The following is a 57671-nucleotide window of genomic DNA, read 5'->3' as shown; positions in this document are numbered from 1 at the left end:
GTTGACATTAATTATTGAAGCAACAAACAATGATTTTGGTGTTGGAACAATACAGATTTCTGATGTTGTCATGAGTCGTAACCGTATTTTTAGAGGATTATTAGAAGGTAAAACAGTCAACGTTATTGCTGAAGCATCCAATTCTCAGTGGGATGAAAAGTTAATTCCAATAAAAATTCCAATCCGGAAAGGTATTCAGGGTTTTAGAGTATTTATTATCAAGAAACAAAATTTATCCATTATGGAAAATATAAATACATTGGCGCAGTTAATGGCGTTAGATACCGGTTCTGGTAGCCAATGGTCAAGTAAAGCTGCCATGCAAAATGCTGGATTTAACGTTATTGAAAGTATTCAATATGATAATTTGTTTAATATGTTATCTATGGGGAGGTTTATTACTTTCGGACGTGGTATTAATGAGGCTTTTCAAGAGGTTGAACAGTTTAAGCAACAGTATCCCGATCTCGTTGTTGATGATAATATTTTACTGCATATACCCCTTGCAACTTATTATTATGTTGCACCAAATCAGCCGCGTTTAGCCACAAGAATAAAAGAGGGACTTAAACGAATAATTGCTAATGGAAAGTTTGATGAATTATTTTATCGGCGGCATTGCGAATTTTTGTTAAAAAGTAATATTAATCATAGACGAGTTTTTAAAATTAATAACCCACTCACTACTGAAGCAGAAATGACATCAATTGTTGGTAAGGACTTTTTGCTCGAACCAAGTAGTGATTTTTCGGCGCTATGTGAGAAGTACCATTAATCCCATATTTAATGGGAATATTAAGTTTTTCATTATCAAAAAAGTTAAATGGTTGTTAGCTGATCTGTGTGTGCTATTGATGGTTTACTTTCTTTAAAGAGGATTGGATTCTGTAACCAGATTAATACTGTTAACTGTATAGTAGATAAAAATTTTTCTTTATCCTCATTGCTAGCTATTGCTGTTTTGTTGGAGCATCATTATGCTAATTTCTGTTGTATTTTCACTGATTTGCACTATGAAGTAGTTGCTAGAGGAAATGATACGTAAGATGTCGAGACAGTTGTTGAGCTCCTCGACGCTGCATTTGCAGTGATGTGTCTGTGAGCAACCAATCGATCCTCTTAAATAACAGTGAATCAGGTCGTGTCTGTTGGGATATCGATAGCGATATTTAGGGGGGAATCGTTGTTACTACAATCATTGGCAATCGCTAATGAAGATGGTTAAACAGTAATCGTAAGTCGTATTAATGAAAAACGCTGCGGAGGCGCTATGTTGAAAATTAGTTCTAGCTTATTGATGTGTTTGGTGTTGTTTGCTTGTAGTTCTATGCCGAAAGATTGGTCTGGAATGTCCGCCGATGAAATATCTGCTTGGAAGTCGGCAGGTTTTAGTTCTGAAGTTGCTCAAAAGTGGCATCTTAGTGGATTTGATGCAGCGCAAGCGTCTGACTGGAACAAGGCTGGATTTAATCTAAAGGATGCGATGGCGTGGGGAGCACAGAAATTTGCCCCAGAAGAAGCTAAAAATTGGCGCGATTCAGGCTTTGACTTAGACGATGCTATTGAGAGTCGTAATAAAGGTTTGACCCCAATTAAACGTAATTAACCGTCTAATCTTACTGCAAATGGACGCATCATTTTGCGTCCATTTTTTAGCCCAATATCCTAATCAGGATGATTAATGATTACTTGTTTATCATTGGGTTCACCGGAGTTAAGCGCTAGCTATACTGCCAACAGTCATTCCTTTGATATCGGCAAAGGTTTCATCTTTTCACTTGTAACTCGTTTTGTGGGTCTCGCTTGCTTAATCTGCCAGCTGCAACTTAGTGAGTTCTGCGCCAGCGATAGCGCTTAAGTGCTGAGTGATTTTCTCAATCGGCCAATCCCACCATGCAATAGCAACGAGCTTATCTATCACTGTTTGCTCGAATCTTAGTTTAATAATAGCGGCAGGATTACCACCCACAACAGCATAGGGCGGCACATCTTTTGTGACGACAGATTGGCTTGCGATAATCGCGCCATGGCCAATCTTCACCCCAGGCATGATTGTGGCGTTATAACCAATCCAAACATCGTGACCGACACAAGTATCGCCCTTAAAAGGAAAGTCTTCTGGCTTAGGTGTTGCCTTCTCCCAGCCATTACCGAAGATATAAAAGGGATAAGTGGAAAAGCCAGACACTGAATGATTGGCGCCATTCATGATGAACTTAACGTCCCTTGCAATGGCACAAAATTTACCAATAATCAGTTTATCGCCAATAAAGTCAAAGTGATAAAGCACATTTGACTCAAATCTTTCGGGCCCCGCGGGGTCATCGTAGTAGGTGTAATCGCCGACGATAATGTTGTCGCGGCTAATAAAGTTCTTCAGAAAACCCACCTGAGGAAATCCTTTTAAGGGGGATTTATCATTCGGGTTAGGTCCCTGTTGGGATGGGGAATGCGTCGGCATGTTTGCCTCCCTTATTATTTAATAGCTAAGAATTCAGTTAAGAGCATGAAAGCCTGTCAAACCTCTGTTTAATGGTTTTACTCACTATAGGCCGCTTCCCTTGCCAATATGACATGTTTACGGGTTTCACCCCAGCGATAACCGCCAAGTTCACCAGTTTGGCGTAGCACCCGATGGCAGGGGATAAGTAATGCCACCGGATTAGCGCCAATCGCCGTACCGACCGCGCGTGAGGCCTTAGGCTTACCAATGGCCTTGGCAATATCACCGTAGGAGGCGACTTCTCCCTTAGGTAAATTCAGTAGGGCGCGCCACACATTAAGCTGAAAATTAGTGCCTTTTACCCAGAGTGAGAGCGGGGAAGGCTCACCTTGGTGAATAGTCTGAGTGCTGGATGCTATTGAACTAAGCTTTTTGGCACTCGTGTCAGCAAAGTACTGGCTAAAGAGGTGATCAATTAAGCTTGCTGTTTGCGCTGTGTCCTCATAAATGGTGGCCTGACTCCAGCTCTGCTTTAAACGTTCTAATGGCAATTGAATTTGCTGCATATCGACAAAATCAAACTGGCAAATGCCCCGGGCCGTTTGGGCGATAAAGGCCAACCCGAAGGGCGTGGAATGATAGCCATAGGCAATGCTGATCCCTAAACCCTGCTGGCGATATTCAAAGGGGGTGACCGCCTCGAGTTGCACAAAATGATCGTATAGACGCGAGCCACTGCTCAGGCCTAACTCATAACTGGCACTTAAGGTCGAGTGGGCCGGCTGCTGCAATAATTGTTTTGCCCGCTCTAGGGTTAAGGCCTGCAAATAACGTTTGGGAGTGATCCCCGCCCAGCGACTAAAGAGCCGTTGAAAATGGAATTCACTTAAATGGACGTGCGCCGCAATCTCAGCCAGTGAGGGTTGATGACCCACATGCTGACGAATAAAGTCAATGGCACGTGCAATTCGCTCGTAATCTTGGGTCATCGTTATCCATTCCCTAGGTTTTACAGATGGACACACCACCATCGACCAATAAGGCGATCCCTGTGGTAAAACTGGCCGCATCGGAGGCGAGATATAGCGCGGATTGGGCGATTTCCGCGGGATCTGCGAGGCGCTTGAGGGCATGGAGGTTCTTCACAAAGGCCATGGCCTCTGGGGTATTGGCAAACTCCCGTCCCATCGGCGTATCTGTGCCGCCTGGCAATAGCGCATTGACCCTAATCCCGCGCGCGCCGTACTCAACGGCCAAGGCTTGGGTTAAGCCAATCATCCCCGCTTTACTCGCCGCATAGGCTGCCGTTTGCGGAAAACCTATGGTATAGCCAACAAAGGAAGATGTAAAAATAATCGACCCTGTGCCACGTTTAAGCATCTGTGGCAATTGATATTTTGCCGCTAAAAATGCACTGGTAAGGTTGGTTGTTAGGGTGTTTTCCCATTCGGCACGGCTAAGCGCATCCGAATCCACGCCTAACTCACCATTAATACCGGCATTATTAAAGGCGATATCTAATCCGCCATACTGCTCAACAGCAAGTGCCACTAAATCACTGGCATACACCTCGTCAGTCACATCGCCCGCCAGATAAACTGCTTCACCGCCTTGGGTGATTATCTCATCCACCATTGAGGCCAATATGGCGCCGCGGCGCGCCCCCAGCACCAGTTTTGCGCCTTCACGGGCAAAGCGTTTTGCGGTGGCATAACCAATCCCCGAACTTGCCCCTGTAATGATTGCGACCTTTCCCTGTAACACTGCCATAGATATGTCTCCATTAATTGCCTCGGCCAATATGCGCCGATAGAGACATAGTGAAGGGTTAGGGGATGCAACTCGACCCGAATCTTGCGCTTTTACACTTGGTTGCTAACGTCGTGAAAGTTGGGTGGATTATTACTGAGTTTTAGGCAACGCCAGCGGCATAAATCAGTAGCAAAGACAGCGGGACGGAAACAACACCGATTAAGCGAAATTGATTCTTAAACGCTTGGGCTGACCATAGGGCAAATTTACGATGTTTACTCGGCGGCGTGCATGCCAAGCCTATTCCAACGCAGAGTAAGACAATGCCTATCGCCAAAAAGATCTGTGGAAATCGGGTATCGGCGCAATATTGGATAAAAATCAAACCCGCAATAATTCGGCTAACCACTTCAGCAATATGGAAGTAGGGCTGCTCGCTAAATGCAATGATACCGTTAGCGAAAGCCGCAGGCTTGATGACCATTACAAGGCTAAAAAACAGCATCAATAGGCCAAAAGCCGCAATAAAATACATCGTCATTCCTTGTATTGGTTCTTATGTATTTGGTATGGGAAGTGTGAGTAGCTGCACTTTATCTACTTTAACTTGAGTCGTAATTGTTCTATTTGCCTATCGATAGACGCAACCTGTGTATCTGCTTGCTGCGCCACAGCCGACATTTCTTGCGCCAAGCTTTGCTCCCAAGTCGCACCCGCAAGATTGTTATTGGCGTAACTTCTATCGTTTCTTAGCTCGACAATACGTTTATCCCTTTGGTCGATAATGAGTTTTCGGTCGTTCTCTAGTTTAGTGATTTCACGGCTAATACGTTGTTTATCAATAAAATCGCTAATTTCTTGTTTTTTATCTGAGTGAGTAACAGCGTTTGCATGGGTAATATCAGGGCCTTTAACCACGCTACCGACGCCGCTGAGATCTACGGGTTGGCTATTTTCATCACAGGGATCGGCCTGATATTTTCCATCGGCACATTGGTATACGGCGGCATTGGTCGAAAAAGGCAGGATAAGTGTAACTAGCAATAATGATTTTCTGTCCATAGAACACCCCATTGTTGATTTGGTTAGATTACTCTGTCGTGGTGTAAAAACCAACAGAGAGGTGGCGGGGCTTCATCATGCACCCGAATTCCGCTAAGCCGTTGGTATGGCAGCTGGTCTGTTACTTACAATTAGGACATTTTAACAATGAGAGTCTTGTTAAACTGTTGTTGAATCTGTCTTCGTTAAATTATTTAAAAGCAAAGTCAAAGTCGTGGGGCTTCACCCCACACCCGACCAAGAGGGGATCAACAGCAATTCCCTCTTGCCTCTTTTTAACAAGAGTCCTTGCCGTCCCAACGGAGTTGAAAACCCCTTGTGCTCATTGTCAAATTTGCTATCGCTTCCGAAGGATGGGCTTTACATCCATGTAAAGCGCCCAGTTCGGCAGTCCCTACCTCTCGCTCATAAGCGCGAAAATCACCGATTTTCATTCGCCCCTGCACCTGCGAAAGCTAGCTCGGCATCTGATAGGCAGGATGCCTGAATGTTGTGAAGTGCAAGGATGCACGCGAACGACCATGGCAAGACTCACGCAATTTGTCTATTCGCCCTGCGGCAACTCCGAGGGGGAGGTGAACTCCTTTCGCGTTTGTGTTATTTGCAAGTCATGCAAAGCAAACTGAGTAATGCTTACAACCACTTTTAGCAATTTAACAATGGGTGTCTCGTTAAATTTGTCTCGTTAAATTTCAGGTGCCACTGGATTATGTAATGAAGGATATGAACACGAATCAAGTGGTGAAGGGGAATATTAAAACCACATATTCAGTTTTAATCCCATTGATTTCGTGAACCACGTTACAATACAATCAATCTACTAACATTCTATTTCTGGAATCGTAACTGTGGTGATTAATAAATTTTTCAAGGGTTTCATTTCCTTTTCGCTCATGTTATTAGTTGGAGCTTTGGGTTCAGGATTGTGGGAAGTTGCAGTAAAAGACTTGCTTTACTGGTTAGGTGGTATTTTTGTTCGTCTAGCTACTTCAATACATTCAGGGTATATTGATAGACTATATGCGCAAGTAGGTTCTGGCGCGGATTCCCTTTACTTTATTCCTTCACTTTTCATTTTGTTATTTATTATATCCTCACCATTTATTGTCTTTTATATTCTCAGAAATAATTGGAGAAAACTTGAACTCGCAGAAAGAAAACTTACAAAACTATCGACAGCCAGTACAGATATCATTAAAGAAAAAGAACCCTTAACAGTAAATTCTAATGTTAGCTCTATAAATGAAAATATTAATTCTTTCATTCAAAGTGCAACATTAAAAAAACGTAAATATGGTCAATATATTGTCATCATGATGGTGGTTTATTTTTTCATCTCAGTTGTATACACAGATTTATTAATTGCTTCATTGGTGAATTTAAAGGCTGTCAAAGGCATTGAACGCCGCTTAGAAATAATTAGACCTTATACTTCCGATAGGGATTATATGCTCTTGGTTAGCGAGTTTAGGCAAATAGATGACAGAGAGAAAACTCAGGTTTTAATATCAAAAATCAACTCGGTAGCTACTGAAAGCCATGTAATTTTGCCAAAGTTAGACCTTTACGGGATTAATTAATTTTAGAGGAAGTATAGTTTATAAAGCGTACCCGTTAACGGATACGCTTTTCTCCTGCCCATCCCCATATACCTATAAGCGCACTTAGCCAACGCTGTGAAGCGTTGGCACGTTAATCCACCGTGAGGCAGCGTATCCCAAGGGGAAAACCATGCTTAAAATACCTGTCTTTAGTGGTGATTGCTGTCGGTGTTGTCTATGCCGCTAATCGCGTCATGTCTGTTCGCCGTTTAATTGGTTAAGGGTTGAACATGCGTACCACAGTTAAATTCCTATATTTTCAAACGTTGCCGCAGATTACACCGAGATTTGCTAAGCCGAATTCGATTGTGGACGTGACCTTCGATGATATGGATATCATCGCAGAGCCGCCATGGATGGCTTCACGGCGTGTCACGGAAGCAATGGAATTCGGCGTATCCGCAACGAGATCAGAAGTGCTTGGATAAAGCCTTATATTTTCAACCTAACCTTCTTTCATCCCAGCTCTGCAAACAAAAACAGCCACAAATATTTGCGGCTGTTTGTGATTAACATTCTGTTTTTAAATAGATTTAACGCTTACACTAAATCACTCGCTATTCATTGACCATAGCTAATAGCGCAGGTAAGAACTCTTTATCCAATGCGGCAATTTCGCCTTGCTCGATAAGCACTTGATTAAGGATCTCATGGCTAGTCAAGGGATTAGCTAATACGACGCGAAACACCACAGTGGGTAGTCTGAAGTAGCGCGCGGGTTGAATGCGGGTGCGCGAGACAAAGGATTTACCCTGTTCGCGTTGGTGTTTTTGAATAAATTGGGTCAGGCCATCGAGCAGCTCATTAAAGCGAGCGAGTTTGGTCTTATCGCCTTGTTCTATCGCTACTTGCATCGCCGCCTGCACACTTGCTGGCACATAACGATAGGTAAGCAGGCACAGCTCTGGCGCGGTGACTAGCTCAAAGTCAGGATGTGCGTCGATTTGCTCGGCAAAATAACGGGCTTTTTCAAGGCTGTTATTGATCAGGATTTCGTAACCATCGCGGCCAATAATCTGCAAACAGGCGTGCACTAACATCGCCATGCCGGGGCGTGAGCCTTCGAGCGTTTGGCTGCCTAAATCCTTAGAGCCTCGGCGCAGAATATATTCGGCGTGGTGGGCAATCGCATGGGCAAACTCAGGATTTTTAAATAACACCATGCCCGCGCCCATGGGGACATACATTTGCTTATGGGCATCGATCGTGACTGAATCTGCGAGTTCAATACCATCGAGCAAGTGACGGTATTTATTGGATAATAAGCTTGCGCCGCCCCAAGCCGCATCCACATGGAAGTGGCAGTTTAGCTCACTTGCTAATGCCGCAAGTTCGCGCAGTGGGTCGATATTGCCCGTCTCGGTAGTGCCTGCCACCCCAACAATCGCCATGACTTTAATGCGTTTATTCGCCAGTTCGGCGGCGACTTCGCGCATTTTGGCAACATCGACTTTGTTATTGCTATCGGTTGGGATGCTGATGATATTGTCGCGACCGATACCGAGCAGATCTACGGCCTTACCTAAGGAGTAGTGGCCGCGCTCGGAGACCAGAATCGCTAAATCATCGAAGCCATAATGACGCAGCGCCTTGATTAAGCCTTCGCGGGTCACGCCTTTAAAGTCGCCATCGGCCTTGAGTAATTGGTTGCGGGCAATCCACAGGGCGGTGATGTTAGCCACTGTGCCGCCAGAGCAAAATGCGCCGAGGGAATGGTTGGCGCTGTGCATCCAATTACGATAAAAATCATTATCTTGAGCGTAAATCAAATGGTGCATCATGCCGAGCACTTGGCGCTCAAGCGGCGTAAAGGCTTTGGATGTTTCGATTTTGACTAAGTTTTGATTCAGCCCCACCATCATCTTCGACAGTGGCAACACGAAATAGGGCAGTGCCGAGGTCATATGGCCGATAAAACTGGGCGCCGCCGTATGCACCGAATGCGCCACCAGATTCTGCATGATTTCGTCGGTGTAGTCGGAGACAAAACGCGGCTGGCTTGGAATTTCAAAGGCTTGAAAATCGGTTTCGATTTCGGAAAGCGGCTTTTCCAGTGCGGCAATGCTGTCACCCAAAAAACCGGCTAAGTCCTCGGAAAGCTTCTGCTCGATAATGCTTAAGGTGGATTCCGCATCTTCGGGCACAGTGAAAATCCGCATTAGACTTTCTTCGGATGCGATGGCTTGGCGAGGGAGTTTTTGGGTCATGGGGCTTGCCGTCTATTAATTCTTATAGTGAAACCGCAAAGGTGATTAAGAGTATAACCAAATACATGGCGCTTAAACCCGTTTACGGATTACCAAAAAGGGAGCTCACTTTACTGCAAGGCCTTTTAGGCATCAAGCACTAAAACACCGCCTAAGTCTGTGCTTGGGTTATAGAATAAACAAAGGCGCTATAAATAGCGCCTTGGGTGTGTTGTTGGTTATCTAAACACTGTCTGTACGCTAAGGTAAAGTTAACGCTTGCCCAGCATCAAGACGGCGCCAATATTACGGGCGGTATTGATTAGATTGGTTTTGGCGTTAGCTAGCACATCGTCCAGCGGACTTAAATGTGGAATGATGGGGAAAATCGCCGCCATACCTTGCTCGAGCACCGCATTAGCATTGTCGCCAAGGCAACCCGCAATGCCGATAGTCGGAATATTTTGCAGCTGCGCTTGCTTTAATACACCCATCGGGGTTTTGCCAAATATGGTCTGGCCATCGATTCGGCCTTCACCCGTAATGACAAGATCTGCGCCGCGAATTTTGTCAGCCAGTCCTACCGTTTGCATCACAATCTCGACACCGGGTTTAAGCTCAGCGCCTAAAAAGGCCATCACGCCAAGGCCCATACCGCCCGCTGCGCCCGCGCCAGCTTGATTGCGGTGATCGGTTACACCACTTTGGGCTATCACATCGGCATAGTGACTCAGGGCTGAGTCTAAGGTGCTCACCATCTCGGGTGTTGCGCCTTTTTGCGGGCCAAAGATGGCCGAAGCGCCACGCTCACCGCACAGCGGATTATCGACATCGCAGGCCACTTCAAAGGTACATTCTTTCAGTAGCGGATGGGCGTTGCTCATATCGATATTGGCAAGCTGAGACAGTGCCGCGCCGCCCGCACTTAAGGTTTTACCTTGTTTATCCAGCAGTAAAATATCCAGCGCTTGGGCCATACCTGCGCCGCCATCATTGGTTGCGCTGCCGCCCAAGCCTAAAATAATGTGTTTTATCCCGCGATTGAGCGCATCACAAATCAGCTCGCCCGTACCATAACTGGTGGTGATCAGCGGGTTACGCTGATCCCTTGGTACATGGTGCAAACCCGAGGCGGAGGCCATTTCAATCACCGCAATCGTGCCTTTGGCTTGCTGGCCTAAAATGCCGTAATGGGCTTTGACTTTATGGCCGAGTGGCCCCATGACCTCTAAATTGACAATGCTGCCGCCAGTGGCATCGACCATAGATTGCACTGTGCCTTCGCCGCCATCGGCGACGGGGATTTTGACAATCTCACAGTCTGGGATCACTTGTGTTAAGCCTTGTTCGATTGCGTTAGCCACATCGAGTGCGCTTAAGCTCTCTTTAAAGGAATCGGGGGCAATAACTATCTTCATTCAAAATCCTACAGCTTTTTGGGCGCTTGGTTGCGCCCAAGGACAAGATAACAGCGGCTTAGAGCAGCACTAAGCTTAGTACATACACGGCCAGCATGGAGGTTACACCTTGGATAAGGGTCGCCATGGTTTGGGCTTTATAGGCTTGTTTAACGCTCATGCGGCTAAATTGAGTCACCACCCAGAAGAAACTGTCGTTGGCGTGGGAGACTGTCATGGCGCCGGCACCAATTGCCATTACGGTTAACACGCGGCCCATTTCGCTGCCAAGACCGATATCGCCCAGCATTGGTGCGACTAAGGCTGAGGTTGCCACTAAGGCAACGGTGGATGAACCTTGAGCCGATTTTAATGCTGCGGCGACGATAAAGGGCATGAAAATCCCAACGCCGAGTGCTGATAATGAGCTGCCTAAAAAGTCACCAATAGGTGTGGCTTTTAACACGGCGCCGAAGGCACCACCGGCACCAGTGATCAAAATAATCGGTGCTGCGGCGACTAAGCCTTGGCTAATGCGCTCGCTAAACTCGGCGATCTTGTTATCGCTTTTCAGTAATAGCAGTGACAGGAATAGACCGATAAGCAGGGCGTTAACGGGTTGACCGAGGAAGACTAATAGGCTGAATAGGCCTTCTTTGCCCAGTGGTGCAGAAGGGAAGTTAGCGATAGAACCTAAACAAATTAAGAGAATAGGCACAAAAATCGGTGCAAATGCCTTTAATGGGCTAGGGAGTGTGCCGTAGCTTTGTTTTAAGGATTCAAAATCAGCGGCTTGAGCTTTGAGTTCTTCCGCGCCTTCGCCATCAGGTTCAACCCCTGCAAAGCGGTTCGCCCATAGCATGCCCGCAAGTGAGGCAACGGCAGCAACAAATAAACCAACACCAATCACTAGGCCCAAGTTGGACTCTAAACCTAAGTTACCTGCTGCGGCGATAGGGCCAGGTGTGGGCGGTACAAAGGTGTGAGTCGCATAAAGACCTGTCGCTAACGCCACGCTCATGGACACGCTCGAGACCTTCATGCGGTTTGCCATGGATTGTTTAAGCGAGTTTAAGATCACAAATCCTGAGTCACAAAACACCGGAATCGACACTAAGTAGCCGATAATCGACATAGTGAGTGTTGGGAAGCGTTTGCCCAAAACTTTAATCACCACATCTGCCATGGTGATGGCGGCGCCGCTCTTTTCGAGGATGATACCGATAATGGTCCCGAGCACGATCACAAGGCCGATATAGCCGAGGATATTACCAAAGCCAGTGGTGATGGTTTTTGCAATATCGCCACTCGGTAAACCATAGGCGAAGGCGCCAATAAAGGCGGCTAGAATTAAGGTTAAAAACGGATGGAGCTTAAATTTTGAGGTCGCGATAACAATAAATGCAATCACGCCGATGAGGATGAGCACTAAGTTCATAGATTGTCCCGTTCAGTCTTGGCTGAAGTTCTTAAGTGGTTCTGGCTGTTTTTGTAGGGCGCGGCGGTTATCTGATCCTAAGTTCAAATAAAGGCTGCTTTAAGGTCAGCCTATTATTGAATACTGCGAATTGAATAGCTTTGGTTAAACTGACGGAATTACGGTATAAACAGGCCATTATTTTGTGCGTGTGCACAAAATAATGCGTGTGACTTCGAATGCAATAGCAGAAATATTGTTGCGAGGGGTTGGTAAACCTGCGGTTTACCAACCTTAAAAGTGTAGCGTTTAATATCTTGAGTTATTGACGACGAATAAAAGACTCAACATAAGCCGCCGTTCTGGCATTAAGTATCGGATCGGCTGAGGGGGCAATGCCCTTAGGTAATAACAGTGGGTTAAAAATGCCTTTATCACACTGTTGCACTTGGGGAGCGCTATCGCGGTCCCCGTTAATCACCACTTGGCCGACCAGTAATCGCTTACGAGTCTCAGGCCAAATCACCGTTGGATTATTAATGTCATCACCCGATTCTGCCAGTTGAATATAGAGGTTCCATTGTGCTGGCTGGGTATTAATGCGCTGGAGTAATTCTGCCTTTAAAAAATCATCACCCAGATTAGCCAGTTCGCTGGCAGAAAGGGCTGCTGTGCCGGCGACGGGTTCAAAAATCCATTTACCCGCAACGCTGTTATTTTGCTTGTCGGTAAACAAAAAGCTGTTTACGCCAAAGTAGCGGCTATTGGCAAAACTGGGGCTGGGTGGCAGCTGTTTTACATACTCGAAAAAAGCTTTGGCATCGGGCTTATTATCGATAAGCCATTGTTTACCTTCGGCGCCTTGTTTCACTTTGGTCTGAAAGGTAAAAAAATCATCCAGATTACTAGCAAAGAACACTGGCACATTGGTGGTGACAAAGTTCAGGTTTTCTTTATCGCCATCAATTTTGAGTGACATAAAGCGCCCAGGCGTTTTGTCGGATATTTGAGGATTGGTGCCACCAAGGGAAAAACGAGCAGTAACCTTAATTTGGCTTTGATTAAAAAATGGAATCGTTAGCGAATCTTGTAACTCTGGGTTGGGCGCAAAATAGCCGGAGGTGCAAAATCCTTTTGTGTGATTACGCAGTTTCACTTTTTTGCCGGCTTCGCGACTTGCCGCATCCGGCGTGCCATTGACGGCATCAACCAGTTCGGGAATGGTTTTTTCAGCGGCGATTAATGTGGGTGAAGTTAGTGCTAAGCCTGTGATGATGCAGGCTTTGGCAAGTAAAGTCAGTTTGAATAGGGTCATTGTTATTCCTTCAATGGACTGTAACGAGCGTTCGAAATGTCGACGCGAGAGAGTTATCCAGAAATATAGGACAGGAGATACGGTATAAATCTTTCACCGAATGTATTGCTTACTCAATAGTGTAGTAATAGTGCAGTAAATGAGGTTAGTTTGAGACATGATTGCGATATCCATTGATTGCTTAAGCCACGTGAGTTAAATACTCAGTCGTTGAATTCGGCGGCTAAAGGAGCGTCTTGTTAAACAGAGGCCGCTACTTTGGGCTTGCAGAAGTATCAAGCAGTTGTCCCAGATACAGACTTAATAAGCCGTGTAAGGATTGAATATCAGTTTTGGTTAATTGCTGAATTTTATCTAGACGATATCTTAAGGTATTACGGTGGATAAACAGGGCATTGGCGCATTGCTGCGCATCACCAAAGTGGGTGATGTAGGCGGCTAAAGTTTTACGTAATTGGCCATTTTTATCGGCCTGCGTTAGTTGCTGATAGGGACTTGCTAGCGCTTGGCCGCGCCAGTCATGCTTGAGTCCTGAGAGCAGCACTTGTAAGGAATAATCCTCAAATAGGTATTTTGTGCCTTCAGGGTTGAGCTGTTTACCTAAGCTCAACGTTTCTTGCGCGGTTTGATAGGAGCGTGCAATCCCACCTTTTACGGGAAAAAAGTGGCCCAAGGCAATTTTAAAATTTAAGTCCATCTGCGCCGGTAATCGTTGCAATAACTTATCAATACGTTGGTTTTCAAGCTCGGGATCCCATTGTTTTCCATCTAGAAAGGCGGGTTTTAGGATCACCAGCTGTGACATGGAGGTCATAGCAATTAGGTTGCCGCGGTCGGGATTTTGCAGTAGATGCAATACTTGCTTGAGGGTTTCGCTGACTCTGGGATTGCGCTCATCACCACCGCTTAGCTCGTTATGTGTTGATGTGTTTACCTGCGATATCATTTTGTGGATGGCAGAGGGTTGTTTTTCACTCACTTCAATAATGGCGGCCACTCGTGGTAGCGTGATATCAATATCGAGCTGCTTGGCCCAGCGATGCAATTGCTCATCGTCATCGGTTTGTGCCTTGATAAGTTGCAGAATAAATTCTTCACGCTGGCGGTTTTCCCATTGCAATTTATCCTGTTGATTGGCTTGCTCGACAATCATCTCGGCGGTCATTTTTAGTAGCTCGCCGTAGTGGGTTAGTTCTGCCGGGTCGCCAGTAATGCCAATCACACCAATAATTTGCCCTTGGTAATGCAAAGGTAAGTTGATGCCTGGTTTTACGCCATGAAGACCGGAGGCGACTTCTTCGCTCAATTCCACATTGCGATTTTGCGCAATCGCGAGTAAAGCGCCCTCATGGGTTGCACCGATACGTTTAGGGTCTCCTGAGCCTAAGATCACGCCTTGACCATTCATCACATTGATATTGTGTCCAATGATTTTCATTGTGCGACTCACAATTTTTTTGGCGATGTGTTGATCCAAAACGTACATAACTCACCTTATTTTTCAATCTATTTATAAACCACTGACGCAAACAGCAACGCAGTTAGGGTAATGGCAAACGACAGAAAAGGGCAGGTGTTTTTTTATCTTCTATACTGATTATTGAACTCAATCGGTTTTAACGTAATTTTAACAAATTGGGTGGGTAAAATGATGGCCGTATTTATTCCCTTTAGTGTCGTTTGTCCCTTAATGGGCTAAGGCAAAGGATATCACGATGAAAGTTTATCTCTTACCGTCAGCACTGGCGATGTGTATAGCGGCGAGTATTCAGGCACAAGCTGTTGAAATTAAATTTAATCACGGGCAATCCTTATCCGCTGCTGTAGGATTGAGCCAAAAACACAGTTTTAAAGAAGTTAAAACGATAACGCTTAACAAAAGCCAAAGTAAAACCAAAGCGTTGCAGTATTTCGATGGGGTGCTGGTGTATGGCCACCATTTGGTTGTTAGCACGGATGATACTCAACTGAGTGCTGAAGGAGATGTGGCACAAATTGCGGATGATTTTTCCGTGGAAGCTGGGATTTCTCAAGGGCAGGCGATTGCGGCCTTGAATAGACTATATCCGGGTTCGGCGGCAACGGGGAAAAAGGACGTACAGCTTATTATCCTGATGACGGGTGATACTCCAAGGTTAGCGTATCGGGTTTCCTATTTAAGCGACCAAACCGATGCATTGTCTCGACCAACGGGCTTTGTAGATGCTCAAACAGGGATGGTGCTCGAGCATTGGAATGAAATCATGACCGCAAAAAGTACCGCAGGTAAACCTGGCGGTGGTGGTTCCGGTGGCGGTAGCACAGCCTTAGATGCCACTGGACCTGGAGGAAATGCCAAAATCGGTGGTTATTACTACGGCAGTGATTATGGTTATCTCAAGGTGAGCGAGTCTAATGGTACATGCACCATGACCAACACCAATGTGAAAACTGTCAACATGGCGAACTCGACTCGCCGTGGTTCGGTGTTCACTTTTACTTGTCCAGAGAACACTTATTTGGCGGTAAATGGTGCTTATTCTCCTTTAAATGATGCGCACTATTTCGGCGGCGTTATTTTTAATATGTACAAGGATTGGTACAACACTGCACCGTTAACATTCCAGCTGGAGATGCGGGTGCATTATGGCCGCAATTATGAAAATGCCTTCTGGGATGGTACGGCTATGTCCTTTGGGGATGGCGCAAGCTATTTCTATCCACTTGTGAGCTTAGATGTTTCCGCCCATGAGGTCAGCCACGGCTTTACCGAGCAAAACTCTGGGTTAAATTACAGCGGCCAGTCCGGGGGTATCAATGAGGCATTTTCGGATATAGCTGGTGAAGCGGCCGAGTACTACATGCGTGGTAGTAACGATTGGAAAGTCGGCTACGATATAGTCAAAGGCGCTGGGGCGCTGCGTTATATGGATACCCCAACAAAGGATGGACGTTCAATTGACAATGCCGCCAATTATACCAGTTCTATGGATGTGCATTATTCCTCTGGTGTTTTTAATAAAGCCTTTTACACACTGGCGACTAAAAGTGGTTGGAATACGCGTAAGGCGTTCGATGTGTTTGTGCTAGCAAACCAGTTGTATTGGACTCCGACATCGACGTTTAATCAAGCAGCCTGTGGGGTTCAGCAGGCCGCGAGTGCTAAAGGCTCAGGCTATCCTGTGGCGGATGTGACAGCGGCATTTTCGGCAGTTGGTGTGAGTTGCCAATAAGCTTATTTTAAACGCAATGCATAAAGTGCTGTGTTGTAGATATTAAGTCGGTCGTTCAAGACCTTTTTCTAAGCCCCTAAATGGGGCTTTTTAATTGGATTTATATTGCCCTCACAAGGCTATCCTGTTGATGATGGTTTTTTATTTCGGTTCTGGAGAGCTTGCCAGTAGGCTAGCAACCCTCTCTTGAAGCGTGGGAAGTCGTTCGCGTTCAAATTCGGGATGCTGCTTTAGCCAAAGGTTGTTTCGAGGGCTAGGGTGGGGCATGACCATCAATTGCGGCCAATACAAGGACCATTGCTCAATCGCTTGGGTTACTGTGACTTTTGGGGGCGACAATGGTGTCGATAACGTTAAGTCCGGTGAGGTTAACTCCCTGCATGCTGTACTAAGACGAGCCTTAGCACGTAGCAGATGGTAATCAATTGCATATTGGCCAAGGACGAGCACTAACTCTACCTGTGGCATCAAGGCTAATAACTTTTCATGCCAAGTCGTGGCGCACTCTGGGCGCGGCGGCTTATCACCTTGCTTTTTACCGTTTCGTTCAATGGTTCCCGGAAAACAAAACCCCATCGGTACTATGGCGAACAGGGCGGGATCATAGAATTGTTCTCTGCTGACATTAAGCCAAGTGCGCAGACGCTCGCCACTGGCATCATCGAAGGGAATGCCCTTGTGGTAAGTTTTTACACCGGGGGCCTGGCCCGCAATTAAGATCCTTGCTTGGCTACTGGCTTGCAAGATAGGTTTTGCTGGCAGGGGAAGCTCGGCCTGACAAAGTTGGCAGGCGCGAATTTGCTTGAGCAGTAAATTGAGTTCGGTTGAGTAAGCGGGCTCGATACTTGGGTGTGGGGCGGTTGTCATCGTTAAGCCCCTAGTTTGCTCAATAGATGATAGAGCCAATAACCAAAGAGTGCATAGGAGGCGGCTAATACAAGATAACTCAATGGCTTAGCACCCAATGATTTAGTGGGAGTTTTGGCATGAGAGGCTAAAGCAATATGGGCCAAGATGATAGCAAATAGAGCGCAGGGCGGCAGTAGATAACTGATGCCGAGAATCAATAAGGCGCCAAGACTCAGTAGCCAGCCCGCATGTTGATTGCTGGGCTGATGAAGTTGGCGTAACTGCAGCGGCAATAAAATCAGCCCAACGCCTACAATGATCATCCCAAGATTGAGTGCAAAGTCGCTCCAAGTGCGGTGTTCATAAAGGGTAAAGGTAAAAGCGAGCAGTGGTACTATCAGTGCGGTTAGTACGTGGCGTTTGGCAAAGATGGGATTACGATACTGACCCGCAAAAAAGAACAGCCCTTGCATTAAGCTATTGATCAGGGTAAATCCACCCAGACCGACGATGATAAATAAGCTTGTTGTGCCACCGCTGGCATCAAATGCCATGGCCGGGGTAGAGAACAAACTTAAGCCTATCAAGGCGGGTACTGGCGATAAACGCCAAAAAGAACAAGTGAAGGACGACATCTGATATCCACTGAAAATTAACGGGCTGAATTAACATCCGCTAAAGTGCTTGTAAACTCAAGGAATACCTTATTTTGAGTGCGAGTTTTGCCCCAGATTCTGATCTTATTCAAGATTTTGTGGGTTGGAATAGCGAGATGTTGTAACTAAAGTGCGGTGAGTTTTTGCATAGTTTCGCGAGCACGAGCTTGCCAGAACGAATAATATTTACTCTCGAAACGTCAACACGCTCTCATAAAAAAGCCCGCAGAGCGGGCTTTTGACCATCAATAACGCAGATTAGAGCTTGTAGCTCATGCTCAGCATTAGCATTTGTGCGGTGTAGTCATGGTTGTTAGTACCAAAACCTACGACGTTCCAAATGCCATCAACAGCGATATCATTTGCGGCGTCATTGTCCTTATAGTTCTCAACTTTGTAATCGAAGCGCAGCGCGAGTTTTTCGGTGGCTTGATATTGAGCATATAAGTTAATGTTATGTACTTTGGCAAAATAATCGCCATAGTCGCCAGTGATACCTTGTCTGACTTGAGTGTTACTGTCGGAGTTGGAATAGGTGTAGTCCAGTCCGAGGCGTAACTTGTTCTCTAGCAGATTGTTGTAGCTAATACCTGCACCGACCACATCTACTTTGTCTTCAATAAAGCCAGTCCATGTTGGGGTGCTGTAATTGTTGCTACCCGCCTGTTCAGACTCAATGATTTGGTAGTTGTAGAAGGCGGTTGCCAGTAAGTCAGCGGTGATCATATAGCTGATATTGGCATCATAACTGGTGTCTTTTGACTCAGTTAAGCCAATCACAGTATCGGTATAATCATCCAACGCGTAACGGGCACCAACATCGATGGTCAGGCTTTCAAGCGGCGAATGGGTGATGCGCGCTTCGACTTGGGTTCTGTCACGGTCAGCCAGATTGTACTTACGTAACAGGCTGTTGGTTTCAGAAGAAGTCCATTCAGATGCTTGGTATTGTGAGCCGTCACGTTTTCCGTAACTGCCTTTTACCCACATGTCCCACATATCGAAGCTATTGACGCGTAAACGAGCCCAAACGGTATTTTCATCCGTGGTTTCACGGTCTTGATAATCACGTTGGTCACGTTTGAAGTCATAACCACCATCAAGTTTAATATCGCGGGTAATACGATAATCTGCCGCGACTTTAAAGCGTTGCGTACGATTATCATAAGGCGTGTTATAAGCCACCTTACCGTTGACATTGTTGATGCTGATCTGGGTCCATTCTTCAACTTGGGTATTATTGTCACGGTCGTAATAATCGTAACTACCTGTCAAGCGAAGATCTTTGCTGACTTTGCTGACGACTTTAAGGTTCATGCCCAATAGATCGACTTTTGCATCAACCGCATCACTTGTTAGCTGGCTGGAATAACGATAGTTATCCGTTACTAACGCCTGATCTTGGCTCATTTGTCCAGTAAGAATACGACCCGATAGGGCGTTACTGCCATCGTTGTACTGTCCCATCAATGACACTGTGTGTGCCTGATTATCGGGATCAAGCGCCAACGTACCTTGGGTTTGGGCACCAAAGGTAGGATTGAATGCACTATCAAAGTCCAATTGGTTGTATTCGTTTTTGAATATAGACCCATTGTAACTGAGCGCTGTGAACCAACGATCACCCTTGAGTTTGACACCCGCTTCAATGGTGTCAGTAGTGTAATCCACTGGCTCTGCTAACATCATCGATTGGTTGAAGAAGCTACCAGAGGCTTGTTTTAAGCCAGTTTTTTCTTCACGCATGTAGTTAACATAGGTGCTCCACAGGGATTCGCCTTGATATTCAAATCCCAATCCCGTGCGTTCACGTTTAAGTGATAATTCAAGGGCATTGAGGCTATCCATCAACAATGGCATTTGGCTGCTTGAACCAGCAGTTACCCAGTTATCGGGTAACGTCAGGTTATTGCCACCAATACCCGCGTAGGGCGATAGGGCGCTATTGCTGTCGTAGGTTGCAATTTGGCGATAGTTTACATTGACGTTGTACTGGCCTTGTTTGCCCGCATTCACATCTAAACGACCGCCATCCATACCGAGTTGATAAGCTTCAACACTGGCACGGTAACCTTTTTCACCTTTAAAGCTTAAATCGGCATCAAATTTGCCCGCGACTTCATTGGATGTTCCAAAGGCATTGGCTGAGCGAATATCCTCTTCGCTGTTATAACCGACACCGACACCCACAGTGCCAGATGTGCCTGTTTCAACCACGCAACCTTTGCAGCTCCATGCGGATAATTTCACTTTATCAGTATTGGCATTAGCAAGACCATAACCATCAGCGGCTACGGCAAAGCCAGTGTTGGCTAATAACGCTAGAGTGATCAAATTGAGTTTAAATTTCATTTTCTCGTCTCCTTAGCGCTGTAATAGCTTGCCAGATGGATGGTTAGAACCATGGACCTGACTATGGCAATTTAAGCAGCTTCTTCCACCCGTAAAGGCATTGTCACCGACATTAGAACCTAAACCAGTGTTACCTAAGTAAGCATTGCTGGCGTGGCCATCGCTAGCATGACATTGCTGACACAGCTGCGGCGCGCGGGTTTTCAGCATGGCATCATTCACACTACCGTGAGGATTGTGGCAAGTGACACAATTCTCAGTGACGGGTGCATGCTCCCAAAGTTTTGGGCCGCGTTTCTCGGCATGACAGGAATAACAGGTATCATTAACACTAGGCTTGTTAAGATCGGAATCTGTCATGCTCCCATGGGGATTGTGGCAGTCGCTACAGGTCATTTGGGCCCATTTGAGTGGATGACTTGAGCGTTTATTCATATCCGCTTTTTGCTTAGTGTGGCAGCTAGTACAGACTTCCATCTCAGTGTTTTTAGATAACACAGGATCTTTAGCTACGTGTACTTGGTGACAAGAAGCACAAGCAACATCGGCGTTGTCATGGTGACCGCCATTCCAAGACATACGTTTATCGTCTTGGTGACAGCTCATACATACGCTGTTTTGCTTATCGGCACTTAAGGTTGATTGCTTACCAAAAGTGATCATCGGCTCGTTGCCGCCTTTGTTGTGCTGACCCATTGGGCCGTGGCACGCCTCACATTGCAGGCCAGCCATGGGGCTTTTTGACGAATCAATCGCGCCGTGGACACCTTTGAAAAGGTCCATCACTTTTTCAGATTTTTTATGGCACATGATGCAAGAGTCTGCACCTTTAGGGGAGTAGTTGCCTTCGGCAAACTTCTTATCCAAGGTCGCTTCGACTTGCTCAGGGGTCATTTTTTCATCCCACTTCGACGCGTAAGCGTTTGGTGTGATACATAAAGACATAACTGCTGACATTGCCATTGTAATGACAAATGCCGGCAGTAGATTTTTCATTTTGTGACTGTTCTTCATAATAGGCTTCCCAATTTGTCCCAACAAAATTCAAGAAAGGGGGAGCGAACTCCCCCTGCTTGGGCAAATTACATTTTCACTTGAGTGTGATCTGCAACTGTTGGGGTATGGCAGTAGAAACAGGTTTCTGACTGTGCCGCTTGGTTGGCTTGAGTATAATCACCATTCACAATCGCACCCATATTTTCTAAACCGTGGCCGATAGATTCTGGCGCGTGGCATGAAGTACAAGTTGCTGTGATTGGGGTGGTGTATTTACCTGCAGAAGTAGCCAGTGCACCTTTCACTTTAAATGCATCTAAGTTGAAGTCGTTGTGGCACTGAGTACATTCTTTGATCACGCCTTGCTCACCGTGAACCACGTGTAGTTTCATTTCGAAACCACCTTTGTTAGCACCGTTTGCATAGGTACCATCTGGTGTGTGACAGGCAACACAAGCATCAACACCCACGATAGGCTTACCGTTTGCGTCTTTGGCATGTGAAACTTGTTCAGACATCACAAAGCCTGCATGGTGACCTTTGTGGATTTCAAAGGTGTCACTGTGACAGCCTTGGCAAGTGCTGAAGTTCACTGAGTTAACATGACGTGTACTAGGCGCTTTACCAGATTTAGTACCAAAGGCTAACTCGGCTTTCATACTGGTGGTTGTGCTATTAGCAGTACAAGCCGTTAATGTGGTACCAGTGTTACACATTTCTAAGCCAATAAAGGTAAAGGCGGTATCAGTATCGCCCGCACCAAATGGCAGTGCAGGAGTAGTGAACACCAGTTTACCATCAGCGATGGTAACATCAGCTTGTAATGCACCATCTTTGACTAGATCTTTGGCCACTTTAGCTGTACCGCTACCTGGGCTCTTGTTATAGCCCATGATGGGGAAGTTAGGTCCAACGTTAGTGATAGTTTCTAAACGTTTAATCTTATTTTGTACACTCGCCGCATCAATGGCATTGCCGTCTTTATCTAAGATAGACACGGTTAATACCGCAGTATTGTCTGCTTGAGCAGCTAATGTTGCAGACATACCTAATTGAGCGATAACGGCTTTTTTGTCAGCGGTTTTAGCTGTATGTAACTCGGCTGTCCAAGTGCTGTTATGGCAGGCGATACAGTTAGAGTTATCGAGTTGTTGAGAGTGGCCTTTACCCGCAGCAAAATCCACAGTGCTATGACAGCTTCCACAGGTTGCGGCAGTTGGAATACGTGACCAGTTGCCCCAATCAGGTGTTGCTTCATTTTCAGTGTGACAGCTTTGGCAGCTTTCTAATGAGCCTAAGGTCAGGTCTTTATGCTTGGCGTGAACTAGAGCATTAAACTCTTTACCTACGCCCACTTTGCCTGCGGTGTGGCACGTTGCGCAGTAGTTAACATCTGAATACGCACCACCATGTTTAACCTGTGCTAAGTCTTGGTGACAAGTATTACAGCTTTCTGTGGCAACGATTTTACGGCTATAACCAGGCTCGGCACCTGTGTCAGCGGTGAAATCTACAAAAGCGTTGCTGTTAGGCACTAAGGTGCCATCTGGTAGTGGCGTATTGTAAGCGCGGATTAGCACACGTTGAGCCAACTGGTCGTTGTAGGTGATCTTAGCATTGGCAGTTAAGTTCATCTTGAAGGTATAGCTGTAGTGGCCGTTCTTCTTGTCAACAAAAGTACCTGGGCAAGTTGAAGCGAGATCACAGGTTTCATCACCAAAGTATTGCCACTGAGAGGCATTACCGGCACCTGTAGCGCCTTGAGGAAGTAATTGAGCTGCTGCAAAACGCATTTTTTGCAGACCCACGACTGGTAAATCGTCTTCGTTGGTGACAGTGAATTCAACACTAGGTACACCGTTAGTCACAACAGATTTGTTGAATGTAAAATTGAGCTTTTGAATAGCGGGAGCTGGCTCTCCACCAGGTTCACCGGGTTTACCATCGTTACCATCGCTACCACCACAGCCTGTTAAGGCCATAGTGACGGCACTTGCTGCAAGCAGCAGTGCGAATTTTGATTTTTTTGCGTTCATCATTTTTTTCCCTGCATAGGTTTGGCATTACTTAAGTGCTTGTCTTCTTCACCCGACAGATTCTTTGTCTGTGCTTTGGTCTTGAAGGCAACCTAAGTGGATGCTGGAAATAGAATTCCCCAAGGAAAGGCTAACCTAACATGCCTCTAAAATCTTCTAAGCCTTTGCTAATGTGTGACTTGGATCTTTCTATTTCTAAAGAGGTAGTTAAACCACAGGGGAAAAACAAATTTAGATCAAAAAAACGGCGGATTGTGAAGCTAAAATAAAAAAGAGAGAGGGGATACCTCTCTCTTTTTGTTCTTGCTCTCTATTGAGAGAATTACGTCGACTTAGTTACCGTGAGCTTCCATCAATTGTGATGGAGTATGGCAAGTCGCACAGCTTTCAGAGGCACGGGTTTGAACATCTGCTGCACTTGAGCCATTTAAGATACCGCCATTAGTCTCGATGTGCGATTTAGCAGCGTCAGACAGATATTTCTGGTGACAACTTAAGCATGCACCCGCATCGGAAGATACCCAAATTTCTGCACCGTTGTTGTTAATATCACCAAAGCGCCATGCACGTTCTGGTGATCTGCCTAAAGCAATACCTGTTACAACGTTTGATTTATCTGCAGTATGACATGTTGCACAATCGGTTTTTAGTACAGTACCGGATTGTACGCCTGCATATTTCAGATAATGTCCTTCACGCTCGTGCGCTTTCCAAGCAAAGCTGGTTGGTATCTTACCGCCTGGATAGGCCGCATCATTTTTCAGGGTTTTGTCCGATGTATGACAAGTTTGGCAGTTGACGCCATTGTCATAATGGTGGATTACTTGATTATGACAACCTTGACACTTAGCTGGGTCAATGATTTCACGGCGTACACCTGGTTTAGCACTTTGGTCAGCAGCTGTTCCGTTCCAAACAAAATGGAATGGAGCTTCTTTGATCATAACTTTACGTACATTGGGTGTAGAGCAATCGGTCATCACAACATCTGAAACACCGTAACCGCCGTTGTTGAAACAAACTTCAAGAGTTGACCATAGTTCGAAAGTTTTACCTACAGCGTCTGCAGGAAATACCATTTTACTAGCAGTTAACGAATAAGTTTTGTTAGCCGCATCAAATGTACCTTCCGATAGCGCAACGCGACGAGAAGAAGATGAAGCGTATTCTGGGTAGTTTTTATCACTATCCCATGCAATAAGCACTCTACTTGACTGATTTATGCTGAGTTTATCTACTGCATTACCAGAACCGTCTAAGATTTGGACTTTGAATGTTAATTTGCCATTAGCATCTGCTGCAATGTCAGTGAACTTAACGCTCATTGCTTCTGCATCTTTGTAAGCTTTAAGCACATCACCATGTCGCTTAGTTGCACTACCTGTACCACCGTAAGGCTCTGTCGCATTGTGGCAAGAGGTACAGTCAGTGCTGCTATGGTGAGCAGATGGTTTTTCAGTATGGCAACCAATACAAGCTTGATTGCTTAAATCTGCTTTGAATAGGTCTGCATTGGCAGGTGCACCAGCACCTTCAACGTGACAGGCTGAACAATCAGCAGCAGGTTTTAATGGGAAGCCTACTTTGCCGTAGTCGATCACTTTACCACCGTAACCGACAATCTTATAAGGAGCAGGTACTTCTGCGCCTGTCTCATCGAAGGTATGACGTTCGCCACCTTTGTGGATAGCATGGATCATATAAGTGAATTCAATGCTATTGCCTGACTCTGGGTCGCCAGATGTTGCAGTATGGCAAGAGGCACAGTTTTCAATATCGATACGACGACCACCATGAAGCTCTAAGCTTTCAGGTTGGTGACAGGTATAACAAGCTTGAATAGAAACCACGTTACGGGTTTGAATACCTTCAGTCTTACCAGTAGAAGGTTGCCAGTCGAAATGGGCGTTGGCTGTGAGTTGTGGTAATTCAAGCTCCATCGTCGCGCGTTGAGTCGCGTCAGCACTGTAAGTAACGGTTAATGGCTCAGTTACATTAGCAATGTTGGCTTGGTAGGTGTAGCTATAGCTACCATCACCATGGTCAACTAAGCAAGTGTCACATTTACTTGCTGCTTCAACGTTTGCTTGGTATTGGGCTGATGGCTTGAGGTTATCAACGCCGGATGGAATGGTACCTGGCTCTTTTTTGGCATTAATATAAGCTTGCCATTGATAACCGCGGTTAGCTTCAGTTTCACCCACTTTTTCTTTAACTGGAGTTAATTGCGCAATACCAAACCGTAAATCGTGATCTTTAGTTAAGCCTAATACGGCAACGCCATTAGCATTTTCCAACGTAAAATCAACGGTGACTTTGCCTGCATCAACAGTGGCATTTGTGAATTTTGCTTTTAAGGTTGAGGTTGAGTTGATATTGACACCAACAACGCCTGGTTTACCGTCTTCACCATCTTTACCGTCACTGCCACCGCAGCCAGTGAGAAGAAGTGAAAGTAAACCGGCACCCAACATCGCTTTTGTTGCGGTATTGAAATTGAACCGTTTCATCATGATATTTCCCTGCAATAGTTTTAATCATCATTAAACACTTATCAAATAAGAATAAATCTCATTATTGGCATTTAATGTGTGGGATTAGATCCCACCTGTAAGGCTAACTAAGTCATTGGTATTTATCAGTCACTTTAAGCGGGTTATGTGATTGAGATCTGACTATTTCTTTAGAGGTAGAAGACTGCATAGTATGAGTTCCTTTTATATCTGCAGTTGCAGGCCTTTTGGCCTGCATCATAGGGTTAATTAATTGGGTGGACTTTGAGTACATCGGCGACGGCCCCTTGTCCATGGCAGAATGCACAGGTTTCAGTGCCTGCGGTTGCATCAGCTTTGGAGCCTGCAAACACGGCCCCTTGTTGCTTCATATGATTGTGGGTCGCATCACTTGAGTGACAGTTACTGCATACGGCGGCAATTGGGCTGGTAAAGGTGCCATTGTTAAGCGCAAGCGGTTGAACCGCTGTATTTAAGGGCAGGGCAACCGTTGAAACGCCTGCTGCATCTTTGATATGGCATTGAGCACAATTACCGATTTTGCCTGGGTAGTTGAGATCTGCAAAACCAGTAAATTGGCTGGTATGGATGCCATGAATTAACTGCTTAAAGTCAAAGGAGGTAATGGAGGGATTTGCCGCAGTAGCGTCGGCCTGCATATTCGGGTTGTGGCAAAGTTGGCATTGGCCTGCTAAATCGTTGCGCGCACCATGAATATTCAGTTGTTGATCGCCGTGGCAGCTAGCACAGTTGGCATTGCTAATGATTTCGCGGCGGCCAGTGCTGGTTAATGCAGACATATTGAAGTAACTATGACTTGATTTGATCACCAGCACTTCTGCCTGTTCGGTGCTGCAATCCACTAATACTTTATCTTTGGCGCAAACTCGACCTTGAATCGCTAAGCCGCCATGGTCGGCCTCAGTACCAGCGGGAACGGTGAGACCTGAAATAGTGTAAACGTAGGTGCCGTTGCTGCCAGAAACTGGCGTGGAGTCAGGGAGACGAATTGAGCGCGCGGAGCGGGTGCTGTAATCGAAACTGGTTCCCCAGTTAGCATAAACCCTTAGGTCGCTGATAAATTTGAGTTTATCTGCGCTATCTAGGTAAACAGTGCCTGTGCTGGGGTTGGTCAGGGTCACCGCAACAGTCACTGTGCCATTGGCATCCATGCTTGCACTACTGATGCTAGGACTAAATTGAGCTAACGCGGCTGTTTGATCTTCATTACCGTGTACGCTTGCGGTCCAATCGGCATTATGGCAAGCAACGCAATTGCTATTATCTGCTTGCGCAGGATGGCCTTGGCCCGCAGGGAAATTAATTTGGGTATGGCAGGCACCACAGGCTTCCATGGTGGGTACCCTATGCCAATTTTGACGCTCGGCTAAATCTGGATTATCAACGTGGCAAGTCTGGCAATTACTGATGGATTGAGGGAATCCCGTTAAATGTTTGCTGTGTATCATTTGCGGGAAAATATCCGCGGGATTGCTGACCTTCTTACTGTTATGGCAGGTTACGCAGGTTTCAACTTGGTTATAACGTCCACCATGGAACGCTAAATTGTTGTGGCAGCTATTACAGGTTTCAATGGTAATTAAGTTACGGGTATAAGCTAAGGTATTCCCCGAGGTTTGCCAATCATAGTGCTGATTAGTTATAGGGAGCGCTGTGCCATCGGCTAATGCATCACCGCCCAGTTTGATGACTACTCGTTGGGTGGCGTCGTTAACGAATGTCACCCCATTCATGCCGTTAAATGTGGCGCTAAAACGATAGCTGTAATGGCCGTTTTTATGGTCAACAATCGTGCCTGGGCAAGAAGCGGCGCACGTTTCAGAGGTGAAATGTTGCCACTCACTGCTATTACCAGCACCTGTGGCGCCCTGAGGTAGTAATTGCGCCGCAATAAAGGTGGCTGAAGGAATACCAACCACGGCTTCATCGTCTTGATTGCTCACCTGATAATCGACTTGGGCAATGCCGTCGGTCACGGTAACTTTATCGACCATGATGTTTAGGCTAGTGATCGTTATTGCGGGTGGTTTCCCCGGCTCACCGGGTGAGCCATCATTACCATCATTGCCCCCACAAGCGGAGACAAGTGTGGCGAGGAGCAGCATCAAACTATATTGTGTGGTTAATTTGGCAAACTTGTTCATATTTCTATCCTTGGAATACGCTGTCAGTGCCTAAGTTACATTTGGTAGCTTAAGGTCAAACCTAAGTAATGAGCATTGTAATCGTGGCTGATGTCGCCAAAACTGAGCACATTGGGGACCGTGTCCCAAGTGATGTTTTGGTTTTGCCAGTTTGCATCTTGATATTTCTCGAACAACCAATCGAAGCGTAATGACATACTGTCGGCCAGCTTATATTTGGCGTAGGCGTTAATATTGTGCTTGCGACTGTAGTAGTCACCGTAGGGGCTAGTGATGCCATAGGTGATTTCAGTATCGCTTTGACCATCGGAGTAGCTGTAGTCCAATCCCAGATCTAAACGATTATCCAGCAGGTTTTGATAGGCGATACCCGCGCCAATCAGGGTCGATTTCTCTTCAGCGGTGCTGTACCAATCAGGTGTTGAGAAACGATTGCTTCCGGCCTGATCTGAATCGCGCCAGTCTTGGTTGAGATAGGCGTTAAGACTTAGATTGTCGCTAATTAGATACTGCGCAGTTACATCGTAGCCAAGGTAAGACACTTGGGTGAGCCCGACTGATGTATGGTTATAGTCATCATCAATACTGTGTAAACTCGCACCCACAGAGAACCCTATATCGGTTTGGTAATCTGTGTGCAAGGTGACTTTTTGACGTTTGCGATCAGCAAGATAAGACTTACGTAGCCAAGGATTACTCGGACTTTGTGTGCTTGTTACAGCATCGTATTCACTGCCATTACGATCTAATACTTCGCCCTTTAACCAAGCTGACCAAGCTGGCGAATAGCGGTAGCTGAGTTTGGCAAAGAGACCCGATTCATCGATGGACTGCCTATCAAGCTCCGAATAAATGATTTCATCTCGGCTATATCCCGCTTCAGCATAGGCCGACGGCGATAGGCGGTATTTGCCTTTGAGATCAAATTGTTTACTGCGTTTATCGTAGAGACGATTTGTAGCTGTGCCTTGATAAAAGCTGTCGGTCACGACCTGTGGGAAATCTAACTGAGCCGTCTTGTTTTCCCTGTCTTGATAGTTATAACTGGCTTGAACACTCAAATCCTGTGTGATGCGGCCTGAATACTTAAGCACCATATCTAGGACGTCCACTTGGGCATCTAAATTATCGGTTGGCAGCAAAGGTGAGGGGCCATTAATGGTCGCAGGCAGAAAAGCCTCATCCTGTGACATGTTACTGATGCCCGCGTGCATAAGGATGTTATGGCCATTTTGACCACCACTGGCCTCGGCTGCGATCCGATAGGCCTTATTATCTGGGTCGACGGCATTTTGGCCAAAGTAGGCCGCACCAAATGTGGGCGTATAGGCCGATTGCCATAGCAGTGCCTGATGGTCATTCTTGTATTGGCTTATCTGGCTGTTTATGCCCGCTTGCCAGCCTGCGCCGCCAAAATAGACTCTGGCATCGATTTCATCTGTGCTGTCATCAATGGGCTGCGCCAACATCACACTGTTAGTGAGAATATTTGCGCTGGTCTTTTTCGCGCCGCTGCGGTTTTCATGCTGGTAGTTCACCGAGGCTTTGTAGCGGCTGCTCGATGAGATATGGCCTGCGAAGTAACCGCCGAGGTTGAATCTATTCCGCGTAATGCTTAAGTCCTGTTCGATTAAACTCGATTGCAGTAACGGCATGGATTGGGTCGTTGCTCCCTCTACCCAATTATCAGGCAAGAGCATCTTATCGTTATCGGTGAGATAAGGGCTTTTTAGCTGATTGTATTGGTAATTGGCGAGACCTTTATAACCCAATTGGATTTGATAGTGTCCGGGTTGGCCTGTGGTTAGCTTGGCAGAACCCGTATCAAATCCCAGTTTATCGGCCTCTAGCCGGGTTTGGTAACCACTCTCAGCTTGGTATTGCATATCGGCGCCCACAGCACCGACCAAGCCATCTTTATCCGTGCCAGTGCGATTACCAAAACGGCTATCTTCGCCGTCATTATAGGCGAGCGTGGCGCTGACGTTGCCTTGGCGCCCTGTTTTGGGTTGGCATTGCTTGCAGCCCCATGCCTCACTTTTTACGCCACTGCGATTCGCTTTTTGGATTTCATATCCTTCCGCCTGGGCTGTGTTGAGTACGCCACTAATCGCCCAAGCCAGTAATGTGAGTGAGAAACAAGCTTTAGGAGTCGATATGTTCATTATTTGCATGATCATTCCCTTGTTATCTCTGGAGCAACTTGCCGGATGGATGGTTTGAACCATGCACTTGTCCATGGCAATTCATACAGGAATTAGCCGAGGTGAAGGCATTGGTTTGATTACCAAAGTAAGCATTACTGCTGTGGCCATCGGAGGCGTGGCACTGTTGGCATAACTGTGGCGGTTTGCTGATGAGCATGGATTCGTTGACGCTGCCGTGGGGGTTATGGCAGTTCGCGCAATTATCGGTGACTGGCGCATGTTCCCACAATTTAGGACCGCGTTTTTCGGCGTGGCAACTGTAACAGTTTTCGTTGACGCTCATTTGCTTCAGACTGGCATCATTTAAACTGCCATGGGGATTGTGGCAATCGCTACAGACCATTTGTTGCCATTGCAATGGATGGGATGAGCGTTTGTGCATATCCGCTTTTTGCTGAGTATGGCATTGGGTACAAATCGCTACTTCGTTCGCTTTGTCGCTAATAGGATCTTTTGCCACGTGTACTTGGTGGCAGCTACTGCAAGGGATATCGGCATTGTCATGGTGGTTACCTTTCCATGCGATGCGTTGATCGTCGTTATGGCAACTCATACAAACACTGTTTTGTTTTTGCGCGGGAACGGGGGAATTCTGGCCGAAGGTGATCATCGGTTCTTTGCCGCCCTTGTTATGATTACCGAGTGGGCCGTGGCAAGCCTCACACTGTAAGTCGGCCATGGGGGAATCTTTGACATTAGGATTACCATGTACACCATCAAAAATGGCCATCACAGTGGCACTTTTCTTATGGCACATCAGGCAAGTGTCAGCCCCTTTGGCCGAGTACTTACCTTCGGCAAACTTTTTGTCCAAAGTCGCGACGACCTCCTCGGGTGGCTTGTCATCCCAAGGTGTTGCTACCGTTGAAAGGCTGAGTATCGATAACATCAGAGCAAGCATAACCTGAGTTATGCTTTTGAACTTTAAACCTATATCCATGTTCATCTATTCCCGAGTGCGTTTTATTTGTTATTTTTCAAGCTTTCGACATCGCTAATTTAGTTGATTAATATTAGAACAAACATGTGACAAGTGCTTAACATTTTTTAGCTGGTTGACTGTAAAGAGGAATGATTTTGTAGGGATAAACAATAAGTGTGATCAATGTCTCACTTTGTACCGAGGATGACTTTTTTTAACGCTTATTGAACATGTTTTTCCATTGCAATAAATGGTGGCAGCTAGCTGGCATTTTTATTTTCGGTCAGGCGTTTATTCATTGAGATTTTTGTCACATAATACTCAACACAATTGAAAACTATTATCGTTACCAGTCAAAAAGCTTGATCTAGGTAAAGTTATTAGCTCCATAGCTCAGATACAATGAACACAGTTTTTCAAGCTGAAGCTGTTACAAGGTGAAATAGGTAATGAAGTTAAGCGAACTCAGTCCCGGTGACCGTGGCATTATTTCTGAAATCGGGCGATTAGATTTGCCGCAAACAGTGAAGCGTAAATTATTGTCCATGGGCATTACCCCAAATACACGATTTTCTTTGATTCGCCGAGCGCCAATGGGCTCTGGTTTAGAGCTGGATATTCGTGGTAGTAAGCTTTGTATGCGCAGAGACTTGGCAGACATTATTGAGGTGGAAAAGGCGAATGACTAAGCAGTTTCATTGCGTCACCGTTGGTAACCCAAACGCTGGGAAATCAACACTCTTTAACGCGCTTACAGGCGCGAATCAGCAAGTTGGCAACTGGTCCGGTGTGACGGTTGAGAAAAAAACCGGTCATTTCACTCTCAATGGTGCTGACGTTTACTTAACCGACTTACCCGGTATCTACGATTTACTCCCTGCGGGTAATAGCTGTGATTGTTCTCTCGATGAGCAGATTGCTCAACAATATCTCGCCGAACAACGTGTCGATGGCATCATTAACTTAGTTGATGCGACCAATATCGAGCGCCACCTCTATTTGACGGCACAACTCCGTGAATTGTCGATCCCTATGGTGGTGGTGTTGAACAAAATCGATGCTGCTATCAAGCGTGGCATTCGTGTCGATTTAAAGAAAATGAGTCAAGAATTGGGCTGCCCAGTGATTGGGGTTTGTTCTCGCGATCCTGCTGATGTTGCTAAAGTACAAGCGCAAGTGCTTGACTTACTTCAAGGTCGTGTATCTGAAGCGCCTTTGTTACTTGATTACGACGAGCAAATTGAAGCAGGCGTGCAACTACTTTGTAGTAAAGATCCCAACTTAAGCCGTGGCCGCGCCTTAGCTATGTTGGGTAACGGTTCTGGTTGTGGCAGCTGTAAAAATGCTGAGCTTCAGGATGAGGTGAATACTTGTACTCAGCAAATTGCGCAGCAAGGACACGACATTGAAGTGATGGTCGCAACCACTCGCTTTAATTTTGTTGAGCGAGTATTCCAAGGTTCCGTTAAAGCCGATGGCTTCTTAACCTTGAGCGATAAACTCGATAAATTAGTCTTACATCCCGTACTTGGGATTCCGGTGTTCTTATTTGTCATGTATTTGATGTTTATGTTCAGCATCAACATCGGCAGTGCGTTTATCGATTTCTTCGATGTGTTTGCAGGGGCATTACTGGTCGATCATTTTGGTGCATTGCTCAATAACATAGGCGCGCCAGCTTGGTTGGTGACTATCCTTGCGGGTGGTGTGGGCCAAGGTATTCAAACGGTTTCTACGTTTATTCCTGTGATTGCGGCATTATTCCTTGGTTTATCTGTTCTTGAAAGTTCGGGCTATATGGCTCGTGCCGCGTTTGTGGTTGACGGATTAATGCGTCGCATAGGCTTACCGGGCAAAGCTTTCGTACCAATGATCGTGGGCTTTGGTTGCTCTGTGCCAGCCATTATGGCAACGCGTACCTTAGGCAGTGAGCGTGAGCGTATTGTCACGGGAATGATGGCTCCCTTTATGTCTTGTGGTGCCCGGTTGCCTGTGTATGCACTATTTGCGGCGGCATTTTTTCCAGACTCTGGCCAAAACCTGGTATTTTTACTGTATATCATCGGGATTTTTGCGGCCATCGGTACCGGATTGTTGCTGCGAAGCACTTTATTACCAGGCACCAGTAGTGCGGTAGTGATGGAGTTACCAAGCTATGAGTTGCCTAAATTTAAAGCAGTGATGGTGCGTACTGGTAAGCGGACTAAGAGTTTTATCCTTGGTGCGGGTAAAACCATTGTGCTGGTGGTGACACTGCTCAACTTTATCAATGCGATTGGTATTGATGGCACTTTTGGCCACGAGGATAGCCAAGCGTCACTCTTAAGTGTAGCGAGCCAGAAAGTGACTCCAATCTTTGCGCCGATGGGGATTGAACAAGATAACTGGCCTGCAACCGTAGGTATTATCACCGGGATTTTTGCTAAAGAAGCGGTGGTGGGAACACTCAATAGCTTATATACCAATGCGGCGCCTGAGGACGGTGAATTAACACCACTAGCAGACAGCTTTAACGAGGCACTTGCGACCATTCCTGCAAACTTGTTCGGTTTGGATTTGGAAGACCCGCTTAAGTTATCTGTGGGTGATGTATCCAGTACCGATGTTGCGGCAGAGGCGCAAGGTGTTGCAACGTCAACCTTTAGTGCCTTGCAATCTGGGTTTACTACCAAGGTAGCGGCGTTCTCTTACCTGTTGTTTATTTTACTCTATACTCCCTGTGTTGCGGCGATGGGCGCTTTAGTGAACGAGTTTGGTACTCGTTGGGCAACGTTTGCAGCGACATGGACATTCTCTCTGGCCTATGGCAGTGCAACTATCGCTTACCAAGTAGCAACCTTTGCCGAGCACCCATTGCAATCGGGTTTATGGATTGGTTTCTTCCTCAGTGCGTTAGTCATATTCTATCTATGGCTAAAACGTAAAGGGCGCAGAACTCAGCAAATTATCCCCGGCGTGCGGATTATTACTGAGTAAATCCCTGAGTAATAAATGTCAGCTTAGTGGTTACAAAGATAAAAGCAGCTTTCACGGCTGCTTTTATTGTTTTACTATCCACGGCATAACCCTTAGTTTTTAATACTGGGCATTGTAACTGGCCGAGATCTGTAGGATCATGCTGGTTTTGTTAAAATTGCCATTGTTCGCAAAGAGGAATTCCATGAGTCATGTGGACACTGAAGTACGTCCGAGTAACTTTATTCGTAATATCATTGATGAGGATCTGAAAAGCGGTAAGCACACGAGTGTGCAGACGCGTTTTCCACCCGAGCCAAATGGTTATTTACATATAGGTCATGCTAAGTCCATCTGTTTGAACTTTGGCATCGCCCGCGATTACCAAGGTCTCTGTAACTTACGATTTGATGATACCAACCCTGAAAAAGAAGACATCGATTATGTCAATTCTATTCAGGCGGATGTGCGTTGGTTGGGATTCCAGTGGGATGGTGAGGTGCGTTATTCCTCTAACTATTTCGACCAATTACATCAATATGCCGTTGAGTTAATCAATAAAGGCTTAGCCTATGTGTGTTTTCTCAATGCTGATGAAACCCGTGAATACCGTGGCACGTTAAAAGAGCCTGGTAAAAATAGCCCTTATCGCGATACTCCTGTGGAAGAAAACCTGCGCTTATTTGAAAAAATGCGTCTAGGTGAATTCAAAGAGGGCGAATGTGCGCTGCGCGCTAAGATTGATATGGCATCGCCTTTCATGTGTATGCGCGATCCGGTGATTTACCGTATTCGTTTTGCTCACCATCACCAAACGGGTGATAAGTGGTGCATTTATCCAATGTACGATTTTACTCACTGTATTTCCGATGCGCTCGAGCACATTACTCACTCATTATGTACACTTGAGTTCCAAGACAACCGTCGTCTGTATGACTGGGTTCTCGATAATTTAGATGATTTCCAAGCGCCAAATCGTACTCGTCAATATGAGTTTTCACGCTTAAATCTTGAATATACGCTGATGTCTAAGCGTAAATTAAATGACTTAGTGACACGCAAGTTAGTAACTGGCTGGGATGATCCCCGTATGCCAACAATTGCAGGTCTACGCCGTCGTGGTTATACCCCAGCGTCTATCCGCGAGTTTTGCCAACGTATTGGTATCACTAAGCAAGAAAACATGATTGAAGCGGCGATGCTCGATGCCTGCATCCGTGAAGAGCTAAACGAACATGCCCCACGTGCGATGGCCGTACTGCGCCCATTAAAAGTGGTGATTGAGAACTACCCAGAAGGTCAAATCGAGACGATTCAAGCGGCTTCTCACCCAAGCGATGAAAGCATGGGGACGCGCGAACTCGCCTTTGGCCGCGAACTGTATATCGATGTGGCTGACTTCAGAGAAGAAGCCAATAAGCAGTACAAACGTCTAGTCATGGGCAAAGAAGTGCGCCTGCGTAACGCCTATGTGATTAAAGCCGAACGTTGTGACAAAGACAGTGAAGGTAATATCACTACCGTCTACTGTAGCTACGATGCCGATACTTTAGGTAAAAACCCTGCCGATGGTCGCAAGGTGAAAGGCGTAATCCATTGGGTTGAAGCGACTACGGCTAAACCTGCTGAGTTCCGTTTATACCAACGCTTGTTCACTGATCCAAATCCTGCTGCTGCCGAGACAGTGGATGAAGTGCTTAACCCTAACTCACTTGAAGTGGTTAATGGTTTAGTTGAAGCAAGCCTTGCGAATGCGCCAGCGGAAAAAGCTTATCAGTTTGAGCGTGAAGGTTATTTCTGTGCTGACAATAAAGACTCTTCAGCCGAGCATTTAGTGTTTAACCTAACAGTTGCACTGCGGGACTCGTTTGAATAGCAAGTTGTTGGCCGCGATAATCTCTGTCGCGACTAACTGTCAACAGCAGTAAAGAATAAAAAGGCCCTTAGTGTTTTCAAGCTAAGGGCCTTTTCTGTTTTACAACTTTTCGTTTTCAACACGTCTATTTGCCACTATCAATTTGTCACTATCAGTATTTCAAGTCGTTTGCACCTGAGTGCGGATTAATCCCTTATTGGTACATAGGACCAAAGCCAATGCTCCAGAGGATAACACTGGTGGCCATTAATCCAACCAAGAGCACTAAACCTGCTGTGACCATAGAACTGGCGTAAATAAAGCCTTTCTCTTCAGGGATATTCATAATAATGGGCACACCTGCATATAGCAGATAAACCGAGTAGGCTAAGCCAATCAGCCCAACAATCATAATAAACCAGAGTACTGGGTAGAGTGCCGCCAAACCAACCATAAACAGCGGTGTTGCGGTGTAGGACGCGAGTTCTAATGCTTGGGTGAAAGTTGGCTGAGCATCGAAGGTTTTTGCCATCCAAAAGGCTAAATAGGCGAGGGCAAAGACGCCTGCAATTAGGCCAAAATACATACCTACGGACATAAACATCGCACTTTGCGGCGTGAGATAAATAGGATCACCAGCTCCTGGATTCCAGCCAATGTAAGCTGTTGCAATAAAGCTACAGACAGCGGGAATGAGTGCGATGAGAAGAACGTGACTTAAGCTGCTTTTGAGTGCTTCATGGTTTTGTTCAATCGCATGCCACTCTTGCTTTGGATGAGTGTATAACCCCATTAAGTGATTCAGTATCATTATAATTATCCTTGTTCAGCATTGATGTTGGCTCGCCAAACGTCAGACGAGCTGATAACAGCTCTGCAATCAGGGTTAATGCTCCACAATCCCTTTAACTCCCGATTGCCTACTCTTTGAATTGAGATGTGCCGTGATCAGGATCTCAGTTCTTAAAGTGTAGATTATTTATTGAACAAAAAGTTCAGCTAGTCAAGTTTACTGGTGTCTAAAGCTATAGCTTGTTGATAATTACGCGTAAAATATGGCGATATTTTCTTTAAGATTTTTGAGTGATCCCATGCAGCAATTACTGGCACCTGTTCATGCGTTTCTTCGTTGTGAGACGCCGCAAACTTGGATTGATGTAGCAAGAGCCTCTGCCTCGTTAGATGAACTCTTAATTGACCATTGTAATTGTGAGCTAAAAGCGGCGCAGACTGCGATGTTCTTATTGAGGCGATATGCCTTGGATAAAGACAGCGGACAATCGCTATTGGCATGGGCGAAACCCTATGAGGAATTTGTTTATCATAAGGATCGCAATATCGAGCAGTTTTTGGCTCGTGATGTCAAAAAGAATGAGTTGGTAGCCAATCTACAGCCGAATCAACATTTTGCTTTTGCACAGGATCTGATCCCACCACTGATCCGTTTGATAAAAGAAGAATTCCATCATTTTGAGCAAGTGCTGGAGCTGATGCACGCACGGCAAATCCCATATCGTAATATTCGTGCTGGGCGTTACGCAAAAGGGATGATGAGCCACGTGACCACCCATGAGAAGGATATTCTGCGGGATAAGTTGATTGTGGGTGCATACATTGAGGCGCGCTCCTGTGAGCGCTTTGCCAAATTAGCGCCTTACTTGGATGCAGAGTTAAGTAAGTTTTATGTGTCACTGCTGCGCTCAGAGGCGCGTCATTTTGAGGATTATCTTAAGCTGGCACAGTTAGTATCGACTGAGGATATCAGCGAGCGAGTTGCTTATTTTGGCGAGAGAGAAGCCGAATTGATTATGGCGCCCGATGACGAGTTTCATTTCCACAGTGGTCAACCCTTAGTTGCCCAGTGGGAAAGATAAATAGCGGCCTCAACCATATTCAGGTATGAGGCCTTAGCGGTAGATGTGTTAATGGTGAAGACGCTATAGGTGCTTAGCTGGCGTCGAAGGGCAGACTTTTTAACTCCACACCGTCGGCGCTGACCACTAACACGCTGCCTTGCTCGTACCAATCACCGACTACAATGCGTTTGCAGCCATTGTTTAATTCATGGATAGCAGGCCTATGGGTATGACCGTGGATCATCTGTTTGCTGTGGGTTTGAGCAAATAACGCATTCACCGCACTGGGTTCTACGTCCATAATCACATAGCTTTTTTGCTGATTACTGCTTTGGCTGTTACTGCGGATTTTATTGGCAATGGCTTGACGTTTTTTCTTCGGCAAACAGCTATAAAGCCAACGGGCAAAGGCAAAACTGCGTAATTTGCGAAAGCGTTGGTAGGCTTTATCTAAGGTACACAAGCTGTCGCCATGCAAAATAACCGTGTTAACACCATAGAGATCTAAGCATTTGACTTCGGGCAACATTTGCATACCCGCAGCATCGGCAAATTGTTTGCCTAACATAAAGTCACGATTACCGTGAATAAAGTAGATGGGCAAGGTTTGGGAGACTTGCTTGAGCTTGCGCGCTAATTCGATGGCAAAGGGCAAGGCTAAATCGTCGCCGACCCATACCTCAAAGAGATCCCCCAGAATATAGAGAGCATCTACATCATCAAGTTCGGTATCGAGAAAACGATTAAAGGCTTGGGTGATATCGAGGCGATCGGCACTTAAGTGCAGATCGCCAATAAATAAGGTTCGCATCCTAGGGAATTAGGCCGCACTTACTTTTTCAATCACAACCGCTTCTAATGGCACATCTTGGTGCATGCCACGGTTACCAGTGCTGACAGCTTTGATTTTTTCAACGATGTCCATGCCTTCAACCACTTCACCAAACACGCAGTAACCCCAACCTTGCATGCTTTCAGATTTGAAATCGAGAAAGGTGTTATCGTTGACGTTGATGAAAAACTGAGCCGTCGCTGAGTGTGGGTCCGAAGTACGCGCCATCGCGATAGTACCAGTACGGTTTGATAAACCGTTGTTGGCTTCGTTTTTCACTGGCTCATGGCAACGTTTTTGGCTCATTTCAGCGGTAAAACCACCGCCTTGGATCATAAAGCCGTCAATTACACGGTGGAAAATGGTGCCGTCGAAGAAACCTTCGTCAACATATTTCATAAAGTTTGCCACGGTCAGCGGGGCTTTTTCGGCGTTCAGTTGCAGTTTAATGTCGCCAAAATTAGTGTGTAATGTGATCATGTTTTCATACTCTCAGTAAATAGTGGCGCGATTCTAACTTATCTCGGATTGCGCGCAAAGTGCAGTATTCAAAACCCTCGTCAGCGTGGTAGACTGACCCCTTGATTTTACACTTGAATCTATCTTTGAAGAGAATACCGATGTTGAAGATTTACAACAGTATTACCCGCCAAAAACAGGAATTTAAGCCTATTAATCCCGGAAAAGTTGGGATGTATGTATGTGGCGTGACCGTTTACGATCTCTGTCATATTGGCCATGGGCGTACTTTTGTTTCCTTCGATATGATCGTTCGCTACCTGCGTTACGCGGGTTATGAAGTGAATTTCCAGCGCAACATCACCGATATTGATGACAAAATCATCAAGCGTGCTAACGAAAACCAAGAAGACTGCAATACATTAACCGATCGCTTGATTGGTGAAATGCACAAGGATTTCGATGCGCTGAATATGATCCGTCCCGATTTCGAACCACGTGCCACTCTGCACATTGCCGAAATCATCGATATGGTCGAACGTTTATTGGCCCGTGGTCATGCTTATATCGCTGCCGATGGCGATGTGCTGTTTAGTGTGGCCTCTTTCCCCGAATACGGTCGCCTATCTGGCCAGAATCTGGAGCAATTACAGGCTGGTGCACGGGTTGAGGTTGATGATAATAAGCAAAATCCAATGGATTTCGTGCTGTGGAAAATGTCTAAACCGGGTGAGCCAACATGGGAATCTCCATGGGGACCGGGTCGACCAGGCTGGCATATCGAATGTTCGGCGATGAATAGCAAGCACTTAGGTTTACATTTCGATATCCACGGTGGCGGCTCAGATTTACAGTTTCCACACCATGAGAATGAAATTGCCCAGTCTTGCTGCGCCCATGACACGCCATACGTAAATTATTGGATGCACACTGGCATGGTGATGATCGACCGCGAAAAGATGTCTAAATCTTTAGGCAACTTCTTCACCATTCGTGATGTATTAAGTCATTACGACGCTGAAACCGTACGTTACTTCCTGCTATCGGGTCACTATCGTAGCCAGATTAACTACTCTGAAGAAAACCTCAAGCAGGCGCGTGCGGCGTTAGAGCGTTTATACACTGCGATTAAAGATGTTGACCTGACTGTAGCGCCGGCACCTGCCGAAGAGTTTGTCGCTAAGTTTAAAGCGGCAATGGACGATGACTTTAACACCCCTGAAGCCTATTCAGTGCTGTTTGATATGGTGCGTGAGATCAACCGTCTGAAACTCACTGATATGGCAGAGGCTTCTGCATTAGCCGTGTCAATGAAACAACTTGCTGATGTGCTGGGCTTACTGCATCAATCTCCCGAGGCCTTCTTTAAAGGTGAGGGCAGTGACGATGAGGTTGCAGAGATTGAAGCATTGATCGTTGAACGTAACCGCGCTCGCAGTGAAAAAGATTGGCCAGCGGCTGACGTGGCGCGTAATCGGTTAAATGAGCTTGGTGTGGTCTTAGAGGATGGCCCAAGTGGCACCACTTGGCGTAAGAAATAGGCTTAATTAGCTATTGTTTTTAATAAAAAAATCTTCAGCCAATAAAAAAACCTGCATTATGCAGGTTTTTTTATGCTTGCCGAACCTAGAACCTAGTCGTGATATTGCTCGGCGGCATATAAGGTGTTTTCTAAAAGACTGGCTATGGTCATTGGTCCCACACCGCCAGGTACAGGTGTGATAAAGCTAGCGTTTTGCGCAGCAACATCATATTGCACGTCGCCTACTAAGGTGCCATTTTCTAAGCGGTTGATACCCACATCGATAACGATGGCGCCGGGTTTAATCCATTCACCGGGGATAAAGCCAGGTTTACCCACGGCAACCACCACTAAATCGGCTTGGCGAATTTTTTGTTCGAGGTTTTTAGTAAAACGATGGCAAGTTGTGGTGGTGCAGCCCGCAAGCAGTAGCTCGAGTGTCATTGGTCGGCCGACAATGTTCGAGGCACCAACGACAACCGCATCTAAGCCATAGGTATCGACGCCAGTGGATTTAATGAGTGTCATAATGCCCATCGGCGTGCAAGAGCGTAATACGGGAATACGCTGTGCTAAACGGCCAACGTTATACGGGTGGAAACCATCGACATCTTTATCGGGGCGAATGCGCTCGATCACTTTAGAGTCTTCGATATGGGCCGGTAATGGTAACTGCACTAATATCCCATCAATGTTAGGGTCATCGTTGAGTTGATCAATCAAGGCTAAGAGTTCTGCTTCGCTGCAGCTGGTATCGAGATCGTAGGAGCGAGAAATAAATCCCACTTCTTCACAGGCCTTACGTTTACTACCAACATAAACCTGAGAGGCGGGGTCTGCTCCCACGAGAATCACGGCTAAACCTGGTACGCGTTGTCCAGCCTCTTTACGGGCGGTAACTTTTTCGCGCAGTTGAGTGCGGATGGATTGAGCAATCGCCTTGCCGTCGATTATTTGGGCTGTCATGGGTGTAGGATATCCTTTATATTGGCGATGGTTAAAACGGTAGTTAACACAGAGATTGGCAATCGCGGCTATTTTAACAGGGCGTAGCGGGTGTGTCATGGCAAATGCCGTCGTGAAATGGATAAAAAAAAGCGTATTCGACTGATAATTCAGCATCTAGCATGAACGGTTAAAAAAATCGTTGACGGGTGCAAAGTGAGGGGCTAAGATGCGCTCCGTTCTCGAGCAGATGTGTTGATTTGCTTTGAAAACTTTTTTGGTGATTAGCGCAGTCCTGTAATGAATCCTGATTTTGGATGAGCGCGGGGCAGAGGAAACCCTCTGAGTTAATGCCAAATATAGTAAGACCTTCGGTGATTAGCGCAGTCCGGTAGCGCATCTGGTTTGGGACCAGAGGGTCAGAGGTTCGAATCCTCTATCACCGACCACTTTAATTGTTATTTGCTCGAGTGTTTACATGAGCGAGTAGCATGGATAGCCAAATGCTATCCAACGCCGGTTAGGATGCAGAGTAATCTGTAGACCATGCGCCCGTAGCTCAGTTGGATAGAGCACCCGCCTTCTAAGCGGGTGGTCGCAGGTTCGAATCCTGCCGGGCGTACCAGTTTCAGTGGTGATTGTAGCTCAGTTGGTAGAGTCCCGGATTGTGATTCCGGTTGTCGTGGGTTCGAGCCCCATCAGTCACCCCATTTTTAGTACTTTGAGTACAAAATAAAAAAAGCGACCTCTGGTCGCTTTTTTTATACCCTAGATTCGGCCGTTGAGGCTCGACTCTGCACAAAACGGTGGCTATAATGTCGCGTCTTGATAGATATCAACTAACAGCGACCTGTGCCAAAAGCCAGTAGTGGTGGGCATTGTAGTCAAATTTAATGATCAAGAAACGAATACCTGAATAGTTGAATATTCGACTATTACAAAGGACGTTAGACAAATTTCGAGGTAAAACAATGCAAGTTTCTGTTGAAGCAACCCAAGGCCTAGAGCGTCGCCTGACCATTTCTGTTCCTGCTGAACAAATTGAAAAACTGGTTAAAGACAGTTTACAACGTGAAGCTAAGCGTGCTCGTATCCCAGGTTTCCGTCCTGGCAAAGTGTCTGTTACTGTAATCAACAAACGTTATGGCGCAGCTATTCGTCAAGACATCACTGGTGAAGTGATGCAACGTAACTTTATCGAAGCGATCATCGCTGAGAAATTAAACCCAGCAGGTGCACCAACTTTCGTTCCAGGTGCAACTGACGGTGAAAAATTCGAATTCGTAGCAACTTTCGAAATCTACCCAGAAGTTGAGCTGAAAGGTTTAGATGCAATTGAAGTAGAGCAACCAAAAGCCTCTGTAACCGATGCAGATGTAGACAGCATGATCGAAACTTTACGTAAGCAACACGCGACTTTCGCCGCTGTTGAGCGTGAAGCCGCTGACGGCGACAAAGTGAAAATGAACTTTGTGGGTTCAGTTGATGGTGTTGAATTCGAAGGCGGCAAAGCTGAAGATTTCGAACTGCAATTAGGTAGTAACCGTATGATCCCAGGTTTTGAAGCGGGTATCTTAGGTCACAAAGCCGGTGAAGAGTTCGTTATCGACGTGACTTTCCCTGAAGAATATCACGCTGAAAACTTAAAAGGTAAAGCAGCTAAGTTTGCTATCACCTTAACTGAAGTATTAGCGGCTAACTTACCTGAAGTAAACGATGAGTTTGCAGCATTATTCGGTATCAGCGAAGGTGGTTTAGAAGCCCTTAAAGCTGAAATCCGTAAGAACATGAACCGTGAGCTTGAGCAAGCGTTAAAAGCTAATGTGAAAGAGCAAGTGATCGCAGGTTTATTAGCTAACAATGACATCGAACTGCCAAAAGCACTGATCGATGGTGAAGTTAACGTATTGCGTCAACAAGCGATGCAACGTTTCGGCGGTCAAACGGCGAACATGCCTGAACTGCCAGCTGAATTATTCACTGAGCAAGCAGCTCGTCGCGTGAAGATCGGTCTGTTATTAGGCGAAGTCATCAAGACTAACGAGCTGAAAGCGGAAGATGAGCGTGTACAAGGCTTAATCGCTTCTATGGCTTCTGCTTATGAAGATCCAAGTGAAGTGATTGCGTATTACAACAGCAATAAAGAGCTGATGCAAAACATGCGCAACGTTGCGCTTGAAGAGCAAGCTGTTGAAGCACTGCTTAAAACAGCCAAAGTGACCGAAAAAGAAGTCGCTTTTGAAGAATTTATGAACAAGGCTACAGGTCGCGCATAAGCTAAGCTTGACTTGATTGGCAGTTCGCCATTTATAATGGCTCGTATGAGGCTCCTCATGCGAGCCATTTTTATTTAGGGAAATGAATAATGCATAATGCGTCAGACATACAAAGTGCTTTAGTGCCTATGGTGATCGAACAGACTGCTAAGGGTGAACGCTCATTCGACATTTATTCTCGTCTGTTAAAAGAGCGGATTATCTTTTTAGTGGGTCAAGTTGAAGAGCATATGGCGAATCTGATTGTGGCGCAGTTGCTATTCCTCGAATCAGAAAGCCCAGATAAAGATATCTTTTTATATATCAACTCACCCGGTGGATCAGTCACCGCGGGCATGGCAATTTACGATACCATGCAATTTATTAAGCCTAATGTGAGTACGGTGTGTATTGGTCAAGCGGCCAGTATGGGCGCGTTTTTATTAGCTGGCGGTGAAAAGGGCAAGCGTTTCTGCTTACCTAATTCTCGCGTGATGATCCACCAACCACTGGGTGGATTCCAAGGTCAGGCTTCTGATATTGCTATTCATGCCCAAGAAATCTTAGGCATCAAGCATAAACTGAATCTGATGCTGTCAGAGCATACAGGCCAGCCACTCGAAGTAATTGAGCGTGATACTGATCGTGATAACTTCATGAGCGCTACTCAAGCTGTGGAATATGGTTTAGTTGACGCAGTGATGACTAAACGCAGCTGATTTTTACTTTTGACTGGGCTATGCTCTGTAAAGCAACGCTGAGTTTAAAGTGAACAAGTTTAAGATAAGCAGTAGAGCAGACTGCAAATGAGGTAATTAATGGGCGACAACAAAAATAATGGTGACAGCGGTAAATTGCTGTACTGCTCTTTTTGCGGTAAGAGCCAGCATGAAGTCAGAAAACTGATTGCAGGCCCATCAGTATATGTATGCGACGAATGTGTCGAGTTATGTAATGACATTATTCGTGAAGAGATTAAAGAAATCTCCCCCAAGCGTGATAATGATAAATTACCCACGCCACATGAGTTGCGTGCACATTTAGATGATTATGTCATTGGGCAGGACAGAGCTAAAAAAGTCCTTTCTGTTGCGGTATACAATCACTACAAACGTCTGAGAAATTCATCCCCTAAAGATGGGGTGGAATTGGGCAAGAGTAACATTCTGCTGATTGGTCCAACGGGCAGTGGTAAAACACTGCTGGCCGAAACGCTCGCGCGCTCATTGAATGTCCCATTTACTATGGCAGACGCTACCACCTTAACTGAAGCCGGTTATGTGGGTGAAGACGTTGAAAACATCATTCAAAAGCTGCTGCAAAAGTGCGATTACGATGTTGAGAAAGCGCAGCGCGGTATTGTCTATATCGACGAAATCGACAAAATCAGCCGTAAATCAGATAACCCATCGATTACCCGTGATGTATCGGGTGAAGGCGTACAGCAAGCGCTGCTGAAACTTATCGAAGGTACGGTTGCCGCGGTTCCGCCTCAAGGTGGACGTAAGCATCCACAGCAAGAGTTTTTACAGGTAGATACCTCTAAGATCCTGTTTATCTGTGGTGGTGCATTTGCGGGTCTTGAAAAGGTGATTGAACAACGTGCTCATGTTGGTTCGGGTATCGGTTTTGGTGCGCAAGTTAAAGGCGAAAAAGATAAAGCAACGATATCTGAAACCCTGTCTCAAGTTGAGCCAGGCGATTTAGTTAAATACGGCTTGATCCCCGAGTTTATTGGCCGTCTACCAGTCGTTGCTACACTAACTGAATTGGATGAAGATGCATTAGTGCAAATTCTGTCTGAGCCTAAAAATGCCTTAACTAAGCAGTACAACGCACTGTTTGATATGGAAGGTGTCGAATTAGAGTTTCGCGAAGATGCACTTAAAGCGATTGCCCATAAAGCCATGTCACGTAAAACAGGTGCCCGTGGTTTACGCTCAATCGTAGAAGGTATCTTACTTGATACTATGTATGATATCCCATCGATAGAAGGTGTAGTGAAAGCGGTTGTCGATGAGTCAGTGGTTAATGGTGAGTCTGCACCGATTCTGATTTATGAGCGCAATGAAGCACAGGCGGCTTCTGGCGAACAATAATTGTACAGATAGCTAATAAACTGAAAATCAAGGAGTCCAATGGGCTCCTTTTTTCGTATTGACCATTGAAAGGGCCTAAACCGCCCCAATATACTCCTTAACAAATCCCTTTTATTTAAACGGAATCGAACTATGACCTTAGAGCGTGAAGCGCATATCGAACTCCCCGTGCTGCCACTGAGAGATGTGGTGGTCTATCCCCATATGGTAATTCCGTTGTTCGTTGGCCGAGAAAAATCGATTCGTTGTCTCGAAACGGCAATGGCCCAGGATAAGCAAATTATTTTAGTTGCTCAGCGTGATGCTGAGTTAGATGAGCCGACCAAAGACGATATCTTTGACGTTGGTACAGTGGCATCTATTCTGCAACTGCTGAAACTACCAGACGGTACAGTCAAAGTGTTGGTCGAAGGTGGTCGCCGCGCCCGTATTACGCGTTATACCCAAGAAACAGATTTCTTTGTGGCTAAGGCTGAATATCTCGAATCTGAGCCTTTAGAAGACAAAGAAGAGGAAGTCTTGGTTCGTAGCGCGATTGGCCAATTTGAAGGCTATATCAAGCTCAACAAGAAGATCCCGCCAGAGGTTTTAACCTCTCTTTCAGGTATCGATGAAGCGGCGCGCCTTGCTGACACGATGGCGGCTCACATGCCGCTTAAGCTTGAGGACAAACAATCCGTCCTTGAGATGACCAATATTGGCGAACGTCTTGAATATTTAATGGCGATGATGGAGTCGGAAATTGACCTGTTACAGGTTGAAAAACGCATCCGCACCCGCGTTAAAAAGCAGATGGAAAAGAGCCAACGTGAGTACTATCTGAACGAGCAAATGAAAGCCATCCAAAAAGAATTGGGTGACTTAGACGAAGGCCATGACGAATTTGAAGTCTTAAATCGTAAGATTGAAGAAGCCAATATGCCAAGCGATGCCAAAGAAAAGGCGGTCGCTGAACTGAACAAATTACGTATGATGTCGCCGATGTCTGCCGAAGCGACCGTGGTTCGTAGCTATGTAGATTGGATGACGTCTGTGCCTTGGAGTCAACGCTCTAAAATCAAACGTGATTTAGCGAAAGCCCAAGAAGTATTGGATACTGACCATTATGGTTTAGAGAAAGTTAAAGATCGCATTCTGGAATACTTGGCGGTGCAGAGCCGTGTGCGTCAACTGAAAGGGCCAATCCTGTGTTTAGTTGGACCACCAGGTGTAGGTAAAACCTCACTCGGTCAATCGATTGCCAAGGCGACGGGTCGTAAGTATGTGCGTGTTGCCTTAGGCGGCGTGCGTGATGAAGCGGAAATTCGCGGACATCGCCGCACCTACATTGGCTCTATGCCAGGTAAAATCATCCAAAAAATGGCCAAAGTGGGCGTGAAAAACCCCTTATTCCTGCTGGATGAAATCGACAAAATGAGTTCGGACATGCGTGGCGACCCAGCATCAGCACTATTAGAGGTGCTCGATCCTGAACAAAACGCGACTTTTAACGACCATTACCTCGAAGTCGACTACGACTTATCCGATGTAATGTTCGTGGCGACCTCGAATTCGATGAATATTCCGGGGCCACTTTTAGATCGTATGGAAGTGATCCGTCTGTCGGGTTATACCGAAGATGAAAAACTCAATATCGCTAAGCAGCATTTATTGACGAAACAAATCGAGCGTAACGGCCTTAAAGCGAATGAAATTCATATCGAAGACAGTGCGATAGTCGGCATCATCCGCTACTACACCCGTGAAGCGGGTGTGCGGGCGCTAGAACGTGAGTTGTCTAAGATTTGCCGTAAGGTCGTGAAAATGATCCTGCTGGATAAATCCATCAAGTCAGTTACAGTCACCGCGGATAATCTCAAGTCTTTCCTCGGTGTGCAGCGTTTTGACTATGGCAAGGCGGAATCGAACAACCAAATCGGTCAAGTCACAGGATTGGCTTGGACTGAAGTGGGTGGTGATTTGCTCACCATTGAAGCGACTTCAGTGCCCGGCAAAGGCAAGTTGACTTACACAGGCTCACTAGGCGATGTGATGCAAGAGTCGATTCAAGCGGCGATGACAGTTGTTCGCGCCCGTGCGGAACAATTAGGTATCAATGGCGACTTTTATGAGAAGCGTGATATCCATGTGCACGTACCAGAAGGAGCAACGCCGAAGGATGGTCCATCCGCAGGTGCTGCAATGTGTACTGCGCTTGTTTCCAGCCTCACTGGTAACCCTGTGCGCGCCGATGTGGCCATGACGGGTGAAATTACCTTACGCGGTGAAGTGTTACCTATCGGTGGTTTAAAAGAAAAACTGCTGGCAGCACATCGCGGTGGCATTAAATTGGTGCTTATTCCAAAAGAAAATGAGCGTGATCTGGAAGAAATTCCTGCCAATGTCATTGCCGATTTAGAAATTCGCCCTGTGCGTTGGGTCGACGAAGTGTTAAAACTGGCGCTAGAAAGACCCGTTGAAGGCTTCGAAGTGGTTAAAAACTTGGCATAACGCAAGAAAATGCGCTATGACGTTAAAAAAAATGAAAAAAGGGGCTTAACAAAGCGCAGACCTGTGGTAGCCTAGGTCAGTGGAGAGCCAGCTGCTCCAAGCCCTTGGGGCAACTGGCTTTGAGCTGTATCTAGTTTTATTTCTTTGGTTTTCGAACTCAGCTTGAACTTTGAATTCAAGCTTGTTATAAAAGCCTCCGCAGACCGCTCTAGAGACGGATTTGGTTGCGGCGCAAAAAAATTACATTCAAGGGGATGACATGAACAAATCTGAACTAATCGAGAAAATCGCTTCTGGTGCTGACATTTCTAAAGCCGCTGCCGGCCGTGCACTGGATTCTTTTATCGCAGCTGTGACTGAAGGTTTGAAAGAAGGCGATAAAATTTCTCTTGTTGGTTTTGGTACTTTTGAAGTGCGTGAGCGCGCTGAACGCACTGGCCGCAACCCACAAACGGGTGAAGAAATCAAAATCGCAGCAGCAAAGATCCCAGCTTTTAAAGCGGGTAAAGCTCTGAAAGACGCTGTCAATTAATTTTTGATATCGCAGCCTTTGTAAGGCGTTCGTAATGATAAGCACTGTTTAAACAGTGCTTTTTACGAATTGAAAGTAATGGATTTTGAAGGTCAATTTCTACCATTACTCGGGGTTTTAGCACTTACCAGTGGTAGCGTCTGAATAATCCCTATTAATTACAGAAAGGCGCATCTCAAGCTGATGCGCCTTTTTATTTTGTTAATCGCAACGAGCGAGATATCTGATGTTAGAAAAGATCCGCGATGGTTCGCAAGGCGTGATTGCTAAAGGCATTCTCGTACTTGTGATTTTATCTTTTGCATTTGCAGGGGTGAGTAGCTATTTAGGCTCAACTTCCGATGTACCTGCCGCAGAAGTCAACGGTGACAAGATCACTAAAGCCGAGTTAGAACAAGCCTACCAGAGCGAACGCGCTCGTATGGAACAACAACTGGGCGAAATGTTTGCTGCCCTATCTGCGGACGAAAGATACCTAGAAAGCATTAAGCAGAGCGTTCTCGAGCGTCTAGTGGCAGACAAACTGATCGATCAAGCTGCCGCTGCGATGGGATTACGTGTTTCTGACGAACAAATTATTGCAGCGATTAAATCTGAACCCGCTTTCCAAACTGACGGTAAATTTGATAACGACCGTTATCAGGCTATTTTGCGTCAGTTAGGTTATCAGCCACAAACCTTTAGAAGCATGATGCGTGTCGATATGACTCGTCGTCAGTTAACTGCGGCGTTAGTGGGCACTGAATTTGTATTACCCGGTGAAGCTAAACAATTAGCTGAGCTGCAAGGCCAAACTCGCGACATTCGTTATTTAGTGGTGGACTCTGCGCCATACCTTGCCAATGCCTCTGTGACAGACGAGCAAGTAAAAAACTACTATGACGCCAACCAGGGCCAGTTTATGAGCCCAGAGAAGGTGAGTTTAGAATATGTTGAGTTAAACGCGGCTGATTTTGCCAAAGACAGCAAAGTGACCGAAGAAGAAGCTCAGGCTTACTACGATGAGCATAAGACGCAATATGTGTCTAACGAGAAACGTTTAGCCGCGCACATTCTGATTGGCCCAGGTAGCGATGAAGCAGCAGCGAAAGCCAAGGCTGAAGATTTAGCCAAGCAGTTAGATAACGGTGCTGATTTTGCTGAGTTAGCCAAAGCCAATTCTGAAGACACGTTAAGTGCGGAGCAGGGCGGTAAATTAGACTGGTTTGAGCCAGGTGTGATGGACCCCTCATTCGATGCTGCGCTTTTTGCTCTGCAAAAAGGTCAACACTCAGCTGTCGTCAAAACAGATTTTGGTTTCCACATCATCAAACTGTTAGACGTTCAGCCTGGTACCACAGTGCCATTTGCCGACGTTAAAACCAAGATTATTGCTCAGTTACAAGAGAAAAAAGCGGTAGATCAATTCTATAGCTTGCAGAGCAAACTGGCCGATACTAGCTACGAAGTGCCTGATACCTTAGCCGAAACCGCAAAAGTGGTGGGTGTTGAGATTAAGACAACGCCGCTATTTTCACGTGATGATGTGCCAGCGGCATTGAATAAGCCTGATGTAGTAAAAGCAGCATTTTCAGACTCAGTGATGCGCCAAGGGCTAAATAGTGAAGTGATTGAGCTTGAACCGAATCACGTAGTGGTTATTCGCATGAAAGAACATCACGATGCGGGCACTATGCCATTAGCCGAAGTGAAGGCCGACATCGCAGAGCGTTTAAAGCAAGATCAAGCGAACGCAGCAGCACGTGCTAAAGCAGAAGAGTTAATGGCGCAAGTGAAAGCGGGCGCTGCTGATGTGAGCTTAATCGCTAAGGCTAAATTGGGGCGTGGTGCACAGGATTTAGACGCGGCCATTGTGACTAAAACCTTCCAAATGCCAACGCCGAGTGCTGCACCTGTGGTTGATACTGTCGCTTTAGCAAATGGCTATGCTGTGATTGCACTGGACAAAGTGAACGCGGCTGAGTCTGTTAGCGATGAGTTAGTCAATGCACTAAAACAACGCCTAAATGCACAATACAGCGAAGCGGATTACCGCGGTCTGATCGAGTCACTGAAAGCGAACGCAAAAATCCATTACCCTGTAGAAGGTTAATGGTGATAAGGGATAACTCAGTCTATCCCTTATGTTCGCAAGGCAAATATAAAGTGTTTTGCTAATCAAATAGAAAAGGCCAAGTGTTTACTTGGCCTTTTTGTTTGTGCATTATCAAACGATATGGGCGCTATTTCAGCGGCTTAATCATCCACGCCAATCATCACGCTGCTGGCTTTAATGAGTGCGTAAGCCGAATCACCCACCTTCAAGTTTAAACGCTCACAGGATGCTTTCGTCACGACGGAGGTTAACACTACGCCCGGTGCCAGTTCGATAGTGACTTCGTTGTTTACAGAGCCAATTTCGATAGCGGTAATAGTGCCACTTAGGGTATTCCGTGCACTGATCTTCATTCTTTATCCTTATTTAGTGTTGAATGGTCATGCTATTCTAGCCTATTGCCATGGGTTTGCAGCAAATAAAAACGCCACCCGAGGGTGGCGTTTAAAAGCAAGCTGTAATCGTGACGATTACAGCTCGATCACATCGAACTCAACGTACGGATTCACATCAGCGTCGTAGTCGATGCCTTCAATACCAAAGCCGAAAAGTTTAATAAACTCGGCTTTATATTCTTGATAATCGGTCAGCTCTGATAGATTTTCAGTGGTCACTTGTGGCCACAGATCACGGCAATGCTGCTGGATATCTTCGCGCAGTTCCCAATCGTCTAAACGCAGACGGTTGTCGCTGTCGGTCTCAGGTTTTGCACCATCGGCACGGAACAGACGCTCACTGAACATGCGATAGATTTGCTCCATACAGCCTTCGTGCAGGCCTTCTTGGCGCATCTTCTTAAACACCATTGCAATATACAATGGCATCACTGGGATGGCTGAGCTGGCTTGGGTTACAACGCTTTTGAGCACGGCAACGTTGGCGCTACCGCCTGTCACTGAGAGCTTATCGTTTAAGGCTTTTGCAGCACGGTCTAAGTCCATTTTGGCTTTACCTAATGCGCCATGCCAGTAGATTGGCCAAGTTAACTCAGTACCGATATAGCTATAGGCAACGGTCTTGCAGTTGTCGCTCAATACGCCAGCCTCGGCGAGCGCGTTAATCCACAATTCCCAATCTTGGCCGCCCATCACAGTGACTGTATCGGCAATTTCTTGCTCTGTCGCAGGTTCGACAGTAGCTTCGATAATGCAGTCTTTATTAGTGTCTACCGCTGTTGCAGTGTAAGTTTCACCAATTGGTTTGAGCGCAGAGCGTACTAGTTCGCCAGAATCTGGCAGTTTGCGTACAGGTGATGCTAATGAATACACCACCATATCCACTTGACCTAAATCTTGCTTGATTAGCTCAATGACTTTTTGTTTAGCTTCATGGCTAAAGGCATCGCAGTTGATGCTCTTAGAGTACAAACCTTCAGCTTTGGCAAACTTGTCGAAAGCGGCAGAGTTGTACCAGCCAGCAGTACCTGGCTTAGCTTCTGTACCTGGTTTTTCGAAGAACACACCAATAGTTGCTGCATCGCTACCAAAGGCGGCGGCAATGCGTGAAGACAGGCCATAACCACTGGATGAACCAACAACGAGGACTTTTTTAGGCCCGTTGGCGATTTTGCCCTTCGCTTTGGTTAATGCAATTTGTTCTTGAACGTTAGCTTCGCAACCAACGGGATGAGTAGTGGTACAAATGAATCCACGAATTTTGGGTTTGATAATCATGTTTAAGCTTCTTCTATCAAAATGACCAATAGGATAAATACTTCGGCGATTAAATGGCATCTATTTTTAGCCAATTTGCCTGAATATTTAAGTGGTTGGAGCAGTTTAACGCTTATGAACAAACAGGCTCTGCTCCTGAATAAGCCTTTGGGTATATTCGTGCTGCGGTGAATTAAATATCTGTTCTGTGGGAGCTTTCTCAACCATAACGCCTTTATGAAGAACCATAATTTTATCGCTAACATGGCGAATAATATTGAGGTTATGGGACACAAAAATATATGACAATCCTAAGTCTTTTTGCAATTTCAGTAGCAAATTGAGGATTTGCGAGCGTACGGACAGATCTAAAGCGGTCAACGCTTCATCGGCGATAATGATTTTGGGGTTGAGCATTAGCGCTCGCGCCACGGCAACCCGCTGTTTTTGGCCTTCAGAAATCATATGCGGATAAAAGTCAGAATGTTCAGGTAATAAACCGACTTTCCTTAATGTCTCAATTACTTGAGAATTACGCTCTTTGGCAGATAGCTGAGTGTTAAAACGCAATGGTTCATCGAGTAATTGACCAATGGTGAGCCTTGGGTTGAGCGAGGTATTAGGATCTTGAAAAATCATCCGAATAAGGCGGCAGCGTTGTTTGATATTACGGCTGTCTAAGGCTTCGCCTTCGAAGTAAATTTCACCGCCGCTGCGCGGTTCTGCGCCCACTAAAATACGCGCTAACGTACTCTTACCTGAACCTGCCTCACCCACAATAGCTAAGGTTTCGCCGCGGTTTAATTCAAAGGAAACCGGGGCTAAGGCATCGTTATATTGGCGGGTAAAGCCTTTATAACCAGTATCATACCTTTTAAAGAGATCGTTAACTTTAAGCAGTGGAGTCGTCATTTGTCGTTTCACCGTGGTAAGGGAAATGGCAGGCAAAGTAGCGGTCTCTTGAATGACTCAAACTTGGCTGATTAACACATTTCTTTTGCGCCTCAGGACATCTTGGCCCTAAGCGACAACCAATGGGGAGATGTTGGAGTGCTGGCGCCGAGCCTGGCAGTGTTGGCATAATTGCCTTGTGCGCCTCTATCCCCGAATAATCCGGCATATTATCCAAGAGTGCCTTAGTGTAAGGATGATAGGGCTGATTAATCAATTCATCCGTCGGCCCTGACTCCATCACTTGGCCGCAATAGAGTACCGATAAGTGATCGCACCATTGGGCGAGGGTCTCAAGCTCATGACTGATGATTAAAATCGACACATTTTGCAGTTGGTTAAGCTGTGATAGTAGGCGAAATATCTGTGCCTGAGTACTCAGCTCCATCGAGTTTGTCGGCTCATCTGCAATCAATAATCTAGGCTGGTTGGCAATTGCCATAGCGATCATCACTTTTTGGCATTCGCCTTCGGATAATTCCCATGCATAGCTAGACATGACTTTTTGCGGATTTTTAATGCCAACTTTGTGTAGCCATTTTTGCGCCGTGAGTTTGGCATGTTTGTGCTTTTGCCAAAAATAAGCTTTAGGATTCTTAGGCATGGCCTGCATCAGCTGGCTACCCACGGTTTGCGAAGGATCAAGGCTGCCTGATGGGTCTTGGAAGATCATCGCCATATCTGAGCCCATCAGATTACGGCGCTCCTTCGAGGTCATGGCCATCAGATTGTTACCATCCCACATCATGCGGTCGGCAGTAATCGTCCAGTTGGGGCCAGGGATCCCTAGAATAGCTCTGGCGAGTAGACTACGGCCTGAGCCGGATTCACCCACTAGGCCGTGGATTTCACCCGCATTCAAGGTCAAGCTTACTTTCTCAAGAGCCCGCACTTTGCCGTGAGGCGTGTCGAGTTCAATAGTCAGGTTTCTAACGTCGAGTAATGGCATAGGTTAGTTTCTGATGGGCGCAAGCGCCGATCTCAAGCCATCGCCTACCAAGTTAATGGCAAGCACACTAAAAAGAATCGCTAGCCCTGGAATAGTTACAGTCCAAGGTGCGGTCAATAAATTATCCATGCCTTGCGCCACCATAGCGCCCCATTCTGGGCTAGGTGCTTGAGCACCAAGACTTAAAAAGCCGAGGGCGGCAATATCTAAAATCGCGGCAGAAATGGCTAACGTGGTTTGAATAATCACCACTTCCCAGACGTTTGGCATGATTACATACCAAAAAATCTGCATTGAATTGGCTCCATCCAAACGGGCAGCGGTAACATATTCTTTTTGTAATTCTTCATGGACCGATTGATGAATAGAGCGGACAAACTGCGGCGTTAAGGCAATGCCCACGGCCCAGAAGACGTTTTCAAGCCCTGGCCCCATGACGGCAACCACTAAAATCGCCATCAGAAGCGAAGGGATTGACAGCAATGCATCGAGCAAATGGCCCAAAATACTAGACTTTAATCCACGCATCATGCCGGAAAGTGAGCCGATGATAAATCCAGTAAACAGAGCTGTACCGACAATCATTAATGCCATGCCAAAGGTTAAATGCGCGCCATGTAGCAAGCGGCTAAAAATATCCCGGCCAAGATCGTCGGTGCCTAAAAAATGCGCCACAGTGCCGGAAGGATCCCAAGAGGGAGGTAACAATAGGGCGCGTGGATCTTGAGCCTCTGGCGCGAAAGGCGCAATCATTGGACCAAAGAGGGTGAGCAGCAGCAGAAAAATAATGGTCCACAATCCCGCTAAGGCAAAAGGGTTTGCCGAAAAATTTTGCCAGACCCGCATCATTGGGGAAGCAATTTGATCTTCCTGATAAATTTTAACTGGAGGCATAAAGATCTTTTCTGCTTAATGGATTGAAGACGGTATGTAGCACTTCAATCAAAATACTTAAAAAGATGATCAGCAAGGCGACAGCCAATATTCCACCTTGAATAACCGTGTAATCCCGCTGATAAATTCCTGATACTAACCAAGAGCCTACACCTGGCCATGAAAATATCACTTCAACAACAATAGCATAGCTAGCAAAGGCACCTAGCATTAAACCTAAGTGCTTTAATACAGGGATAAGCGCGTTGGGTAAGGCATGACGTAAAATAATGGTATTGGTGTGCATGCCTCTGGCTTCGGCTGCGCGGATAAAGGTTTGGTTCATCACATTCATCATTGCAGAACGTGTGCTACGCACTACCACAGTAAAGGGCAGTACTGCGAGCGTTGTCGCTGGCAGAATAATGTGTAGCAGTGCATCCTTAAACGCCGATATGCGATATTCCGAATCAGACAGTAGGATATCGACCAGCATAAAACCAGTGACGGGTTTTATCTCATATAAAAGATTGAGTTGCCCCGATATTGGCAACCAACCGAGATCGACACCAAACCAAAGCGATAAATACAGTCCCAACCAAAATACTGGAACAGAGTAACCCGTAAGAGTAATAGCCATAATGGTATTTTGGGTGAGTTTATGCTGACTTTGTGAAGCCAAAACGCCCAAAGGTACGCCTAAACCAATGGCGATTACCGCGGCCATGACGGCGAGCTCGAAGGAGGCGGGGAGTACGGTACTTAACTCCTCTGCAACGCTTTGATGGGACGTCACTGAAACCCCTAAGTTACCACTCAGCCTTTGCTGTAAATAAGCAATAAACTGCAACGCCTTGTTGCTATCTAACTTATAGTCTTGTTCGATTTGGCTAAGCTGAGCTGCCGATGGTGAATGTATTCCAGTGAGGGCAAAGGTGCGTTCAATGGGGAACAAACCTGTTGCATAAAATAGGACACCAATCATGACGAGTGAAGTCGCTAGGAATAAATTGAGGCGCCGTAACAGGTATCTTAACATCAGTTAGTCTCCTGTGTGGTTTGGCTGGTTTTTGTAAAGGAAATGCCGCCAAAAGGCGTGAGTTGCATATTATGTACATTATTACGCGTTAAAGCGACCCGTTTGGCATGAGCCAAACTCAGCATTGGTACTTGCTCGGCGATGAATGCTTCGGCTTCTTGATAAATTTGCTTGCGCTCTGCTTGTGTTGAGACTTCTCTTGCTCTGTCTAGAATGGCATCAAACTGTTTATTGCACCAGCGAGAGCGGTTGTTGTTTGATTTCATCGAGGCGCAGCTAAGTAGTGGCGTGAAAAAGTTATCGGGATCACTGTTATCGGCGTTCCAGCCGATGAGTACTGAATCGTATTCATCTCGACTTAATCTTTGGGTAAAGACACTCCAGTCGTAACTGATTATGTTGACTTTAACACCGATATTGGCCAAATCAGATTGAATTAACTCAGCTGTTTTCAGTGCATTAGGATTATAAGCTCTCGCAACAGGCATTGCCCAAATATCGATGCTGAGATTGTTAATACCTGCCTCTTTTAGCAGGTCTCTGGCTTTTTGGGGATTATAATCGAGTAGCTTCTTATTGCTGTCGTAGGCCCAAGAGGCTGGTGGAAGTACGCCTATCGCCTCTATTGCGGTGTTTTGATACACAGCACGTAAGATATTTTGTTTATCCACCGCATGGGCGAGCGCGCGGCGAACTCGAACATCATTTAATGGCGCTTTTTGAGTGTTAAATGCCCAAAATGCTACGTTAAGGCCGGGTTGTGATTCGATATTGAGCTGTTCATGTTGCTTAATAACGGGAAGTTCCCCTGCTTTTGGTAGTGCTGAAACACTGCAGTCACCCGCGATTAACTTTGCTAATCTCACGGTGCTTTTAGGGGTGATATCATAGACCAACATCTCGACATTGGCGGGTTCTCCCCAAAAATCTGGATTACGGCGATAGCGAATATATTCGTTTTTGGCGTAATGCACTAAAGTAAAAGGCCCTGTACCAATGGCAAAATGGTCAACATTTTCCGGGTGACCTAGTGCAAGTTGTTGTTCGGCGTACTCACTGGAGAGAATAACGGCAAAGTCAGTCGCTAAATTCGATAAAAATGAAGCATCCTTACGGGCTAAGCGAAAGATGACTTCATAGTCATTGATTTTTTCAACACTTTTAACTTGTTCAGAAAAACCAATGCTTTGAAAAAAGGGATAACCAGTGCGTGACACACCATGGTAAGGGT

46 protein-coding genes and 3 tRNA genes (2 of these 49 running past the window's edge) are annotated in these 57671 nt (G+C 46.0%); 19 read left to right on the top strand and 30 right to left on the bottom strand.

What is annotated here, in order from left to right:
* Together IEY09_RS08020 and IEY09_RS08015 are read left to right on the top strand one after the other, a co-directional pair.
* Positions 1-775 carry the 3' portion of a type 2 periplasmic-binding domain-containing protein gene (locus IEY09_RS08020; protein ID WP_229777766.1) on the top strand. It extends 149 nt beyond the left edge of the window, so the window shows 775 of its 924 coding nt (coding positions 150-924); its start codon lies off the left edge, out of view; it ends in the stop codon at positions 773-775.
* A 495-nt stretch (positions 776-1270) separates the two neighbouring features.
* Positions 1271-1606 carry a hypothetical protein gene (locus IEY09_RS08015; protein ID WP_037417103.1) on the top strand — a complete coding sequence of 112 codons (336 nt, stop codon included), beginning with the start codon at positions 1271-1273 and terminating at the stop codon, positions 1604-1606.
* Positions 1607-1807: 201 nt separating this feature from the next.
* Here the strand turns inward: IEY09_RS08015 and IEY09_RS08010 are convergent, their stop codons facing one another.
* The 5 genes from IEY09_RS08010 to IEY09_RS07990 all read right to left on the bottom strand — a co-directional run bounded on the left by IEY09_RS08010 (position 1808) and on the right by IEY09_RS07990 (position 5257).
* Positions 1808-2461, bottom strand: a complete 654-nt coding sequence (locus IEY09_RS08010) for a Vat family streptogramin A O-acetyltransferase (RefSeq protein ID WP_037417106.1) — start codon at positions 2459-2461, stop codon at positions 1808-1810.
* A gap of 77 nt (positions 2462-2538) precedes the next feature.
* Positions 2539-3432, bottom strand: coding sequence for a bifunctional transcriptional activator/DNA repair enzyme AdaA (locus IEY09_RS08005; protein ID WP_188870559.1), 894 nt, complete (start codon positions 3430-3432; stop codon positions 2539-2541).
* 13 nt (positions 3433-3445) lie between these two features.
* Positions 3446-4213 carry an SDR family oxidoreductase gene (locus IEY09_RS08000; protein WP_188870557.1) on the bottom strand — a complete coding sequence of 256 codons (768 nt, stop codon included), beginning with the start codon at positions 4211-4213 and terminating at the stop codon, positions 3446-3448.
* 142 nt (positions 4214-4355) lie between these two features.
* Complete coding sequence (locus IEY09_RS07995) at positions 4356-4730, bottom strand: hypothetical protein (RefSeq protein WP_188870555.1); 375 nt, start codon at positions 4728-4730, stop codon at positions 4356-4358.
* A 62-nt stretch (positions 4731-4792) separates the two neighbouring features.
* Positions 4793-5257: a hypothetical protein gene (locus IEY09_RS07990; protein WP_188870554.1), complete on the bottom strand. Its 465-nt coding sequence runs from the start codon at positions 5255-5257 to the stop codon at positions 4793-4795.
* Positions 5258-6105: 848 nt separating this feature from the next.
* Between IEY09_RS07990 and IEY09_RS07985 the strand changes: the two genes are divergently transcribed.
* Positions 6106-6837 (top strand): hypothetical protein, encoded by a 732-nt coding sequence (locus IEY09_RS07985; protein ID WP_188870552.1) that lies wholly within the window; start codon positions 6106-6108, stop codon positions 6835-6837.
* Between the two features lie 251 nt (positions 6838-7088).
* Positions 7089-7286 carry a hypothetical protein gene (locus tag IEY09_RS07980; RefSeq protein ID WP_088585775.1) on the top strand — a complete coding sequence of 66 codons (198 nt, stop codon included), beginning with the start codon at positions 7089-7091 and terminating at the stop codon, positions 7284-7286.
* 129 nt (positions 7287-7415) lie between these two features.
* Here IEY09_RS07980 and panP read toward each other — a convergent pair whose 3' ends face one another.
* From panP to IEY09_RS07955, 5 genes are all read right to left on the bottom strand, one after another.
* Positions 7416-9065 carry a pyridoxal-dependent aspartate 1-decarboxylase PanP gene (panP, locus tag IEY09_RS07975; RefSeq protein WP_188870550.1) on the bottom strand — a complete coding sequence of 550 codons (1650 nt, stop codon included), beginning with the start codon at positions 9063-9065 and terminating at the stop codon, positions 7416-7418.
* Between the two features lie 251 nt (positions 9066-9316).
* The gene (locus IEY09_RS07970) at positions 9317-10462 is read right to left on the bottom strand and encodes a glycerate kinase (RefSeq protein ID WP_188870548.1); all 1146 of its coding nucleotides are present in this window, start codon (positions 10460-10462) and stop codon (positions 9317-9319) included.
* A gap of 58 nt (positions 10463-10520) precedes the next feature.
* A complete protein-coding gene (locus tag IEY09_RS07965; protein WP_037427906.1) occupies positions 10521-11879 on the bottom strand; it encodes a GntP family permease in 1359 nt (452 codons plus the stop codon).
* A 301-nt stretch (positions 11880-12180) separates the two neighbouring features.
* Positions 12181-13173: a catalase family peroxidase gene (locus tag IEY09_RS07960; RefSeq protein ID WP_188870546.1), complete on the bottom strand. Its 993-nt coding sequence runs from the start codon at positions 13171-13173 to the stop codon at positions 12181-12183.
* 253 nt (positions 13174-13426) lie between these two features.
* Positions 13427-14659, bottom strand: a complete 1233-nt coding sequence (locus IEY09_RS07955) for a sugar diacid recognition domain-containing protein (RefSeq protein ID WP_069454670.1) — start codon at positions 14657-14659, stop codon at positions 13427-13429.
* Positions 14660-14888: 229 nt separating this feature from the next.
* On the opposite strand from IEY09_RS07955, the gene IEY09_RS07950 reads away from it, so the two are divergent.
* Positions 14889-16385 carry a M4 family metallopeptidase gene (locus IEY09_RS07950; RefSeq protein WP_037427910.1) on the top strand — a complete coding sequence of 499 codons (1497 nt, stop codon included), beginning with the start codon at positions 14889-14891 and terminating at the stop codon, positions 16383-16385.
* Positions 16386-16526: 141 nt separating this feature from the next.
* Here IEY09_RS07950 and IEY09_RS07945 read toward each other — a convergent pair whose 3' ends face one another.
* The 9 genes from IEY09_RS07945 to IEY09_RS07905 form a co-directional block, all read right to left on the bottom strand.
* Positions 16527-17252 (bottom strand): uracil-DNA glycosylase family protein, encoded by a 726-nt coding sequence (locus IEY09_RS07945; RefSeq protein WP_188870544.1) that lies wholly within the window; start codon positions 17250-17252, stop codon positions 16527-16529.
* 2 nt (positions 17253-17254) lie between these two features.
* Entirely contained in the window at positions 17255-17869 is a 615-nt protein-coding gene (locus IEY09_RS07940; protein WP_188870542.1) for a hypothetical protein, read from the bottom strand.
* Positions 17870-18148: 279 nt separating this feature from the next.
* A complete protein-coding gene (locus IEY09_RS07935) occupies positions 18149-20242 on the bottom strand; it encodes an MtrB/PioB family decaheme-associated outer membrane protein (RefSeq protein WP_047537712.1) in 2094 nt (697 codons plus the stop codon).
* A gap of 12 nt (positions 20243-20254) precedes the next feature.
* Entirely contained in the window at positions 20255-21256 is a 1002-nt protein-coding gene (gene mtrA, locus IEY09_RS07930) for a decaheme c-type cytochrome MtrA (protein ID WP_037417148.1), read from the bottom strand.
* A gap of 68 nt (positions 21257-21324) precedes the next feature.
* Entirely contained in the window at positions 21325-23277 is a 1953-nt protein-coding gene (locus IEY09_RS07925; protein WP_069454675.1) for an OmcA/MtrC family decaheme c-type cytochrome, read from the bottom strand.
* Between the two features lie 329 nt (positions 23278-23606).
* Positions 23607-25787, bottom strand: coding sequence for an OmcA/MtrC family decaheme c-type cytochrome (locus IEY09_RS07920; protein ID WP_173944703.1), 2181 nt, complete (start codon positions 25785-25787; stop codon positions 23607-23609).
* A 245-nt stretch (positions 25788-26032) separates the two neighbouring features.
* Positions 26033-27952: an OmcA/MtrC family decaheme c-type cytochrome gene (locus tag IEY09_RS07915; RefSeq protein ID WP_188870540.1), complete on the bottom strand. Its 1920-nt coding sequence runs from the start codon at positions 27950-27952 to the stop codon at positions 26033-26035.
* A 35-nt stretch (positions 27953-27987) separates the two neighbouring features.
* Positions 27988-30126, bottom strand: coding sequence for an MtrB/PioB family decaheme-associated outer membrane protein (locus IEY09_RS07910; protein WP_188870538.1), 2139 nt, complete (start codon positions 30124-30126; stop codon positions 27988-27990).
* Between the two features lie 13 nt (positions 30127-30139).
* Positions 30140-31105: a DmsE family decaheme c-type cytochrome gene (locus IEY09_RS07905; RefSeq protein WP_188870536.1), complete on the bottom strand. Its 966-nt coding sequence runs from the start codon at positions 31103-31105 to the stop codon at positions 30140-30142.
* A 425-nt stretch (positions 31106-31530) separates the two neighbouring features.
* On the opposite strand from IEY09_RS07905, the gene IEY09_RS07900 reads away from it, so the two are divergent.
* The 3 genes from IEY09_RS07900 to glnS all read left to right on the top strand — a co-directional run bounded on the left by IEY09_RS07900 (position 31531) and on the right by glnS (position 35912).
* On the top strand, positions 31531-31770 hold the full coding sequence (locus tag IEY09_RS07900; RefSeq protein ID WP_011623257.1) for a FeoA family protein: 240 nt from the start codon (positions 31531-31533) through the stop codon (positions 31768-31770).
* A complete protein-coding gene (gene feoB / locus IEY09_RS07895) occupies positions 31763-34057 on the top strand; it encodes a Fe(2+) transporter permease subunit FeoB (protein ID WP_188870535.1) in 2295 nt (764 codons plus the stop codon). Before IEY09_RS07900 ends, feoB begins: the two co-directional genes overlap by 8 nt.
* Positions 34058-34241: 184 nt before the next feature.
* The gene (glnS, locus tag IEY09_RS07890; protein ID WP_037417167.1) at positions 34242-35912 is read left to right on the top strand and encodes a glutamine--tRNA ligase; all 1671 of its coding nucleotides are present in this window, start codon (positions 34242-34244) and stop codon (positions 35910-35912) included.
* A gap of 193 nt (positions 35913-36105) precedes the next feature.
* On the opposite strand, the gene IEY09_RS07885 is transcribed toward glnS, so the two are convergent.
* The gene (locus IEY09_RS07885; RefSeq protein ID WP_037427921.1) at positions 36106-36702 is read right to left on the bottom strand and encodes a Yip1 family protein; all 597 of its coding nucleotides are present in this window, start codon (positions 36700-36702) and stop codon (positions 36106-36108) included.
* Positions 36703-36982: 280 nt separating this feature from the next.
* Here IEY09_RS07885 and miaE point away from each other — a divergent pair, with 280 nt between their 5' ends.
* Positions 36983-37765 (top strand): tRNA isopentenyl-2-thiomethyl-A-37 hydroxylase MiaE, encoded by a 783-nt coding sequence (miaE, locus tag IEY09_RS07880; protein ID WP_069454682.1) that lies wholly within the window; start codon positions 36983-36985, stop codon positions 37763-37765.
* A gap of 73 nt (positions 37766-37838) precedes the next feature.
* Here miaE and IEY09_RS07875 read toward each other — a convergent pair whose 3' ends face one another.
* Together IEY09_RS07875 and IEY09_RS07870 are read right to left on the bottom strand one after the other, a co-directional pair.
* On the bottom strand, positions 37839-38558 hold the full coding sequence (locus tag IEY09_RS07875; RefSeq protein ID WP_037427923.1) for a UDP-2,3-diacylglucosamine diphosphatase: 720 nt from the start codon (positions 38556-38558) through the stop codon (positions 37839-37841).
* A gap of 9 nt (positions 38559-38567) precedes the next feature.
* Complete coding sequence (locus IEY09_RS07870) at positions 38568-39059, bottom strand: peptidylprolyl isomerase (protein ID WP_011623251.1); 492 nt, start codon at positions 39057-39059, stop codon at positions 38568-38570.
* 140 nt (positions 39060-39199) lie between these two features.
* Between IEY09_RS07870 and cysS the strand changes: the two genes are divergently transcribed.
* The gene (gene cysS, locus IEY09_RS07865) at positions 39200-40579 is read left to right on the top strand and encodes a cysteine--tRNA ligase (protein WP_069454683.1); all 1380 of its coding nucleotides are present in this window, start codon (positions 39200-39202) and stop codon (positions 40577-40579) included.
* Positions 40580-40671: 92 nt separating this feature from the next.
* Here the strand turns inward: cysS and folD are convergent, their stop codons facing one another.
* Positions 40672-41526, bottom strand: coding sequence for a bifunctional methylenetetrahydrofolate dehydrogenase/methenyltetrahydrofolate cyclohydrolase FolD (gene folD / locus IEY09_RS07860; protein ID WP_037428154.1), 855 nt, complete (start codon positions 41524-41526; stop codon positions 40672-40674).
* 351 nt (positions 41527-41877) lie between these two features.
* Between folD and IEY09_RS07855 the strand changes: the two genes are divergently transcribed.
* The 9 genes from IEY09_RS07855 to ppiD all read left to right on the top strand — a co-directional run bounded on the left by IEY09_RS07855 (position 41878) and on the right by ppiD (position 50973).
* Positions 41878-41954: transfer RNA gene (locus IEY09_RS07855), tRNA-Pro, on the top strand.
* A 99-nt stretch (positions 41955-42053) separates the two neighbouring features.
* Positions 42054-42130 (top strand) — tRNA-Arg (locus IEY09_RS07850).
* Between the two features lie 9 nt (positions 42131-42139).
* A tRNA-His gene (locus tag IEY09_RS07845) sits at positions 42140-42215 on the top strand.
* A 261-nt stretch (positions 42216-42476) separates the two neighbouring features.
* The gene (gene tig / locus IEY09_RS07840; RefSeq protein ID WP_188870533.1) at positions 42477-43781 is read left to right on the top strand and encodes a trigger factor; all 1305 of its coding nucleotides are present in this window, start codon (positions 42477-42479) and stop codon (positions 43779-43781) included.
* Positions 43782-43870: 89 nt separating this feature from the next.
* Positions 43871-44479 (top strand): ATP-dependent Clp endopeptidase proteolytic subunit ClpP, encoded by a 609-nt coding sequence (gene clpP, locus IEY09_RS07835; protein WP_037417193.1) that lies wholly within the window; start codon positions 43871-43873, stop codon positions 44477-44479.
* 99 nt (positions 44480-44578) lie between these two features.
* On the top strand, positions 44579-45859 hold the full coding sequence (clpX, locus tag IEY09_RS07830) for an ATP-dependent protease ATP-binding subunit ClpX (protein ID WP_188870531.1): 1281 nt from the start codon (positions 44579-44581) through the stop codon (positions 45857-45859).
* 132 nt (positions 45860-45991) lie between these two features.
* Positions 45992-48349: an endopeptidase La gene (gene lon / locus IEY09_RS07825; protein WP_144345840.1), complete on the top strand. Its 2358-nt coding sequence runs from the start codon at positions 45992-45994 to the stop codon at positions 48347-48349.
* Positions 48350-48593: 244 nt separating this feature from the next.
* Positions 48594-48881 carry a nucleoid-associated protein HU-beta gene (hupB, locus tag IEY09_RS07820; protein WP_255211589.1) on the top strand — a complete coding sequence of 96 codons (288 nt, stop codon included), beginning with the start codon at positions 48594-48596 and terminating at the stop codon, positions 48879-48881.
* Positions 48882-49107: 226 nt separating this feature from the next.
* The gene (gene ppiD / locus IEY09_RS07815; RefSeq protein ID WP_069454684.1) at positions 49108-50973 is read left to right on the top strand and encodes a peptidylprolyl isomerase; all 1866 of its coding nucleotides are present in this window, start codon (positions 49108-49110) and stop codon (positions 50971-50973) included.
* 143 nt (positions 50974-51116) lie between these two features.
* Here ppiD and IEY09_RS07810 read toward each other — a convergent pair whose 3' ends face one another.
* From IEY09_RS07810 to IEY09_RS07780, 7 genes are all read right to left on the bottom strand, one after another.
* Positions 51117-51329, bottom strand: a complete 213-nt coding sequence (locus IEY09_RS07810; protein ID WP_037417205.1) for a TOBE domain-containing protein — start codon at positions 51327-51329, stop codon at positions 51117-51119.
* A 117-nt stretch (positions 51330-51446) separates the two neighbouring features.
* On the bottom strand, positions 51447-52649 hold the full coding sequence (gene fabV, locus IEY09_RS07805; RefSeq protein ID WP_037428157.1) for an enoyl-ACP reductase FabV: 1203 nt from the start codon (positions 52647-52649) through the stop codon (positions 51447-51449).
* 105 nt (positions 52650-52754) lie between these two features.
* Positions 52755-53540, bottom strand: a complete 786-nt coding sequence (locus tag IEY09_RS07800) for a peptide ABC transporter ATP-binding protein (RefSeq protein ID WP_037417209.1) — start codon at positions 53538-53540, stop codon at positions 52755-52757.
* A complete protein-coding gene (locus tag IEY09_RS07795) occupies positions 53521-54528 on the bottom strand; it encodes a peptide ABC transporter ATP-binding protein (protein WP_037417214.1) in 1008 nt (335 codons plus the stop codon). The genes IEY09_RS07800 and IEY09_RS07795 overlap by 20 nt, the downstream gene beginning before the upstream one ends.
* Positions 54529-54531: 3 nt before the next feature.
* The gene (locus tag IEY09_RS07790) at positions 54532-55422 is read right to left on the bottom strand and encodes an ABC transporter permease subunit (RefSeq protein WP_037417217.1); all 891 of its coding nucleotides are present in this window, start codon (positions 55420-55422) and stop codon (positions 54532-54534) included.
* Positions 55409-56440 carry an ABC transporter permease subunit gene (locus IEY09_RS07785; RefSeq protein ID WP_037417220.1) on the bottom strand — a complete coding sequence of 344 codons (1032 nt, stop codon included), beginning with the start codon at positions 56438-56440 and terminating at the stop codon, positions 55409-55411. The genes IEY09_RS07790 and IEY09_RS07785 overlap by 14 nt, the downstream gene beginning before the upstream one ends.
* A protein-coding gene (locus tag IEY09_RS07780; protein WP_055646760.1) for an ABC transporter substrate-binding protein crosses the window boundary here: on the bottom strand, positions 56440-57671 show its 3' portion. 394 nt of this gene lie beyond the right edge of the window; the window shows 1232 of its 1626 coding nt (coding positions 395-1626); the start codon falls outside the window, past its right edge — the gene reads right to left on this strand; the stop codon is at positions 56440-56442. The genes IEY09_RS07785 and IEY09_RS07780 overlap by 1 nt, the downstream gene beginning before the upstream one ends.

Source organism: Shewanella xiamenensis, from assembly GCF_014647135.1.
Taxonomy (GTDB): domain Bacteria; phylum Pseudomonadota; class Gammaproteobacteria; order Enterobacterales; family Shewanellaceae; genus Shewanella; species Shewanella xiamenensis.
The sequence above is the reverse complement of the archived record's forward strand: the minus strand, read 5'-3'. Positions and strand labels throughout refer to the sequence as shown.

Excerpts from the sequence above, each read along its gene's own strand:
- cysS (WP_069454683.1), top strand. The coding sequence starts at position 39,200 with ATGTTGAAGATTTACAACAGTATTACCCGCCAAAAACAGGAATTTAAG.
- IEY09_RS07870 (WP_011623251.1), bottom strand. The coding sequence starts at position 39,059 with ATGATCACATTACACACTAATTTTGGCGACATTAAACTGCAACTGAAC.
- IEY09_RS07940 (WP_188870542.1), bottom strand. The coding sequence starts at position 17,869 with ATGTCGTCCTTCACTTGTTCTTTTTGGCGTTTATCGCCAGTACCCGCC.
- IEY09_RS07905 (WP_188870536.1), bottom strand. The coding sequence starts at position 31,105 with ATGAACATGGATATAGGTTTAAAGTTCAAAAGCATAACTCAGGTTATG.
- IEY09_RS07965 (WP_037427906.1), bottom strand. The coding sequence starts at position 11,879 with ATGAACTTAGTGCTCATCCTCATCGGCGTGATTGCATTTATTGTTATC.
- IEY09_RS07910 (WP_188870538.1), bottom strand. The coding sequence starts at position 30,126 with ATGCAAATAATGAACATATCGACTCCTAAAGCTTGTTTCTCACTCACA.
- IEY09_RS07875 (WP_037427923.1), bottom strand. The coding sequence starts at position 38,558 with ATGCGAACCTTATTTATTGGCGATCTGCACTTAAGTGCCGATCGCCTC.
- tig (WP_188870533.1), top strand. The coding sequence starts at position 42,477 with ATGCAAGTTTCTGTTGAAGCAACCCAAGGCCTAGAGCGTCGCCTGACC.
- IEY09_RS07915 (WP_188870540.1), bottom strand. The coding sequence starts at position 27,952 with ATGAACAAGTTTGCCAAATTAACCACACAATATAGTTTGATGCTGCTC.
- feoB (WP_188870535.1), top strand. The coding sequence starts at position 31,763 with ATGACTAAGCAGTTTCATTGCGTCACCGTTGGTAACCCAAACGCTGGG.
- IEY09_RS07955 (WP_069454670.1), bottom strand. The coding sequence starts at position 14,659 with ATGTACGTTTTGGATCAACACATCGCCAAAAAAATTGTGAGTCGCACA.
- IEY09_RS07935 (WP_047537712.1), bottom strand. The coding sequence starts at position 20,242 with ATGAAATTTAAACTCAATTTGATCACTCTAGCGTTATTAGCCAACACT.
- mtrA (WP_037417148.1), bottom strand. The coding sequence starts at position 21,256 with ATGAAGAACAGTCACAAAATGAAAAATCTACTGCCGGCATTTGTCATT.
- fabV (WP_037428157.1), bottom strand. The coding sequence starts at position 52,649 with ATGATTATCAAACCCAAAATTCGTGGATTCATTTGTACCACTACTCAT.
- IEY09_RS07885 (WP_037427921.1), bottom strand. The coding sequence starts at position 36,702 with ATGATACTGAATCACTTAATGGGGTTATACACTCATCCAAAGCAAGAG.
- panP (WP_188870550.1), bottom strand. The coding sequence starts at position 9,065 with ATGACCCAAAAACTCCCTCGCCAAGCCATCGCATCCGAAGAAAGTCTA.
- IEY09_RS07995 (WP_188870555.1), bottom strand. The coding sequence starts at position 4,730 with ATGTATTTTATTGCGGCTTTTGGCCTATTGATGCTGTTTTTTAGCCTT.
- IEY09_RS07900 (WP_011623257.1), top strand. The coding sequence starts at position 31,531 with ATGAAGTTAAGCGAACTCAGTCCCGGTGACCGTGGCATTATTTCTGAA.
- miaE (WP_069454682.1), top strand. The coding sequence starts at position 36,983 with ATGCAGCAATTACTGGCACCTGTTCATGCGTTTCTTCGTTGTGAGACG.
- IEY09_RS07950 (WP_037427910.1), top strand. The coding sequence starts at position 14,889 with ATGAAAGTTTATCTCTTACCGTCAGCACTGGCGATGTGTATAGCGGCG.
- IEY09_RS07990 (WP_188870554.1), bottom strand. The coding sequence starts at position 5,257 with ATGGACAGAAAATCATTATTGCTAGTTACACTTATCCTGCCTTTTTCG.
- clpP (WP_037417193.1), top strand. The coding sequence starts at position 43,871 with ATGCATAATGCGTCAGACATACAAAGTGCTTTAGTGCCTATGGTGATC.
- IEY09_RS07960 (WP_188870546.1), bottom strand. The coding sequence starts at position 13,173 with ATGACCCTATTCAAACTGACTTTACTTGCCAAAGCCTGCATCATCACA.
- lon (WP_144345840.1), top strand. The coding sequence starts at position 45,992 with ATGACCTTAGAGCGTGAAGCGCATATCGAACTCCCCGTGCTGCCACTG.
- glnS (WP_037417167.1), top strand. The coding sequence starts at position 34,242 with ATGAGTCATGTGGACACTGAAGTACGTCCGAGTAACTTTATTCGTAAT.
- IEY09_RS07785 (WP_037417220.1), bottom strand. The coding sequence starts at position 56,440 with ATGTTAAGATACCTGTTACGGCGCCTCAATTTATTCCTAGCGACTTCA.
- IEY09_RS07925 (WP_069454675.1), bottom strand. The coding sequence starts at position 23,277 with ATGATGAACGCAAAAAAATCAAAATTCGCACTGCTGCTTGCAGCAAGT.
- clpX (WP_188870531.1), top strand. The coding sequence starts at position 44,579 with ATGGGCGACAACAAAAATAATGGTGACAGCGGTAAATTGCTGTACTGC.
- IEY09_RS07920 (WP_173944703.1), bottom strand. The coding sequence starts at position 25,787 with ATGATGAAACGGTTCAATTTCAATACCGCAACAAAAGCGATGTTGGGT.
- IEY09_RS07945 (WP_188870544.1), bottom strand. The coding sequence starts at position 17,252 with ATGACAACCGCCCCACACCCAAGTATCGAGCCCGCTTACTCAACCGAA.
- IEY09_RS07800 (WP_037417209.1), bottom strand. The coding sequence starts at position 53,540 with ATGACGACTCCACTGCTTAAAGTTAACGATCTCTTTAAAAGGTATGAT.
- IEY09_RS08015 (WP_037417103.1), top strand. The coding sequence starts at position 1,271 with ATGTTGAAAATTAGTTCTAGCTTATTGATGTGTTTGGTGTTGTTTGCT.
- IEY09_RS07795 (WP_037417214.1), bottom strand. The coding sequence starts at position 54,528 with ATGCCATTACTCGACGTTAGAAACCTGACTATTGAACTCGACACGCCT.
- folD (WP_037428154.1), bottom strand. The coding sequence starts at position 41,526 with ATGACAGCCCAAATAATCGACGGCAAGGCGATTGCTCAATCCATCCGC.
- IEY09_RS07810 (WP_037417205.1), bottom strand. The coding sequence starts at position 51,329 with ATGAAGATCAGTGCACGGAATACCCTAAGTGGCACTATTACCGCTATC.
- IEY09_RS07970 (WP_188870548.1), bottom strand. The coding sequence starts at position 10,462 with ATGAAGATAGTTATTGCCCCCGATTCCTTTAAAGAGAGCTTAAGCGCA.
- IEY09_RS08000 (WP_188870557.1), bottom strand. The coding sequence starts at position 4,213 with ATGGCAGTGTTACAGGGAAAGGTCGCAATCATTACAGGGGCAAGTTCG.
- IEY09_RS08010 (WP_037417106.1), bottom strand. The coding sequence starts at position 2,461 with ATGCCGACGCATTCCCCATCCCAACAGGGACCTAACCCGAATGATAAA.
- IEY09_RS07980 (WP_088585775.1), top strand. The coding sequence starts at position 7,089 with ATGCGTACCACAGTTAAATTCCTATATTTTCAAACGTTGCCGCAGATT.
- IEY09_RS07790 (WP_037417217.1), bottom strand. The coding sequence starts at position 55,422 with ATGCCTCCAGTTAAAATTTATCAGGAAGATCAAATTGCTTCCCCAATG.
- ppiD (WP_069454684.1), top strand. The coding sequence starts at position 49,108 with ATGTTAGAAAAGATCCGCGATGGTTCGCAAGGCGTGATTGCTAAAGGC.
- IEY09_RS08005 (WP_188870559.1), bottom strand. The coding sequence starts at position 3,432 with ATGACCCAAGATTACGAGCGAATTGCACGTGCCATTGACTTTATTCGT.